42 protein-coding genes, 1 tRNA gene, 1 rRNA gene, 1 other RNA gene and 2 riboswitches are annotated in these 44,184 nt (G+C 44.2%); of the genes, 32 read left to right on the top strand and 13 right to left on the bottom strand.

The genetic code is table 11. The annotated features are described in order from the left end of the window. The 10 genes from rrf to ACFWMP_RS31170 all read left to right on the top strand — a co-directional run. Positions 1 to 87: ribosomal RNA gene (gene rrf / locus ACFWMP_RS31215) — 5S ribosomal RNA — on the top strand; the annotation flags it as partial. Between the two features lie 431 nt (positions 88 to 518). Then, positions 519 to 1,976 carry an IMP dehydrogenase gene (gene guaB, locus ACFWMP_RS31210; protein WP_379426158.1) on the top strand — a complete coding sequence of 486 codons (1,458 nt, stop codon included), beginning with the start codon at positions 519 to 521 and terminating at the stop codon, positions 1,974 to 1,976. A gap of 161 nt (positions 1,977 to 2,137) precedes the next feature. Further along, on the top strand, positions 2,138 to 3,484 hold the full coding sequence (locus ACFWMP_RS31205) for a D-alanyl-D-alanine carboxypeptidase family protein (protein ID WP_379426162.1): 1,347 nt from the start codon (positions 2,138 to 2,140) through the stop codon (positions 3,482 to 3,484). A 111-nt stretch (positions 3,485 to 3,595) separates the two neighbouring features. After that, on the top strand, positions 3,596 to 4,477 hold the full coding sequence (pdxS, locus tag ACFWMP_RS31200; protein WP_042123186.1) for a pyridoxal 5'-phosphate synthase lyase subunit PdxS: 882 nt from the start codon (positions 3,596 to 3,598) through the stop codon (positions 4,475 to 4,477). Between the two features lie 18 nt (positions 4,478 to 4,495). Beyond that, a complete protein-coding gene (gene pdxT / locus ACFWMP_RS31195) occupies positions 4,496 to 5,092 on the top strand; it encodes a pyridoxal 5'-phosphate synthase glutaminase subunit PdxT (protein WP_379426155.1) in 597 nt (198 codons plus the stop codon). Between the two features lie 73 nt (positions 5,093 to 5,165). Next, a complete protein-coding gene (gene serS / locus ACFWMP_RS31190; protein ID WP_076301054.1) occupies positions 5,166 to 6,452 on the top strand; it encodes a serine--tRNA ligase in 1,287 nt (428 codons plus the stop codon). A gap of 68 nt (positions 6,453 to 6,520) precedes the next feature. Continuing rightward, positions 6,521 to 6,609, top strand: a tRNA-Ser gene (locus ACFWMP_RS31185). 173 nt (positions 6,610 to 6,782) lie between these two features. Beyond that, a complete protein-coding gene (locus tag ACFWMP_RS31180) occupies positions 6,783 to 7,124 on the top strand; it encodes a hypothetical protein (protein WP_042183934.1) in 342 nt (113 codons plus the stop codon). 12 nt (positions 7,125 to 7,136) lie between these two features. Next, positions 7,137 to 7,289 carry a small acid-soluble spore protein P gene (locus ACFWMP_RS31175; protein ID WP_042183936.1) on the top strand — a complete coding sequence of 51 codons (153 nt, stop codon included), beginning with the start codon at positions 7,137 to 7,139 and terminating at the stop codon, positions 7,287 to 7,289. A gap of 103 nt (positions 7,290 to 7,392) precedes the next feature. Continuing rightward, positions 7,393 to 8,484, top strand: a complete 1,092-nt coding sequence (locus ACFWMP_RS31170; protein ID WP_042183938.1) for a hypothetical protein — start codon at positions 7,393 to 7,395, stop codon at positions 8,482 to 8,484. Between the two features lie 108 nt (positions 8,485 to 8,592). On the opposite strand, the gene ACFWMP_RS31165 is transcribed toward ACFWMP_RS31170, so the two are convergent. Together ACFWMP_RS31165 and tadA are read right to left on the bottom strand one after the other, a co-directional pair. Further along, complete coding sequence (locus tag ACFWMP_RS31165; RefSeq protein ID WP_042183940.1) at positions 8,593 to 9,162, bottom strand: GNAT family N-acetyltransferase; 570 nt, start codon at positions 9,160 to 9,162, stop codon at positions 8,593 to 8,595. A gap of 112 nt (positions 9,163 to 9,274) precedes the next feature. Then, positions 9,275 to 9,787: a tRNA adenosine(34) deaminase TadA gene (gene tadA / locus ACFWMP_RS31160; RefSeq protein WP_076301051.1), complete on the bottom strand. Its 513-nt coding sequence runs from the start codon at positions 9,785 to 9,787 to the stop codon at positions 9,275 to 9,277. Positions 9,788 to 10,190: 403 nt separating this feature from the next. Here tadA and ACFWMP_RS31155 point away from each other — a divergent pair, with 403 nt between their 5' ends. Then, on the top strand, positions 10,191 to 12,518 hold the full coding sequence (locus tag ACFWMP_RS31155; protein WP_042183942.1) for a sensor histidine kinase: 2,328 nt from the start codon (positions 10,191 to 10,193) through the stop codon (positions 12,516 to 12,518). Then, positions 12,508 to 13,209, top strand: coding sequence for a 23S rRNA pseudouridine(2604) synthase RluF (rluF, locus tag ACFWMP_RS31150; protein WP_042183944.1), 702 nt, complete (start codon positions 12,508 to 12,510; stop codon positions 13,207 to 13,209). The genes ACFWMP_RS31155 and rluF overlap by 11 nt, the downstream gene beginning before the upstream one ends. 99 nt (positions 13,210 to 13,308) lie before the next feature. Here rluF and motB read toward each other — a convergent pair whose 3' ends face one another. Further along, a complete protein-coding gene (gene motB, locus ACFWMP_RS31145; protein WP_042183946.1) occupies positions 13,309 to 14,127 on the bottom strand; it encodes a flagellar motor protein MotB in 819 nt (272 codons plus the stop codon). Further along, positions 14,111 to 14,914: a flagellar motor stator protein MotA gene (gene motA / locus ACFWMP_RS31140; protein WP_042183948.1), complete on the bottom strand. Its 804-nt coding sequence runs from the start codon at positions 14,912 to 14,914 to the stop codon at positions 14,111 to 14,113. Before motA ends, motB begins: the two co-directional genes overlap by 17 nt. A gap of 206 nt (positions 14,915 to 15,120) precedes the next feature. On the opposite strand from motA, the gene ACFWMP_RS31135 reads away from it, so the two are divergent. Further along, positions 15,121 to 15,414, top strand: coding sequence for a hypothetical protein (locus ACFWMP_RS31135; protein ID WP_042131745.1), 294 nt, complete (start codon positions 15,121 to 15,123; stop codon positions 15,412 to 15,414). A 228-nt stretch (positions 15,415 to 15,642) separates the two neighbouring features. Beyond that, complete coding sequence (locus ACFWMP_RS31130) at positions 15,643 to 15,930, top strand: 4a-hydroxytetrahydrobiopterin dehydratase (RefSeq protein ID WP_042123209.1); 288 nt, start codon at positions 15,643 to 15,645, stop codon at positions 15,928 to 15,930. A gap of 91 nt (positions 15,931 to 16,021) precedes the next feature. Here ACFWMP_RS31130 and ACFWMP_RS31125 read toward each other — a convergent pair whose 3' ends face one another. The 6 genes from ACFWMP_RS31125 to ACFWMP_RS31100 all read right to left on the bottom strand — a co-directional run bounded on the left by ACFWMP_RS31125 (position 16,022) and on the right by ACFWMP_RS31100 (position 21,929). Continuing rightward, positions 16,022 to 16,378: a c-type cytochrome gene (locus ACFWMP_RS31125; RefSeq protein WP_042183950.1), complete on the bottom strand. Its 357-nt coding sequence runs from the start codon at positions 16,376 to 16,378 to the stop codon at positions 16,022 to 16,024. 127 nt (positions 16,379 to 16,505) lie between these two features. Then, positions 16,506 to 16,991, bottom strand: a complete 486-nt coding sequence (locus ACFWMP_RS31120; RefSeq protein WP_379426149.1) for a GNAT family N-acetyltransferase — start codon at positions 16,989 to 16,991, stop codon at positions 16,506 to 16,508. Positions 16,992 to 17,247: 256 nt separating this feature from the next. Beyond that, positions 17,248 to 17,739: a C40 family peptidase gene (locus tag ACFWMP_RS31115; RefSeq protein WP_042183954.1), complete on the bottom strand. Its 492-nt coding sequence runs from the start codon at positions 17,737 to 17,739 to the stop codon at positions 17,248 to 17,250. 5 nt (positions 17,740 to 17,744) lie between these two features. Then, positions 17,745 to 17,886: riboswitch (cyclic di-AMP (ydaO/yuaA leader) on the bottom strand. Between the two features lie 359 nt (positions 17,887 to 18,245). Beyond that, positions 18,246 to 18,674: a C40 family peptidase gene (locus ACFWMP_RS31110; protein ID WP_042193080.1), complete on the bottom strand. Its 429-nt coding sequence runs from the start codon at positions 18,672 to 18,674 to the stop codon at positions 18,246 to 18,248. Positions 18,675 to 18,727: 53 nt separating this feature from the next. Then, positions 18,728 to 18,866, bottom strand: a riboswitch (cyclic di-AMP (ydaO/yuaA leader). Between the two features lie 214 nt (positions 18,867 to 19,080). Next, positions 19,081 to 19,911: a hypothetical protein gene (locus tag ACFWMP_RS31105; protein ID WP_042193082.1), complete on the bottom strand. Its 831-nt coding sequence runs from the start codon at positions 19,909 to 19,911 to the stop codon at positions 19,081 to 19,083. An 11-nt stretch (positions 19,912 to 19,922) separates the two neighbouring features. Beyond that, positions 19,923 to 21,929, bottom strand: coding sequence for a M1 family metallopeptidase (locus tag ACFWMP_RS31100; protein WP_379426146.1), 2,007 nt, complete (start codon positions 21,927 to 21,929; stop codon positions 19,923 to 19,925). A gap of 103 nt (positions 21,930 to 22,032) precedes the next feature. Here ACFWMP_RS31100 and ACFWMP_RS31095 point away from each other — a divergent pair, with 103 nt between their 5' ends. Then, on the top strand, positions 22,033 to 22,539 hold the full coding sequence (locus ACFWMP_RS31095) for a YwhD family protein (protein ID WP_042183958.1): 507 nt from the start codon (positions 22,033 to 22,035) through the stop codon (positions 22,537 to 22,539). Positions 22,540 to 22,640: 101 nt separating this feature from the next. Here ACFWMP_RS31095 and ACFWMP_RS31090 read toward each other — a convergent pair whose 3' ends face one another. Beyond that, complete coding sequence (locus tag ACFWMP_RS31090) at positions 22,641 to 23,114, bottom strand: AbrB/MazE/SpoVT family DNA-binding domain-containing protein (protein WP_076286897.1); 474 nt, start codon at positions 23,112 to 23,114, stop codon at positions 22,641 to 22,643. Positions 23,115 to 23,316: 202 nt separating this feature from the next. After that, positions 23,317 to 25,377, bottom strand: coding sequence for a transglycosylase domain-containing protein (locus ACFWMP_RS31085; RefSeq protein WP_339244219.1), 2,061 nt, complete (start codon positions 25,375 to 25,377; stop codon positions 23,317 to 23,319). A 224-nt stretch (positions 25,378 to 25,601) separates the two neighbouring features. On the opposite strand from ACFWMP_RS31085, the gene ACFWMP_RS31080 reads away from it, so the two are divergent. The 3 genes from ACFWMP_RS31080 (at position 25,602) to argS (ending at position 29,238) form a co-directional block, all read left to right on the top strand. Further along, positions 25,602 to 26,786, top strand: coding sequence for a beta propeller repeat protein (locus tag ACFWMP_RS31080; protein WP_379426143.1), 1,185 nt, complete (start codon positions 25,602 to 25,604; stop codon positions 26,784 to 26,786). A gap of 326 nt (positions 26,787 to 27,112) precedes the next feature. After that, entirely contained in the window at positions 27,113 to 27,556 is a 444-nt protein-coding gene (locus ACFWMP_RS31075) for a YwiB family protein (protein WP_339248356.1), read from the top strand. Beyond that, complete coding sequence (gene argS, locus ACFWMP_RS31070; protein ID WP_379426141.1) at positions 27,553 to 29,238, top strand: arginine--tRNA ligase; 1,686 nt, start codon at positions 27,553 to 27,555, stop codon at positions 29,236 to 29,238. Before ACFWMP_RS31075 ends, argS begins: the two co-directional genes overlap by 4 nt. A gap of 127 nt (positions 29,239 to 29,365) precedes the next feature. Here argS and ACFWMP_RS31065 read toward each other — a convergent pair whose 3' ends face one another. Beyond that, on the bottom strand, positions 29,366 to 30,535 hold the full coding sequence (locus ACFWMP_RS31065) for a S8 family peptidase (RefSeq protein WP_042183970.1): 1,170 nt from the start codon (positions 30,533 to 30,535) through the stop codon (positions 29,366 to 29,368). Between the two features lie 458 nt (positions 30,536 to 30,993). On the opposite strand from ACFWMP_RS31065, the gene rpoE reads away from it, so the two are divergent. The 14 genes from rpoE to ACFWMP_RS30995 all read left to right on the top strand — a co-directional run bounded on the left by rpoE (position 30,994) and on the right by ACFWMP_RS30995 (position 43,872). After that, complete coding sequence (gene rpoE, locus ACFWMP_RS31060; RefSeq protein ID WP_042183972.1) at positions 30,994 to 31,545, top strand: DNA-directed RNA polymerase subunit delta; 552 nt, start codon at positions 30,994 to 30,996, stop codon at positions 31,543 to 31,545. A gap of 326 nt (positions 31,546 to 31,871) precedes the next feature. Beyond that, positions 31,872 to 33,479: a CTP synthase gene (locus ACFWMP_RS31055; protein WP_042183974.1), complete on the top strand. Its 1,608-nt coding sequence runs from the start codon at positions 31,872 to 31,874 to the stop codon at positions 33,477 to 33,479. Between the two features lie 369 nt (positions 33,480 to 33,848). Continuing rightward, on the top strand, positions 33,849 to 34,235 hold the full coding sequence (locus ACFWMP_RS31050; RefSeq protein WP_042123230.1) for a response regulator: 387 nt from the start codon (positions 33,849 to 33,851) through the stop codon (positions 34,233 to 34,235). A 208-nt stretch (positions 34,236 to 34,443) separates the two neighbouring features. Next, complete coding sequence (gene fba, locus ACFWMP_RS31045; RefSeq protein WP_036679934.1) at positions 34,444 to 35,298, top strand: class II fructose-1,6-bisphosphate aldolase; 855 nt, start codon at positions 34,444 to 34,446, stop codon at positions 35,296 to 35,298. Between the two features lie 187 nt (positions 35,299 to 35,485). Further along, positions 35,486 to 36,739, top strand: coding sequence for a UDP-N-acetylglucosamine 1-carboxyvinyltransferase (locus tag ACFWMP_RS31040; protein ID WP_379426136.1), 1,254 nt, complete (start codon positions 35,486 to 35,488; stop codon positions 36,737 to 36,739). Between the two features lie 163 nt (positions 36,740 to 36,902). Continuing rightward, positions 36,903 to 38,255 carry a transcription termination factor Rho gene (gene rho, locus ACFWMP_RS31035; protein ID WP_042123234.1) on the top strand — a complete coding sequence of 451 codons (1,353 nt, stop codon included), beginning with the start codon at positions 36,903 to 36,905 and terminating at the stop codon, positions 38,253 to 38,255. A 25-nt stretch (positions 38,256 to 38,280) separates the two neighbouring features. Then, positions 38,281 to 39,558 carry a radical SAM family protein gene (locus ACFWMP_RS31030; RefSeq protein ID WP_042183978.1) on the top strand — a complete coding sequence of 426 codons (1,278 nt, stop codon included), beginning with the start codon at positions 38,281 to 38,283 and terminating at the stop codon, positions 39,556 to 39,558. Between the two features lie 131 nt (positions 39,559 to 39,689). Continuing rightward, positions 39,690 to 39,887, top strand: coding sequence for a 50S ribosomal protein L31 (rpmE, locus tag ACFWMP_RS31025; protein WP_042123239.1), 198 nt, complete (start codon positions 39,690 to 39,692; stop codon positions 39,885 to 39,887). A gap of 116 nt (positions 39,888 to 40,003) precedes the next feature. Continuing rightward, an RNA gene (gene ffs / locus ACFWMP_RS31020) (signal recognition particle sRNA large type) lies at positions 40,004 to 40,272 on the top strand. A gap of 137 nt (positions 40,273 to 40,409) precedes the next feature. Beyond that, positions 40,410 to 42,185, top strand: coding sequence for a DNA polymerase III subunit gamma/tau (gene dnaX, locus ACFWMP_RS31015; protein WP_379426133.1), 1,776 nt, complete (start codon positions 40,410 to 40,412; stop codon positions 42,183 to 42,185). Positions 42,186 to 42,232: 47 nt separating this feature from the next. Further along, positions 42,233 to 42,544: a YbaB/EbfC family nucleoid-associated protein gene (locus tag ACFWMP_RS31010; RefSeq protein WP_042183982.1), complete on the top strand. Its 312-nt coding sequence runs from the start codon at positions 42,233 to 42,235 to the stop codon at positions 42,542 to 42,544. 39 nt (positions 42,545 to 42,583) lie between these two features. Continuing rightward, complete coding sequence (gene recR / locus ACFWMP_RS31005; protein ID WP_042123249.1) at positions 42,584 to 43,183, top strand: recombination mediator RecR; 600 nt, start codon at positions 42,584 to 42,586, stop codon at positions 43,181 to 43,183. Positions 43,184 to 43,319: 136 nt separating this feature from the next. After that, entirely contained in the window at positions 43,320 to 43,571 is a 252-nt protein-coding gene (locus ACFWMP_RS31000; protein ID WP_052404100.1) for a DUF2508 family protein, read from the top strand. Between the two features lie 43 nt (positions 43,572 to 43,614). Then, complete coding sequence (locus ACFWMP_RS30995) at positions 43,615 to 43,872, top strand: pro-sigmaK processing inhibitor BofA family protein (RefSeq protein ID WP_371915754.1); 258 nt, start codon at positions 43,615 to 43,617, stop codon at positions 43,870 to 43,872. Positions 43,873 to 44,184: the final 312 nt, after the last annotated feature.

The following is a 44,184-nucleotide window of genomic DNA, read 5'->3' as shown; positions in this document are numbered from 1 at the left end:
GTACCCATCCCGAACACGACCGTTAAGCCCTCCAGCGCCGATGGTACTTGGACCGAAGGGTCCTGGGAGAGTAGGACGTTGCCAAGCACGCAAGATCACTGTTGAGTAATCGACAGTGGTCTTTTTGTTATATTATTGAAGAATTCATTAGGGTTTATTTTGAGATACTACATTAGAGATAGGTGTAAGCATTGGTGATGGGTATGGTGGATTGTATAATTTCACCACTAAATGTCCACTCTGTGCGGACAATAGTCCAATAATTCGCTTACGCGGGAGTCGTTTTTTGAATACCTACTCTGATGATGTAATGTTCTTGACAGTCCAAATGCCCTTTGCTAAGATGGCAATAATATATTTTTGGATAAGCATCTCAAACCTAAATTGAAGATATGAACTTGTTCAACTTCCAGATGTACAGAGTTGTCTGTCGTGAATGGACTTAAAGTCGAAGGTTCTTCTTTTATAAAGTTTGTAGGCGGGTATAATTTAAAAACAACCGAGGAGGAATGACCCAGGTGTGGAAAGATAAGTTTGGTAAAGAAGGTCTGACTTTTGATGATGTGCTGCTGGTTCCGCGTAAATCTGAGGTACTGCCGAAGGAAGTAGATTTGACTACAGTTCTAAGTAAGAATGTGAAGTTGAACATCCCGCTTATGAGTGCAGGTATGGACACAGTCACAGAAGCGGCTATGGCCATTGCTATTGCTCGTGAGGGTGGTATCGGGATTATTCACAAGAATATGCCTGTAGAGCAGCAAGCGGAAGAAGTGGATCGTGTAAAGCGTTCCGAGAGCGGAGTTATTACTAACCCATTCTCTCTTTCAGCAGAACATCTGGTATCCGATGCTGAACTGCTGATGGGTAAATATCGTATTTCCGGAGTACCGATTGTAGACAATGACAACAAACTGGTCGGTATTCTGACTAATAGAGATTTACGTTTTATTCATGACTTTAATATTCCAATCAAAGAAGTTATGACACATGAGAATCTCGTGACTGCTGCTGTAGGCACGACACTTCAAGAAGCAGAAGGCATCTTACAACGTCATAAAATTGAGAAATTGCCGCTGGTGGACGAGAATAACGTTCTTAAGGGCCTAATCACAATTAAAGATATCGAGAAGGCGATTCAGTTCCCTAACGGAGCGAAAGATGCACAGGGTCGCTTACTGGTTGGAGCAGCTGTTGGTATCTCTAAAGATACATTTGAGCGTACTGCAGCGTTAGTGAATTCAGGTGTGGATTTGATCGTCGTCGATTCTGCACATGGTCACCACATTAATATTATTGAAGCGGTTCGCCAAATTCGTGAGTTATATCCTGATCTTACAATTGTTGCTGGTAACGTGGCTACAGGTGAAGCAACCCGTGAACTTATTGAAGCTGGAGCTTCTGTAGTTAAAGTAGGTATTGGACCTGGATCTATCTGTACAACACGAGTTATCGCTGGTATCGGTGTTCCGCAGGTTACAGCCATTTATGATTGTGCAACGGTTGCTCGTGAGTACGGAGTTCCTATCATCGCTGACGGTGGAATCAAGTACTCCGGTGAAATCACGAAGGCTATTGCCGCTGGTGCTCATGCAGTAATGATGGGAAGTATGTTTGCGGGTACAGAAGAAAGCCCAGGAGAATCGGAGCTTTATCAAGGCCGTAAATTTAAAGTATATCGTGGTATGGGCAGTATGAGTGCCATGAAACAAGGTAGTAAGGATCGTTATTTCCAGGATGACGATAAGAAGCTTGTTCCTGAAGGAATTGAGGGTCGTATCGCTTTTAAAGGGCCTCTTTCGGATACCGTTCATCAATTGATTGGCGGACTGCGTTCGGGTATGGGCTACTGTGGGACCAAGTCACTCGAAGAACTTCGGAATGACACTTCTTTCATTCGCATCACAAGTGCCGGACTTCGCGAAAGCCATCCACATGATGTGCAAATTACGAAAGAAGCGCCAAACTATTCCGTGTAATGGACTAGAAAGACTATTTTTTGGACAGACAGGACTATTTCGTCCTGTCTGTCTTTTTTTGCGTGTACCCCTGTGTTAGAATAGAACAAGCTATTGATATGAGGTTTAAAGGAGAGTAGTAATCATTGAAGCACAAACAGAAATTTAACGGTAAGCAATTTATGATTAAGACAGTCACAGTAGGTCTACTTTTAAATATGTTAGTTTCCACTCCGCTTCCGGCATTCGCTGAGGAAGGTACGACTACGACAATACAGGCTGGTACTGCAACTAAGACAACTCAGAAAGCAGTAAAGATCCCTTCTGTGGAATCACTGGGTCTAAATTTGAAATCAGCGGTTCTAATAGAACCAACAACAGGTGAAATTCTTCTATCTATGAATGCAGATGAGGCTTTGCCTCCAGCTAGTATGACTAAGATGATGACAGAGTATCTTGTAGCAGAAGCGGTGAAGACTGGACAGCTTTCATGGGATCAAAAAGTCATAGTAGGGGAAAATGCGTCTAAACAGGTTGGATCACGTATTTTTCTAGCGGAAAATGACGAGCATACGGTTGAAGAGCTGTACATAGCAATGGCTGTCGGATCTGCAAATGATGCTACAGTAGCTTTGGCAGAACTAGTTTCCGGATCAGAATTGGAATTCGTAGAGCTAATGAATCAGACTGCCCAGAAGATGGGGATGAAAACTGCCTATTTTGTTAATTCTACTGGATTAGACAAAGCTGACATGCCTAAGAAGTACCGCTCAACTGATAAAAAAGAAAATGTAATGTCAGCGATGGATGCTGCTATTCTTGCCAAATATATCGTTACTGATCATCCTGATTTTAATAGATTTACAACGGTTCAGTCGTATAAGTTCCGTGAACGTGATACCGCACCAATGATTAACTTTAACTGGATGTTGGAAGCTAACAAGAGTATCCAGAATTTTAAGGCTTATGCTTATGAGGGATTGGATGGTTTGAAAACAGGCCATACCGCTAGAGCAAAATATTGTTTTGCAGGTACAGCTGTACGTGATGGCATGCGTCTGATAAGTGTAGTAATGGGGGCTAATACAGAGCCACACCGTTTTACAGAGACGAAGAAAGTACTTGATTTCGGATTTAATAATTTTGAAATCAAACAGGTCGTGGCCCCTAAAGCAGTGATAGCCGGCAACGAAACCGTGCCTGTTCTTAAAGGGAAAAATAAAAAGGTGTCTGTAGTTACGGATGAAGCTGTTTCGTTTATCGTCCCTAAGGGAACAACCTCCCCTCAAATTAAAACAACTGTTGAAATAAATGATCCAGCAACCTTAGTTGCTCCTATAGAACAATCTGCTAAAGTGGGTAAGGTTACTTATTCCTACCAAGTTGAAGGCATGTCTGATGTTCAGCAGAAGACAGTTAATCTGATTACTGCTGAAGAAGCGGAGAAAGCCGGTTGGTTCAGTTTATTCCTTAGAGCCATTGGAGATTTCTTCGGCGATTTATTTACAGGGATCAAGAACTTGTTCTAATGAATTTAGCATTGAAAATTGCGTTAAATCCGAGTAAGTGGATTGTATATTTCCCTTCATTGGGGTAAAATTACAAGTTAGATTAAGATAGATCATTCGGGGGGCTAGGACATGGAAACTGGAACATCGCGAGTTAAAAGAGGCATGGCAGAAATGCAAAAAGGCGGCGTCATTATGGACGTCATGAATGCAGAACAAGCAAAAATTGCTGAGGCTGCGGGTGCAGTAGCTGTTATGGCATTGGAACGCGTGCCTTCTGATATTCGCGCAGCTGGCGGTGTAGCACGGATGGCCGATCCTACAATTGTAGAAGAAGTTATCAAAGTGGTAAGTATCCCTGTTATGGCTAAGGCTCGTATTGGCCATTACGTAGAAGCAAAGGTTCTGGAATCCTTGGGTGTCGACTATTTGGATGAGAGTGAAGTTCTTACTCCTGCTGATGAAGTCTTCCATATTAATAAACGTGAGTTCACTGTTCCGTTCGTATGTGGAGCTAAAGACTTGGGTGAAGCCTTGAGACGTATTAACGAAGGTGCATCCATGATCCGTACGAAAGGTGAACCAGGAACAGGAAATATTGTTGAAGCAGTGCGTCATATGCGCTTTATCAATAGTCAAATCCGCAAAGTAACTAATTTGTCCAAGGATGAGCTATATAATGAAGCTAAGAACCTGGGAGTTCCTTACGAGCTACTGCTTGAAGTGCATGAGCTTGGTAAGCTGCCGGTTGTTAACTTTGCTGCTGGCGGTGTAGCAACTCCTGCCGATGCTGCCCTGATGATGCATCTAGGTGCGGATGGTGTGTTTGTAGGCTCAGGTATTTTTAAATCGGACAACCCTGAGAAATTTGCCCGTGCGATCGTTGAAGCCACTACACACTATACTGATTACAAACTGATTGCAGAAGTATCTAAGAACCTTGGCGCACCAATGAAGGGGATTGATATTGCAACTCTAACCCCGGCTGAACGTATGTCGGAGCGTGGCCGTTAATAGAGAGAAGGTTGCCGGATGAAAATAGGAGTGCTGGCGCTTCAAGGCGCAGTTACGGAGCATATTGTTAGTATAGAGAAGACCGGAGCAGTGGGCGTACCTATCAAGCGAGTAGAGCAGCTTGAGGAGGTTGATGGCCTAATTATTCCTGGTGGTGAGAGTACAACGATCGGTAAACTGATGCGAAAATATGGCTTCATCGAAGCCATACGTAATTTCTCCCATCAGGGCAAGCCGATTTTTGGAACATGCGCGGGTATGATTGTTCTGGCCAAACAAATTGCCGGCGGCGAACCAGGGCATTTGGAGCTAATGGATATTACGGTGGCTCGGAATGCATTCGGTCGTCAACGGGAAAGCTTTGAATGTGATCTGGAGGTTAAAGGAATTGATGAGCCGGTTCGTGCTGTTTTTATACGTGCACCGCTTATCAACGAGGTAGGCCCAGATGTAGATGTGCTTACAGTCTATAATGATGAGATTGTAACTGCACGGGAGGGTAACCTGCTGGTGTCTTCTTTTCATCCAGAATTGACCGATGATTTCAGACTGCATCAATATTTTGCTGATATGGTAGAGGCTACTAGGCAAGTGCAACAACAGAATCGCATATAAGAACATTCTGACTCTTTCAAAGCTGTAAGCAGCAATTTGAAAGAGTTTAGGCTGTTTTCAGGAGGGAAACTTTGTGTTAGACGTAAAAGTATTACGCAGTGATTACGCTCGAGTTGAACAAGCCTTAGAGAAACGGGGTAAATCACTGGATTTAATTGCTGATTTTCCACAACTTGATCTACGCAGACGTGAATTACTGCAAGAAACAGAAGGTCTTAAGAACCGTCGTAATACGGTATCTGGTGAAGTAGCGAAGAAGAAAAAGAATGGTGAGCCAGCAGATGACCTAATTGCAGAAATGCGTACGGTATCTGACCGAATTAAAGAGCTTGATGACGAAGTGCGTGAATTGGAAGTTCAGATTGCTGAACTTACTATGAGTATTCCGAATATTCCTCATGATTCAGTTCCAGTTGGTAAATCTGAGGATGATAACGTAGAATTGCGTCGCTGGTCGGAGCCAAAGGAATTCGGATTTACTCCGAAATCACATTGGGAGCTTGCGCAGCAGCTCGATATTATTGATTTTGAAGCTGCAGCGAAGGTTACGGGATCTCGGTTTGTTTTTTATAAAGGACTGGGAGCACGTTTAGAGCGGGCGCTTATTAACTTTATGATGGATCTGCACAGTGGTGAGCATAACTATGAAGAAATGCTGCCGCCATACATTGTGAATAAAGACAGCTTGTACGGAACGGGGCAACTTCCTAAGTTTGAGGAAGATCTGTTTAAGTTACGTGATACTGAATACTATTTGATTCCTACAGCGGAAGTACCTGTAACCAACTACTATCGCGAAGAGATTTTGACAGCAGCAGATCTACCTAAGTATCATGTAGCTTACAGCTCTTGTTTCCGTTCTGAGGCGGGTTCAGCTGGCCGTGATACTCGCGGTCTGATCCGTCAGCATCAATTCAACAAGGTAGAGCTGGTGAAGCTTACTACTCCCGAATCCTCTTATGAGGAGTTAGAAAAAATGACAGCAGATGCTGAGCGTGTGCTGCAGCTTCTTGGATTGCCTTATCGCGTACTTGGGCTATGTACAGCTGATATGGGCTTTACATCGGCTAAGACGTACGATTTGGAAGTATGGCTGCCTGAGAGTGGAATGTACCGTGAGATCTCTTCTTGCTCGAATACGGAGGACTTCCAAGCGCGTCGGGCAAATATTCGTTTCCGTAAAGATCCGAAATCCAAACCTGAATTTGTTCATACACTGAACGGATCTGCTTTGGCTGTTGGGCGTACTGTTGCAGCAATTCTTGAGAATTATCAGCAAGAGGATGGTAGTGTTCTGATTCCGGAATGTCTACAACCGTATATGCGCAATGTAAAATCGATCCAACCTAAAACTATTTAAGAAAATAGTTGCTTTTTCTTTGCACCATATGGTACAATTACTAATGCATGTGAAATTTATATGCATTTGGAGAGGTACCGAAGCGGTCATAACGGGGCGGTCTTGAAAACCGTTAGGGTGCAAGCCCACATGGGTTCGAATCCCATCCTCTCCGCCATTCCTTTATGAACTTTAAGAAATAAGCAGATAGAAACCGTCTCCTTTGGAGGCGGTTTTTTTGTTGTGCTTGAACTGGTACAGTTTTAGTTATTGTTTGATGAACCTAGTTCCATTGAGAATAAAAAGATTGATTTCTCCGCAATGTATTAGAGAAGGAGGATGATCATAATTATGGACAGACAATTGGAAGTAGATCAGCATAATCTTGTCTCGGCCTGGCAAGAACGCCTGCCTGCGTTAATGGAGGATGGGGACAGTTTCAATGTACTAGCGGATGATGGTGATCCGAATAGTCTGCTTATTCATTTTAATGCAGCGGGACGTCAAGGGTACTCACTTGATTTTCGTTGCAGGTATGTAGATAGCAGGGAGGTCGCTGTTGATCTGCTTGATGTGGAGCAGAGTGGAATTCATATTGATGAGCATAGTGATGCAGTACAGCTATTAGCACAGCAGTATTCACGACAAATTCACGAATGTGCTCAGGCTCTACAGAATATAACTAATCCTTAGGAGGAATGAACAATGTCAAAGCCAAAAAGTATTCCAGTTCCCGGGGCACAGCCCAACGATGGCCAGCGTAGAAAGGAGCATAATTCTTCTGCACCAGAACCACTTTCTGGCTCTAAAAAGGTGAAGCAGGCTAATCATGTAGACCATCATAATCCGCAAGGATAACAAATAAAAACAATAAGAATTATAAAGAAGTGTTTCTTGATTTTTACAAATAGTTTATGATAAGTGGGGGGAGATTTTTTTTACATGGGAGAGGAGAAAAATAATGAACAAAAAATGGGGTTTGTCGGCCGCGGCACTGTTGCTTACAGCAGCAGTAATTCTGCCGGGATGTGGAAGTAAACAGGAGGCACCAAAAGAGGCTTTGAAATCAGCCGCTACAAAAGCGACTACGATGTCTTCATATGAGATGAAGAGTAAATTCTCGATCAATGACCTAACCATTGAGACGGCTGATGCTGAATCTGCTGCAATGACCACACAGGTACTCAGCATGCTTAAGAACGCTGATATAACTATTGACGGTGTTTATCAGGCTGATCCAATGCAGACAGAGCTAACTATGGTTCTGAATCTCAAGGGCGATATGAGCATGAGCTTCAATGTCCCTATGGTGATGACCACTGAGAAGTTGTATGTTAAGATTCCATCGATTCCGTTCTTCCCGATTCCGGAGACAATCGTAAATAAGTTTGTAGAGGTGGATCTGAAGGCGTTGGCAGAGCAAGAGGGTGCTGAGTTTAATCCAAGTGCTCTTGATACACAGAAAATGCAAAAGTTCTCTAATGAAGTGATGGACACTGTATTAGCGGAATATGATGAAGGAAAATATTTTAATGAGCTTAGTCCAAAGGAAGCAAATTTACCGGAGGGTGTTGAAGCTAAACAGGTCGTTCAGTTCCAAGTGACGAACGATAATGTTAAAGAAGCAATCACCATCTTTGTGAATAATGCCCTGCCTAAAATCATTGATATTGTGAGCAAGGAAGAATACAAGGATATGCTGCAAATTAATGATGCTGATCTGGCTAAGGCTAAAGAAGAGATCACATCAAGTGAAACTAGAACTGAATTCGATAAGAGTTTGGCGGATCTTGATAAGTATCTTACGATTAATCAGTTCCACTACAATACAGCAATCAATAAAGATGGGTTCCCTGTGTTTCAGGATTTACTGATGGACATTAAAGTAAATGATCCTGAAGATGGCACGAACGTAGCCTTCTCTGTAAATGGAACGGGTCAATATGACAAGATTAACGAGAAGCCAGAGTTTAAGATTGGCATTCCTCAAGGTGATGATGTAATTACAATGGATCAACTAGAGGAGCAATTCGGTAGCGTGGGGACTTATTAATAAGAAGTTACGAGAGAAAGACCCGCATGTTGCGTATGATATACGCCCATGCGGGTCTTTTTTTATTAGAAGAATAAGATTTTTAATCCTGAACGAGTCAGTAGAAAGTTATTTGTGTTCATCCGGCAGCATATCTTCGGCTAATATTGCATAGGTTTGATGATCCTGCCACTGGCCGTTTATTTTGAGATACCGGCGGGCGATACCTTCAGGTTTAAATCCGCTCTTCTCCAGCACCCTCCGAGAAGCCTCGTTATGCAATAAGATGGCTGCTTGAACCCTATGAAGACCTAAGGCTCGAAAAGCGTAGCCGAGAACTAATCCGACCGCAGCGGTCATGTAACCTTTTGCCTGCATCCGATGATCCATTAAATAGCCTAAATCAGCATACTGAGCTACACCTCTTGAGACATTAGATAACGTGATTTGACCAATTAGTTGTCCATCAAGCAGATAGACACCGAACATATAGGCTTTGTCCTCCAGAGCATCCTCCAGACGCTGATTGATGATCCGTTGTTGGCTCTCCAAAGTGTAGAATTGCTCATCGCGTTTTGGTTCAAATGGTTCATGTGTTAATCGATTATTCAAACGCAGCTCCAGTAAGTTCTCTGTATCCTTTAGCTCTAGAGGAGAAATATAGATACCATGTGAGGTATGATATAAAGTAAGGGTCATTTCAGGTCTCTCCTTTTTTTAAATATAAGAAAGTATAAGTTTAGCACCTATGCTTTATGTTTTATATTTCTCGCTTAAACGCTTACCGTCCTTATAAGGACGCCGAAGGCGTTTATGCTTGTTTCGATGGTTTTTGACGTAAACGACGAAAGAATGAGGTCAGTAGGTCTGCACATTCTTCTTGTAAAATCCCCTGAATCACTTCGGTGCGATGGTTAAAACGCGGTTCTTCAAGCAAATTCATGAGGGTCCCAGCACATCCAGCCTTAGGATCAGGAGTGCCATATACAGTGAGGGGTACTCTTGATTGTACAATCGCTCCCGCACACATAGGACAAGGCTCTAAAGTAACATACAGCTGGCAATCCAGCAGTCGCCATGAGTTCATGACATTGCTGGCCTCACGAATGGCAACCATTTCTGCATGAGCTGTAGAATCCATTGTAGTTTCTCTTAAATTGTATCCACGTCCGATAATTTCACCATGCCGTACGATGACCGCCCCAATGGGAACCTCCCCTAATGCTTCAGCCTTGCGGGCTTCTGCTATCGCCTGCCTCATCCAGTGTTCATGAACCGCTCGCATATCATCTAGCGATTCACCTGCTTTAATATTCAAGATCATCTTCCCTTCCTTTATATCCATTGTACAACGAACAAATATTCGTTCTTAACAAAATGTGCATAACTCTGTGGATAACCACCTACTTATACACATTTTTGTACACATCGTTTTATAATAAAATGTTTATATGTGCATAAGCTGTGGATGGTTTCTTAAAATATAAGAAAGTATAAGTTTCAAGCTATACTTTATCCTTATATTTCGCGCTTAAACGCTTCCCGTCCGTATAAGGACGCCGAAGGCATTTATACTTGTATATTGTAGAGAAAGACCTTTTGAATTTCAATATTTCTTGAATTGGAACGCTTCATTGAAATGTCTTTTCAAATGTGAGGGCAAAAGGTATGATGTTTATTGTAGGCCCCGCAAGGATTTACCAGTGGATAAGAGGTGAACAAACAGTTTGTCCATAAAGACAAAACTATCTGCTATTATTTTTGGGGCGGTGTTGCTAATTTTAGCACTGAACCTGACATTTAACCTTTATGCCGCCCAAAATAATCTACGGAATGAAAGCATTAATAATATGCAACTAACCGCTATGCAAATGGCCGTTTCTGTAGAACAAAGTAACTATAGCTCTAACTATGTAGAATATCAAATTGCGCATAATTTAAGGATGGCGGCTATCTTTGCCTCCGAAGAGCTGGACCCCGACTATAGGAATGTGACGAATGAAGAACTTAAGGCCCTAACTTCCAAGGTGGGCGTGTCTAATATTTCAATTCTGGTAAAGACTGATAACGATATTGTAATAGCGAGGTCTTCGGTGCCTAGTGATATTGGGGTGTCCACAAAGGACTGGGGGTACTGGTATCTGGCCTTTTTGGAGTTGTTCGATAATCAGGAGGTATCCGTGGGTCAGGGGCAGGCCATGGACCATTTTTGGTCAGGCCCTTTTGATTATTCAACCTACAATCTCGATTTCATTGAAAAGTGGGGATATTACCATGATGAAGAGAGCAACTACATCATAAATCCTGTTATTCTCAATACTGCAGCCAGCGACTATGTCAAGATTACCAATCCCGATCAAATCGCAGCGCAGACTAAAGAAGCTAATCCAGGGATCTTAGAACTCACAGGATTTAACCCGGTAACATTTGGTTCAGCAAGTATGAAGGCTGACGGAACTGACACATTGAATAAGAATCTTGGTAACCGTCCCATTAAGTACGGCACCTATACTTATGGTAATGTGGAGCAGGATAGAACAGCGATGCTATTGGCTCAGGAGAAGCAGAAGCCGGTTACACTGGAGACGAAAGTGCTTGGAAAAAGAGTGCTCAAAAGCTTCATTCCTATCCAATCTCCTGGACTGAAAGCTTATGTGATTGGAGTCGTTTTGGATTACTCCGTGATTTCATCTGTGGTTCATGAACAATTAATTAATAATCTGACAACTTCACTGTTATTACTTACTTTATTCTTGTTATGTAGTTACATACTGTCTGGATTTGTTACTCGTCCTATTCAGGCGATACTTGCCAAAGTCAACGATGTAGCCAAAGGGAAATTCGAGCCTCCACTTAAGGTAACTAGCCGGGATGAGTTAGGGCAACTGGCACTACGAATCAACGCTATGACGGCTCATCTCATGCAGCGCACTAATCGACTCAAACAGACACTGGAAGAGAACCGAGCAGTTAAGGAGCATTTGGAATCGGTTATTAATGGAACCTCTGATGCGATACATACGATCGATATGGACGGCCGAATTACTAGTACGAACAGAGCCTTCGAAGAGCTGTATGGATGGAGTGCCAAAGAGGTGCTAGGGAATAAGCCTTACCTTGTGCCTGCGACAGCGCTTAAGCAGGAGGAAGAGCGGCTTGATGCGTTAAAGAGTGGTGCGGTTCTACCACCAATTGAAACCGTAAGACTTAAACGTGATGGAACAATTGTTGAAGTGAGTGTTAGTACCTCAGTGATTCGTGATGAAGACGGGTATCCGCATTCCTTTATTCACGTCTCACGTGATATGACGGAACGTAACCGAATGGAGGAACTGCTTAGACGCTCTGAGAAGCTGACTACAGTTGGCCAATTAGCCGCGGGAGTAGCTCATGAGATTCGTAATCCTCTTACGACGCTAAAAGGATTTCTGCAGCTTCAACAAGAAAAGCAGATTTTGGTTCCCCTCCATATTGAACTGATGTTGTCCGAGCTCGAGCGGATTAATCTGATCGTAAGTGAATTTTTGATTTTGGCTAAGCCTCAAGCTGTTCATTTCCAGGAAAAAGATGTGCGGGATATCCTTGGTGATGTGGTTTCTCTATTAGACAGTCAAGCTCATTTGTTTGGGATTCAGTTTAGTGCGACATTCTCTGAATATCCATCCACCGTACATTGTGAAGTGAACCAGCTAAAGCAGGTGTTTATTAACATCGTCAAAAATGCTATTGAAGCTATGCCTGATGGTGGTGTAATTTCAATGGAGTTAAGAAATACCTTGGATTCTGTCTTCATTCTTATTTCAGATCAAGGCGAAGGAATTCCTAAGGATATGCTGCCTAAGCTGGGTGAGCCCTTCTTCACCAATAAGGAGTCGGGAACAGGCTTAGGGCTAATGATTAGCCAACGTATTATTCAGGCTCATAAGGGTCATTTGGAAATACAAAGTGAAGTGGGTCAAGGGACAACTGTTATGATCAAGCTGCCTGCAGCTGGTACGGATAGCCCTTGGCTTAATATTAAGGATGAACGGAGTGAAGGACAACGTGAGAATTAATAAATTCATCAGTGAGACAGGGTACTGTTCACGCCGTGAAGCAGATAAGCTGGTGGAAGGTGGTAGAGTTACGATCAACGGACAACCTGCTGTGCTTGGCAGTCAGGCCGTTCCAGGCGATGATGTGAGAATAGATGGTGTTGCGCTTGAATCATCAAGCCAGACGGTTTACATTGCGTTAAACAAGCCAGTGGGTATCACTTCAACTACAGAGCAGCATATTAAGGGGAATATTGTTGATTTTGTAGGTCATCATGAGCGAATCTTCCCGATTGGGCGACTCGATAAGGATTCAGAAGGATTGATTCTGCTTACCAACGATGGGGACATCGTTAACAAGATTTTACGGTCCGAAGGTCGGCATGAAAAAGAGTATGTTGTTACTGTAGACAGACCGATTACGCCATCATTTATTACCGGCATGTCCAGCGGCGTAAAGATATTAGGTGAGAAGACGCTACCTTGTGAGGTCACTCGTATTACAGAGCGTGTATTCCGTATTATTTTGACGGAGGGTAAGAATCGTCAGATCCGCCGTATGTGCAGCGCTTTTGGCTACGAGGTTAGAAAGCTTCAACGCATTCGGATTATGAATATTCGTCTAGGGGCATTACAAACAGGAGAATGGCGTGAGCTGTCTGCTGAAGAGAAGCAAGAACTTGGAGCTACACTGAACTACGAACTTCTATAACCTAGAAGAGTTTTTATTTGAATACAATGTATCAAAAAAGAGCTGTTCCATCGGTCTAAGACCTTGGGACAGCTCTTTATGCTTGTAATAGGATAACCATTATTCATCGGAAGGAGCAATACCTGAGAACTCTTTGGTTTCTTGATATTTACGAATAATGGATACTTCAACCCGGCGGTTCTTACTTCGTCCAACAGCTGTAGTATTTTCAGAAATGGGGTGGTATTCTCCGTATCCAATCGCACTAAATTTCCGTGGATTCAGGTTCGTATTTGTTAGCAAAATCTTCATGAACTGAAGGGCGCGATCGGCGCTCAGGTCCCAGTTGGAAGAATAGTCGCTATTAGAGATAGGGATGTTATCGGTATGTCCTTGCACGACTACATCATAATCCGGGAATTGCTGCAGCATAGTTGAGATGGACTTTGCTAATTGCCGAGAATCATCTTTAACTACTGCCTGTCCGGATGCGAACAACGCGTTATCACTTATCGTAATCATAAGTTGGGATTGATTGAGCTTAGTACTGAGTAGATCGGTAAGGCCGTTCTTACTGATATATTGATCAAACTGCTTCTTAAGCTTCTCTAAATCCTCTTGCTCCTTTTGCCGCAGCTTAGCCATTTCTGTTTGTTCATTTTTCTTGGTTACTGATTTATCCATTTGATCATTTTTTCCTAAATCCTCTTGACTCTTAGATGGCATTGCCGCCCGTTCTTCAAGAACACCTGTACCGCCATTAAGAGCGGAACTGAAGGCTTGACTCATCTCTTCGAATTTTTTGGCATCCGTTGCACTCATAGAATACATTACGATGAACAAGGCTACCAGAAGGGTCATAAGATCAGAATAAGGCAGTAGCCACGATTCATCGGCGTGTTCTTCATGCTCTTCGTGTCGTCTAGTCTTTTTGCTCACCCGATCCACTCTCCTTCTCATCATTTAACTTAGCTCGTTCCGAAGGTGTCAGGAAGACAGCAAGCTTCTGATTGATGGCAATAGTGGATACACCGGATTGTATGGACAAAAGACCTTCGACCATCATCATTCGAACTTCAATTTCACGTTTGGAAAGTCGTTTCAGCTTATTGGCAATAGGATGCCATAATACGTAACCTGTAAAGATACCGAGTAGTGTTGCGATGAAGGCAGCCCCGATTGCTGCAGCCAATTTGTTCATATCACTCATATCAGCCAGAGCGGCGATAAGTCCGATAACGGCCCCGAGTACGCCAAGTGTAGGAGCATACATACCTGCTTGTGAGAAAATGAGTGCACCTGCTTTATGTCTATCCTCTGTGGCGTGGATGTCCTCCATGAGAACATCGCGGACAAAATCCTGATCATTTCCATCAATAATCATCCGCATGCCATTTCTGAGGAAGTTATCTTCTATTTCATCGACTTTCGACTCAAGAGCCAGCAGACCTTCACGCCGTGTAATAGAAGCCCACTCCATGAACATAGTAATTAATTCGGGTTTACTGATTAATTTCTTTTTGACAAAAATCATTTTAAACAGACTTGGAATCTTCTTGACCTCCGAGAACGGAAAGGCCATAAAGATGGAAGCTGCCGTACCCACTAAGATAATAACGTAAGCAGCAGGTGTGGCTAAAGCGTGAAGAGGAGCGTGCTTGAGGATCATACCCCAAATAACTGCAACTAGACCAAAAATTAAACCAAGTATTGTTGAAATTTCCATTATGCACCTCGTCCATGAGATTATAAGATGTGTTCCGACAAAGCCGCGTATATCATCCTTGAAACAGCGGCAAGGCACTCTGTTCGAAACCGAATAACGTATATTCTTATTTATCGACATCATTCCGTTTTTTGTGAAGTCATTTTTTCGGCTATAATGGATAAGGTAAGTAATTATTCATCTGTGGAGAAAACGGAGTGATACATGTGGGTGTAAAGCATGGTAGAGATTACGGTGAAATCCTAACGGATTTGACTGAGGCTGTCGGAAGAATTTCCGATGGGTACTTATTTTTTGAAATGGATCCAGAAGAGTGGCAAGAATTGCCGCAGGAATCCAAGATGGAGGTATGGGAGGCACTGGCTGAGGATCTTTTCTTCGCGCTGGGTAATGAACCTATGATTGAGGTGGGGAGCGGCGTTATCATCTACGATAAGGACACGCACCGCATTAATATTTTAGTCGGAGAAGAGGATTTAGCCTCTGTTGTTTTGATTTAAGAAGAGGGGGCGGTGGGGCGTAATTTGCCCGTAGTTAGTAGCCCGTGTTAAAATTGGTGTAGCCGAGTTATAATCGCTGGGATTCTTGAATACATTTAATCGAAAATATTGCCTTTATCCTGGCACATCCCTTGGACCTCAGAAGCTAAGGGATGTTTTGTTTAACGAATATGACGAGTAAAGGGACCTGCGGATTTTACTGCAATTTTTAGTAAGGGAGGAAACGAATTGTTATTTACGGAAGAAGAACTGCGTGAGCAGATCAGCAAGCTGGAAGGTTGGAAGCTGGAAGAGAATACCATGGTGCGAAAATATATGTTCAGCCAATATATGAAGGGTATTGCTTTCGTTGATGAAGTAGCCACCATTTCAGAAGCCTTTGATCACCATCCACATATTACGATTGATTATAAGACAGTGACTTTACGACTGAAATCAAATGAGGAAGACGGTATTACAGCTCTAGATATTCGAGAGGCACATGAATTTAATGAAGCCTTTGAGAAAAATCGTTAGTGTCACCCAAACTCATAAATAAACGCCCGTGCGCAGATAGTGAACTATCTTCTGGCACGGGCGTTTTTAGTTGCTTAGGTAGTAGTTACTGTTACTTTTTCTCTGAGAGCCAGAGGGCGACGTTTGCAATCTCCTCAGGGGCTAGCTTTTCTTTAAAGGAAGGCATTTGACCGCGTCCTTTAGTGACGATACTGTAGATTTCTTCAGCATCATGCTGACCGCCTTCATTTTGAAGACTGGGTCCAACTCCACCTTGAAGCTGATCGCCGTGACAGGTGATACAGCTGGCTTTCACGGTTGCTTCGGCCTTTGCCGCATCCAATTGGACTTCCGGCATCGTCGGCTTATTCTGTTCAGCTACCTCTTCTTTACCTGGAAGTGTAAACATAAGTACTACCGCAAAGGCACAGGCGGCAAAAAACAAACCGCTCATGATCCATTTCTGCATCCCAGTTCGTCCCTTCTATGTAAGCTGCTCCCTACATTATAGCTCAAGGTGAAGCGTTATCATAGGGTTTGTGACAAAAAAATGAACGATAATGCCATCAAATCATTGAAAAATATGGAATTTAATATTATTTATCATAGACCATGCAATAAAAAGGTTTGTTTCCTGTGGGGGTTAGGCGTTCATACGTATCGGTAATCGTAAATCCACACTTTTGGTAAGTTCGGATCGCCCGCTGGTTCCAGGTCAATACCTCTAGATCAATCTCACGCTCAGGATAACGAAACAAGGCTGCTTGCACAATTGCATCCATGAATATTTTTCCTAGACCTTTACCGCATAGATCAGGGCGCATACCAATCCCCAAGCGAACAACACCTTCCATTGGAAACAACTGCGCGAATCCACACAAAATCCCTTGCCCATTTAGTATGGAGACATATTGCTCATTCCGTAGCTGAGGGTCACCGAACTCGATTCCAAGAGCCTGCATTTGCTCCCACGGCATCCAGCCGTAAATATTATAAGGGGCAGTGTAATCCCAGTTGCAAATCTCTTCCGCGTGACTGGTCTCCATAGGCGCTACATGAAAAGTAACAGAGGGATTTATCATAAGGTCAAAGGACCTCCTTTCACGGGCGAACTTTAAATGTCTTATATTTCTAGCTTAAAATACTTATGGTCCTTATAAGGACATCGAAGGCGTTTATGCTTGTAACTAATTATATACAAAAAAAGGCATGGTCGACTCAGAAATTTATGAGGATTATTGTTTTACAAATTCTGAGAGGGGTAAATACTAAATAAGACAAAAAACAAGCTCTTCCCCAAGAATCAACATCTTGGAAAAGAGCCTATGTACGATTTACTTATTGAACATCATCATTATCTTCTGTCTCAGAAGCAACAGAATGATAAGCATCCGTGCTCATAATTCGTTTAGCACCGATGTAGCGTTTCACGTAGTAGCTATCACTCAGGGAGCTAATCGTTACACCGCGTGAGGAAGATGCGTGTGCAAACTTGCCTTCACCGACATAAATACCGACATGGGAGACACCCTTACCACTTGTATTGAAGAATACAAGATCACCAGATCTTAAATCATCTTGGGAGATAGCAGTACCCATTTGATACTGGGAACCTGATTGGTGTGGTAGGTTTATACCAATTTTATCAAATACATACATTGTAAATCCGGAGCAATCAAATCCATTTGTGGAGATGCCGCCGGATACGTACTTAGTTCCGATGGTCTTGTCGATCACTTTATCCATTTTGGAATCCGCGAAAGCGCTTCCTGCTCCGATGGTGAAAATAATGGAAAAGCTAAGTACTGCTGCTGCTAGCTTCTTCTTCAAAAGTTTATACCCCTTCCGGATGCCTACGAGGTTAGCTTAAGGGTTCGGTTGAAGGTCCCCTATGACCCCTCTAAAAATGGAGGTCAATTCACCCAAAGTTGGTTCCCCCGTTTTCCTAATAGTTAGGAAACTCGGCTGATACTGTTGATTAGGAATAGCTTGTAATCAATACATGACAAAACCTTTGTAAATAACAACTTAATGATTACAAAAATGTTACTAAAATCTTACTGCAGTTATTGTAACAAACAGAGTGCCGCTTGGCAATCGTTTTTAACATAATCATGCAGAAAAATTCGTTTTTTTAAAGACAAAATGCATATGTAAGCGATAATATTAAACTAATTTTTATATTTATTGAAATTTTTATCAAATAAAAGTGTTTAAAGTCCGTTCAAGAGGTGTAAAGAATATAATAAGGCAAAAGAAAACCTGGATTCGATTAAGTCAATAATCAAACCCAGGTCTATATAATGTAATTGTGAGATTATAGTTGTGGGGAAGTATTAATCGTAGGCTATAGCTTGATATGAGGAAGTACTCATTACTCTTTTAGCACCAACGTAGCGATTGGCCCAGTAGGATTGGCTAAGTGAAGTGATGGTCACGCCATATGAAGATGATGATTGTGCGAATTTTCCGTTTCCAACATAAATGCCGACATGGGATACGCCGTTGCCCAATGTGTTAAAGAAAACTAGGTCACCTGAACGTAATTTACTTTTGGCTACAGGAGTTCCGACATTATATTGAGCTTTTGAAGTACGGGGCAAAGAAAGACCCACCTTCTTGAATACATACGTAGTAAATCCAGAACAGTCAAACCCGGCAGTGCTAGTGCCTCCGGTTTTATAGGCAACTCCAATTGTCTTTGAAATAACACTGTCCATCTTAGAATCTGCAAAGGCACTTCCTCCACCAATAGAGAACGCCATCACAAGTCCTAGCGCCGCAGCGACGCATGCTTTTCTTAAATTCTTCAAAAAAATTGTACCCCTTCCAATGCCTGTGAGGTTAGCTTAAGGATTCGGTAGAAGGTTCCCCTATGATCACTGCAAAGCGAGATCAATTCACCCAAAATATGGTTCCCCCACTTCCCGGTGCAAGGAATTCGGCGTTTTATGCACCAGATAGTGACTTATCGACATGACTACGACAAATACATGAAGTTATGTAGAAATCGTTTCAAATGATTACAAACTTGTTACCAATGGAACAGGACTTATTGTAACAAAGTCTTTACGATTTTGCAAATCCTCATAATTTGTCTATAACGCGAAAGAGTCCCAGCTCCTGATTCAGGAACCGGGACTCTTATATTATGTTCTGTAATGCTTCAAATTATTGTGGAAATGCTTTACTGTGCCATAGATGATATTGAGCTGAAATTCCCCACATTTTGAAGAGTGTTGAGGGCAGTGATGAAAGTTGACGAATAAGAAGTGCTGGTAGGCCAGGACAGAAGATACCCGTTATTCCGCACACTAGCAAAAGGATCAGGCCTGCTGCACCAAGTATGATTGAAATTCCTATTGCCGGAATCAGCGACTTCAAGCAAATGAATAAGGAGGAGAACATCCCCGTGCCGCTGGTATACCCAAACTGCATATATAGAAGGAACAGGCGCACGATAAAGATGTATATAAGCCATGCCAATACGTATGGAACTAGATGAAGTAACAAAGAGTAGTTCAGAAAGGAGGACAAGAATAGCCCGTACATTTTTGGAGCAAGCCAGTATAACGGAAGTAGAGCCAGCGCCCATTCGATTAGACTGAAGATAAACACTGGAAATCCATAAAGCTTCATACCTGGAAAAAAGAACAGGCCACGCTCTCCTTTTCGCTCCTGATGGAGTTCATGCAGTAATCCTGCCCTTATGAAGGGGGAGAGTAGCAGTCGTAAGACAACAAGCCCTAGGAACATCCATAACCAAGTACGTATCGCAGGATCTGTGTTCAAGTTGAACTGCCCTTCGACATAATAGAGTAGTCTGCCCATTCCGCTGCCTCCAGCGTCTTTATCTGGATAACGCAGTAGAATTGGAACGATAGCAGACCGGATGAAGCCGTACATAAAGTAGCCCCAGAGCAGTCGGTAGATGAAGAGCAGAATCAGAATATAAAATTGCTCCTTCATGCTTTGCCAGCCGCGGGTTATCGATGTTCTCACAATCATTCACCTCACCAGACAAGAGTTCCGAGCACGGTTTCAACTAGTTTAGTTACACTTAATGTCCAGCGGGAGAGCGTTTTGGGCTCTATTTCCGCCAGTCTGAAGTTATTAAGATGCTTGTTTTCTAACAGAATGGTATGCTCAGGATCAACCTCAGCAGAGAGAAGAAGCTTATCGCTTAACAATTGGAAGGTAGTCTCTGCTCCTTCACCGCTCCAGACCCGCTCTGTAGCAGAGCCATCGGCGAATGTGAATTTAATGGGAACGTCAACGTAATGGCTCCCTTTGTTTGTAATCTTTACTATGGATTCATAGCTCTGAGCATCGCTGTTGCCATTCTTTTTAATCGTAATCGTATCTACTGAGAAATCAGGAGCACCACCACCATAAATATAATCTTCGAAATAAGGCTGCCATGATTTTTTGGTTACCTTCTCAACGACTTTTTGAAAATCAGACGTAGTGGGGTGCTGGAAACGGAATTTACGTGTGTAAGTGGACATGATGCTGTTCATTGCCTTAGTGCCTACTTGGCGCTCAATATCCTTAAGTACTAGCTTTCCGCGAATATACACATTCCGGCTATAGGATTCTGCCCCGGCATATTTCCATGTTTCTAAATTTAGCGGCTCTGATTTGGTCACCAAGCTGGACTGAAGAGGGAGATTCGTTTTGATGCCATATTCTTGCTCCATGAGTCTGTCTTCAGCATAAGAAGTGAAGCTTTCATCTAGCCAAGCCTCTTCGAATTCATTGCTGGCTACCATGCCGTAAAAGTATTGATGGCCAATTTCATGAACGACGGTTCTTTCAAGTGAGGTGTCAGGAGAAGAGTCTGTGGCTCCAAATGCTGTAATGAGTGTTGGATACTCCATTCCTCCAGCCCCATTCCCCTCCTTAGGCGGAACGATAATAGACAGAGTCGAGTAGGGATAAGGACCATACCATTTGCTGAAGTAGGTCAGAGCTGCCTTAGCGGCCTGAAGGTATCGTTCCTTTAAGTCTTTGTGTAATGGATCGAGATACACCTTAATCCGTACACCAGGCACTTCTGGCGTAGAGAAGGCTTCTTCGGCTACTGTAAAATCAGGGGATGCCGCCCACGCAAAGTCATGGACATCGTCAGCGTAGAACTGATATATTTTTTGATCTTGCTTTAGCTTGGCATTCTTCACAGGAAATCCGGTCGCAGCTACCGTGTAGTCGGAAGGAACCGCAATCGTTACATTAAAGATGCCAAAATCGCTGTAAAACTCAGAGGTGCCGTGATACTGATGCAAATCCCAGCCTTCCTCCTTAACCCCACGTGTGCCCATAGGCTCGTATACACTAAGTTTAGGGAACCATTGCCCAGCCATCACGAAATTGCCTGATGCGCCCATACGGGCAAATATTTTGGGGAGCTGGACCTCGTACTGGAGTTTAAGCGTGACACTTTCTCCACCATTAACCGGCTGTGGGAGATGCACCTTTAGGAGTGTCTTATCGTTGACGTTACCATCATCGGGTTGTACAAATTGCACTCTTTGCATTAGTGATGTTCCTTCTGTTGTGCGCAAATCGGTTAAAGTCATACTTCCGAAGCCGTTCTCTGGCATGGTGTCACCTCTGAGCGTTCCCCCGGACTCCTTCATAAAGGTAGTATCTGGTGAAGCAAAAGCATTTGGATACATATGAAAATATAGATCACTTACCGGTTTTACACCGGGGTGTGTCCAGGTTACCGTCTCAGAAGCGATTAAGGTTTCTGTATCAGGAACAAGCTGAACATCGATGTGATACTCGACAACTCGTTGACTTAATGCCTCTTCTGCTGGAACGGGGGCGCTTTCAGGCAGTGTCTGTTGTGGTGCAGCTGCAGGAGCTGTGCCGCTTGAGGACTTGGCCTCTTTTGAAACAAAGCTAGTAACAGAAGATGTGGAGTTATCCCCCGAATAGACCCATATGCCTCCTAATAGCACGAGGGTGGCCAGGGTCGCAAAGATGATGATGTACCTTAATGACAGTGACTTCATAGTGTGATTCCTCCCGTGACAAGCATCTACGGGATGTATATGTTTGCAATCGCCGCATTATTAGCTAAAATTAAATTATTCGTAAGAGGAAGGGTGTGCACTCGTGGACAACATACAACCGGAGGGCAAGAAACAGATTGCCTTAAATATTGTGAATGCCAAAAGTAAACATAAAGGCTTTGGAGCGGGCTCTATAGAGCTCAATAACGTATCGCCTGTCATTATTGATGGCGGTGAAGCAGTCATTGATATTGGTGCCATGCATGCCAAGAGTAAGGTTGAAAAGGGGATTAAATTCTCCATGAACCGTGAAGATGTACCTAATGGTAGACAGGTTTGGGTAGTATGGGTAGCAGTGGACCGTACACAGGATAGTCAATTCTATGGTGGAATAACGGCCTGCGAAATGTGGATCGATACGGAAGCACGTCGCGGTTGGAAAATTCTCGCCGAGCATGTCAATAAGTTGGATGCTGCTCTAAAACGTAAAATCGATGTGGGAGGGCTTGGCGCAGTTGAAAAAGCTGCCCTCAAATCCCTCTTGATCTCTCATAATGAGGCATGGTGGACTGCGTCCTCCGATGAGCTTAAGGCTGCACTGACCGAGTAGGAACGAATTACCCGGTCAAGGTTACCTGATACAGAAAAAAGGCTTCGACATCCTGAAATAGGAGAGTCGAAGCCTTTTTGAATTGAACACAATGAATTAGTTTACGATTTGCCTGCCGTACTAAGTTTGCGTTTGAGTTGACTTACTCTGGCTTGACTGATCCCAAGAATTTCAGCAAGCTCTTTCTGATTGGCATATGGATGTTCTTCTATGGCCCGCTCCAGGCGTTGGCACATATCCTCTGTCTTCGTCTTCCGGATCGTGCTGCTGTGTTCTGACACTTCGCCTGCAAAATCTTGGCGCGCCTCAGGCACTTGAGACATGCGTTCAGGGTCGGCAATTTCTTTTAGACAGCTACTGCAAATAAATTGCTCTTTATAGTAGGTGACATGGTCGTGGCTTCTGCAAAACGTACATTCTGTCGAGGTGTACTTCCTGAGTATGATGGTGTTATCGTTTAATATAAAAAATTCGATAGGATCACCAATGTCGATATTACGAGTCATACGGATTTCTGCGGGAACCACAATTCTCCCAAGACTGTCTAAACTCCGGATCATGCCTGTATCCTTCATCCCATGTCCCTCATTTACATCTTTATATTTTGGTTGCTACTAACTATTATAGCAGTAATTGTGAGTTAAGAGAATGGGGTGAATATAATTAATGAAGCGGTTACATCCTTTGTGGGAGAAGTGAAAATCGAGTTTGGCCATCCTATGGATTCTACAATAAATAAGTAATAAAAAAGAAAAACCTCTTCAATTAATGAAGAGGTTAATTCAACCACCAGCGTTTAATATTGTTCCACAGGGAACGACTTTCTTCAGCAGGATCTACTTTGCTTTGTACATCATCGACAGCGGGAGCTTTGCCATGTTGATCACAGTATTCGGTGGGCTCAGTTCCACTAATGAAAGTCTCCAGTTCTTTTTCGGGACAGGCTGCTGTAGCTAGCTTACCGGATTGCGGATTGATGTATACACTGACTACGCCATCTGGAATGGGAAAAATCTTAGGCGGGATATTTTCCAACGCTTTTTCAGTAAACTCCGCGAAAATTGGAGCTGCCCGTCGGCCATCGGTAGTTGTGATGTCGCGCCCCTTGTCATATCCAACCCAAACTGCAGTGGACAGCTCGGGGGTGAAGCCTACCATCCAGCCGTCTGTATCCGTAGTTCCAGTCTTGCCGGCTACCGGACGTTTGATTATAGAAGCTACACGGTTTCCTGTCCCCCCAGTCTCAAATACTCCCTCCATTAAACGGGTCAACACATAGGCGGCAGAAGGCTCTACAATGGCTTCACCCTTTGGCTGTGGTGCTTCATACAGCACCATACCATTGGAATCCGTTATTTTTAGAATGGCTGTGGTTGGCATTTTCTGACCACTGTTTCCAATAACAGCGAATGCCGCAGCCATTTCTAGCGGACTGATCGGTGAGGTACCGAGTGCCAGTGACGGCACGCTTTGAAGCGGACTATCAATGCCCATCTTGCCTGCCATCTCGCTCACCTTATCTGCGCCGATCTTCATGATCGTATTCACAGCATAGATATTGTCGGATGCTGCAATGGCTTGTCGCATATTGATTTCGCCCAGATACTTATCCCCGAAGTTCCGAGGCTGGTAGGTTTTGCGATTGTTATCATAATGGAACATCGTTGGCTGGCTTTTGAAAACGGAAAGACTAGTCATCTCTTTAGAAGAGAGTGCTGCTAAATACATGATCGGCTTAAAGGACGAGCCAGGCTGACGTGTGGTGGCTAGAGCATGATTGTATTGGTTGGTACGATAATTTTTTCCGCCGACCATAGCTTTAATGTAGCCAGTGCGAGGATCGATGGAAACAAGGGCGGTCTCCAGATCACTCTTTTGATCCATCTCTTTGTCGACTGCTTGTTCTGCGGCATGCTGCATGTCAGGGTCCAGGGTGGTGTAAACATTTAGTCCCCCTTGTTCCAACTCATCACTGCTGATGTTAAGAGATTCTGTGGCCAGATTGCGAATATAATCTCTGAAATAGGGTGCAACCACAGTGGTATCCTTCTGGCCTTGTGGTTTTAAGTTCAAGTCCTCCTGAACAGCTTGTCCCGCTTCTTCTTGTGTGATTTCTCCTAAATTAGCCATGACAGTCAAAATGATTTTTTGTCGTTTTTTAGCGTTGTCTAAATGATTGTACGGCGAATAATAGGTTGGTCCTTTTGGAATCCCAGCTAGCATGGTACTCTCTGCCAAGTCTAAGTCTGCTGCAGATTTACCAAAATACATTTGAGAGGCTGCTTCGATGCCATAGGCACCATGGCCATAGTAAATGTTATTTAAATACATGTTCAAGATTTCATCTTTGCTGTATTTCATCTCGAGCTGCATCGTATACAAGGCTTCTTTAGCTTTACGCGTCCACGTCTTCTCGTGGGATAGATAAAGATTTCTCGCGAGCTGCTGAGTTAGCGTGCTAGCCCCCTGCGTTCGGTTTCCCTCTTCCAGATTGACGAGCACTGCCCGAGCCATCCCCTTCATGTCAAATCCGGAATGCTCGTAAAACTTACGGTCCTCGACGGCTAGTGTGGCTTCAATGAGCAGGGGAGAAATTTGACTTAATTTGACCGGTTCACGGCTACGCCCGTCTGAGGTAAAGGTGGCAAGAATATTGCCCCTGGAGTCGAGTAGCTTGGAGCGCACATCGTCGCCAATGGGAGGGAGATCTTTTTGGTATAGGTAACCGAGCAGAGCTCCCGTGGTCAGTAGAAACAATATAATCATGGCTACCAGCAGCCGGAATAAACGGCGGAAGCGGCTTTTTCGTTTGGGTGGACTCGTTGATTCACGTGACATGACACCAGACTCCCTTCTCCTTGTATTATGGGAAAGGAACTGGAAGGATATTCATTGTATAACTAGGTGATCTGTTAAAGGGACTATCACCGGAGGAGATTTAAATAGGAGATGACAAACTGTTTCCATTTTGTGACTATTCAATGGTGGATCATGCGTGCTTCAGGAGGTATAAAAGAGTAGAGATTGAAAGCGAGGGTATATATACAATAGGAGGTGTCATTATGAACTGGACGAAAAAGATTCACAGATCGACAATAACCGCCCTTTCGGCGACGCTAATAATGGTTTCAGGCTGGGGTGCATCAGCTTCTTCTGTACATGCTGCGGCATCGGCTACACCAGCGGCGTGCGGCACTGGAGATCATGGGCTACTACAGTCTCTGCAAAACAAGCATTCAGGAGACGTATCCACACCGCTTACCTTTTCTGATGTTCAGTTTCTGAATGGAAATATCGGACGGGCAGCAGGCAATGGATTTATGATTGGCACTTCTGATGGAGGCTGCAATTTTCAAGAAATTTATGAAGGCCAATGGAGCTTTAAACAGATTGATTTTCCCGATAACGTGCATGGTTTTGCCCTTGCTTCTGTAGAAGACAGTCAAGCTCGATATTTAATCAGTACCTCTAATGGCGGCTCAGAATGGAAAAGACTTTCGAATAAAGCTGTTAGCTTTGAAAGAATCGATTTTTTCGACAGTAAGATTGGTTTCGGGTATAACAGGGCATCAACGTATTACACCAAGGACGGGGGACTTAGCTGGAGTAAGATTTCAACCCCATCCAATACACGTGGTGCTTATTTCAGTGATCGTAATACCGGCTGGGCTGTTGTAACTGTGCCTGGAACCGGCTACCGAATAATGAAGACTACAGATGGTGGGAAAACTTGGAGTTTATCGTTGAAGGCAGCCTTTTCTGATCCTGAGTATGGCCAAATCACCGCGAAGGGAGATCAAGTTGATGTGGTTCTCTTTGGCGGCTCAGGGATGAGTCAAACCTCATACTCCCTATATACAAGTACGAATAAGGGGAAAAGCTGGAATAGAGTGATCGCCCAGGAAACTGCTGGGGGTGGACCTTCCCCGGGTAGTGGAAAAGCTGTAGTAAATAAAGGGCCTGCGTCTGGCAGACCGGGAAATTTGGAGCTGATAGGGAACAATACGACCTTCTTGGTGGGTTATTCCGACGCAGCAGAAAAAGTAGCGGTAGGACGCACATATAACGGTGGCAAGCAGTGGACCAATCTTCCGGCGATTGCTGGGTATGAAGGAGTAATCTCGTTCACTAGTAATAAAGAAGGCTGGCTAGCCGTTCGCGAACGCGATTATTCATCGTTATATGTAACTAAAGATGGCGGCGCTTCTTGGCAACTTAGATTTTCGTTGAAAATTTTGTCCTTGTAACAGGCGGGTTAGTAAAGGTAGCGATCATAGCTTTTAGTTTTCTAAACGGTTCCTAAGGGAACCGTTTTTTTGTGATTATGAAGTTGGTTGCACTTGTGTACAGTTTTACTACATGTTCCAAGTGTGCTTTTATCCATCAATATGGTAAAATTTTATGAGCTAAGCTAGATCTAATGGATTCTGAGATTGAAATGCTTCTTTGAACTGGATATAGTGTACAATGGGAAAGCGAATAGGCCTTTGAATGAATATAAAAATGTTTAAGTTTTACGACAGGCGTTTTTCTTATGCAGATTGCAGAGGCTTGCAGAATGGAGGAACGTGTGATGCCCGAACTACAGTCTAACAAATATGACGTCTCTATTACGCTCGTGAGCCTTCAAGATGGTCAGCGGAATGTTATGAAAGCGAATGGAGAGGTAGTATCCAAAGGACCGCATCTATATATTCAATATGAAGAGTTAGAGCAAGGCCCTCGAGGAGAGGAAATTTCTGTTCGTACAACAATAAAGATTGCAGGCAATCAGCTAAAGCTAATCCGCCACGGTGGGATACAGTCGGAACAGAGCTTTCAATCCGGACGGCGTCTGCCGGGATTCTATCGTTCACCATATACACAGTTTAATCTTTCTACAGAAACGAACAAGCTGGACGTGGTGCGCGAAGGGCGCTCCCTAACGGTTGCATGGGAATATGATTTGTACGTATACGAGGAATTGTCAGGAAAGTTTGCTATTAGTTTGCATATACAGGAGGAACCGAAATTATGACACAGAGAAAGAATCCGTTGGAGCTAGTGAATGAACGGGTAAAAGAAGCCATTGCCGATGCAATTGTAAATGCAGGAATTGTTGCACCGGAAGAGGTTCCGGATATCGTACTGGAAGTACCAAGAGATAAGGCACACGGTGATTTGGCTACGAACGCTGCTATGCAGCTGACCAAAATCGCAAAACGTAACCCGCGCCAGATTGCTGAGGCAATTATAGAACATTTGGATACAAGCAGCGCTTCTATTGAAAAAGCTGAGATTGCCGGACCAGGCTTTATTAACTTTACGTTGTCCAAGAATTATTTGTACCCAATTATCAGCCTTGTTGCTGAGCAGGGTGATGATTATGGCCGTATTAACATCGGTCAAGGTCAGAAGGTTGAAATGGAGTTCGTCAGTGCTAATCCAACGGGTAGCCTTCATTTAGGACATGCTCGTGGTGCTGCTGTCGGCGATGCGCTTTGCAACGTACTCGATTATGCAGGCTATCAGGTGACACGGGAATATTATATTAATGATGCCGGTAACCAGGTGGTCAACCTGTGCAAATCCATTGAAACTCGTTACCTGCAGGAGCTGGGCCAAGAAGCAGAAATGCCTGAAGACGGTTACCATGGCGAGGATATTAAGGGATTTGCTAAAGAGCTTGTGGCTGAAAAGGGTGATACACTACTCGAAATGAGCCCGAGTGACCGCGCAGCTTTTTTCCGGACTTATGGACTTAATAAAGAGCTCGATAAAATCAAACGTGATCTGGGACTATTCCGCGTAAACTTCGATATCTGGTTCAGTGAGACTTCCCTGTACGAGAACGGAGAAGTGTTACGCTCGCTAGACGAGCTTCGTGATCGTGGAGAAGTTTATGAGCAGGATGGGGCAACCTGGCTGCAAACGACTAAGTATGGCGATGATAAAGACCGCGTTCTGATTAAGAACGATGGCACATACACCTACCTTACACCGGACATTGCTTATCACAGCGATAAGTATGGCCGTGGTTACGATAAAATGATTAACATTTGGGGTGCGGATCATCATGGCTATATTCCGCGGATGAAAGCGGCGATGTCAGCACTTGGCAATGATCCTGAGAAGTTAGTGGTTCTGATTGCTCAGATGGTCAGCCTGTTCCAGAATGGTGAAAAGGTTAAAATGTCGAAACGTACCGGCAAAGCGGTTACGATGGAAGATTTGATGGAAGAAGTAGGAATCGATGCGATTCGTTATTTCTTCACCATGCGTAGCATGGATTCCCATCTCGATTTCGATATGGACTTGGCGATCTCTACTTCTAATGAGAACCCTGTATTCTACGTTCAATATGCGCATGCGCGTATCTGCAGCATCTTCCGTCAGGCAGAGGAGCAAGGGATCTCCATTCCTGATTACGCTGAGATTGACTTCTCGAAGCTGACAGCAGTGCATGAATATGACCTGCTGCGCAAAATTGGTGAGCTCCCAGCAGAAATTGCTGTTGCGGCTGAAGGTTATGCTCCACATCGCCTCATCCGTTATGTATATGAGCTTGCTGCGATGTTCCACAGTTATTACAAAGCTGAACGTGTAATCACTGAGGATGCCGCTCAAACCGTGGCACGACTTGCACTGCTTGGTGCTGCGCGTACCACCATTGATAATGTCCTGCGTCTTGTTGGTGTTTCCGCACCGGATCGCATGTAATTCAACATCAAACGACAAAAAATCCGCCTTCCGGTTCCCTGGGAGGCGGATTTTATTTTGTGCCGTTCTTCGCACCGGCACAAGCTGCGCTCACGTCAGAGTGACCCACCCGGTGCCCGGGCAGGGTCTATACGTTCGCGGATACCGCCCGCTTGGCCCTCACTCCTGCTTTCAGCAGGCGTAGGGCATCGGCAGCGCCGCCGCCAAGGGATGCGCGTCGCTGCCCCTTGCGCAGCCGCACCGGGGACGCGGTGCGGCGCAAGAGCAGCTTCAGCTCCCTTGGCGAGAGCCCCGGTCGCACCGAGAGCAGCAGTGCAGCGGCTCCCGTGACATGAGAGGTCGCCATGGAGGTGCCGCTCATCTCTTTGTAGCCCTCCTTCAGCCAACAGGAGGTCACGCCTTCGCCGGGACCATAGACATCGATATAAGAACCGCGGTTGCTGAAGCCGGCAACACGATGTCTTTTATCGATGGCGCCCACGGCAATCGTCTCAGGATAACGTGCGGGATAGTCCCCGCCACGTTTGCCGTCATTGCCGGAGGAGGCGATGATAGCGATTCCGGCTCGGTACGCTTTAATAACCACATTGTGAAGCGCTTTGCTTCTAGTTTTCATTCCGAAGCTCATATTGATGATATCTATTCTGTTCTGCACGCACCAATCAATACCCAGCACAATATCAGACACATAGGCTGATCCACTATGATCAAAAGCCTTGACTGGATATAGTAGTGCCCGTGGTGCTACACCCATCATCCCACGATTTCCCCCTGCTGCCGCTAAGGTCCCGGCGATATGAGTTCCGTGACCGTTATCATCCAGCGGCAACATTCCGCGGTGTAGTAGGTTGACCCCTGAGGCTAATGAATGCTTCAGATCGGGATGGCGGTAATCAGCTCCTGTATCGATTACGCCGATTTTGACGTGAACTCCAGTTGATTTGGACCATGCCTGAGGAGCATGAATGGCTTTTACTCCCCAAGGGAGTGTAGCGGTTCCGCTTTTTTCGTTAGCTATAGAATGGATTTGTATTTGTAGATCCTCTTCGACATTTAGGAGATCTGCAAATCGGTTCATTAGTTTTCCAGCTCCGGCAGCAGGCACAAAAAAGGCCCGAATCAGCGGAGATACCTGCACTTGCCGCAGCTCAGGCTGCTTCGCTTTCAGCGCCTTCCATTGTGTAAAAGCTCCGGCATACTGGCGGGGATCATTGAAGGTAAGAATACGCCGCTCACCATTGTTGGGGGCAACCGATATTTCTTCAAGAAGCATGTGCCAAAATTTGTAATAGTCCATAGGTTTCGCTGTCCCCTCCTCGGTGCCCTGCTGCCATATTGTATGAGTGGAAGAGGGGGTCCGAATGGGAACTTGCCCTTTTTTAACGAAATGGGCTGCCCATCGTGTCAAAAGACGGCGCTTTACATAAAATAGACAGAAGAGATTAACACTCTCTTTGTAACATCACGTAAGGAGCCGATCCTTGGCGTGGATACAGTCATGCGCGGAGGGTTTCCTCCGCCTTTTTTTATTTAAAAGGAATTATAAGTTTCACACGGGTACATATGTTATGGGCTTATCCTTCTTCAAGATGGAGACAGGTTTCTGCTATGGATAACAGCCTGAAGGCTCTTTCTGTCAGCTGTTACCGCTTTTGACTTGCAATTTGTTGTCAAATAGGTTTTACTTAGTTTTGTTAATGGATATTATTGAAATAAACCGTAATGTGAACAATGCGTGAGAGGAAGTGTCCTTTAGTGAGTACGCCACTCAATTTAAAGCTAGACCCTGAGAAAGTTAAAGAAATGCCGATGGTGGATTTGGCCTTTCTAGTGCTTAAGGCAGCCAATACACCGTATTATTACCGTGATCTGATGGTCGAGGTAGCCAAGTTGCGCGGCATGACCGATCAACAAAGCCAAGATACTATTGCCCAGTTATATACCGAGATTAACATTGATGGGCGTTTTGCCTGTGTCGGAACCAACCTTTGGGGATTGAAACGCTGGTATCCTCTAGAGCGCTCTGATGATCCGGTTGGTAACACCAAACGCGTGCGTATCATCAACGATGAAGACGATGATTTGGAAGATGACGACTTTGCTGAAGAAGAAGAAAACTACGCTGCTGAAGAAGAGGATTTCGACGCTATCGACGAAGATCGCGACGACCTCTATTCCGACGACGACAGCGAAGAAGAAGTTGACGAAGATGTCGTGATCGATGAAGATGACATAGACGAAGATGACTCAGATGAAGACGATGCAGAAGATGACTCAGATGAAGACGATGCAGAAGCTGACAAGTAAGATAAATAATTTCAAAGAGTCTTGCTGATGGTATAATTCCTCCCTTGACAGTGGGGGAACGTCAGAGTAAACTATTGCATGGGCTTATCATGTAAGTTAATAAACGCGTTTCTTAAAATAAAAAGTGCCCCGGTTCTACGGGTGTCACTTTTTTGTTTTTTTAGATGCAAAGTAGCTGTAGTTTTATGTGATTTGCGGGACAACGTTTTATGTTTTCCCCGGTGAATCAAACTTTTGATTTCCCCTGTTTTGATGATAGTAAAACGGGTTACGATAAACACCATGCGCCGCTTTTATGTCTGGACTTTATTTAGGAGGGTTTTACAGTGACAAAGTATATTTTTGTAACGGGTGGCGTTGTGTCTTCCCTGGGCAAGGGCATTACCGCCGCTTCGCTGGGCAGGCTGCTCAAAAACAGAGGTCTAAAGGTAACGATTCAGAAATTTGATCCGTATCTTAACGTAGACCCTGGAACGATGAGTCCTTATCAGCACGGTGAAGTATTCGTAACCGATGACGGTGCGGAGACTGACCTTGACCTTGGACACTATGAACGGTTTATTGATATTAATCTGTCAAAGAACAACAATGTGACGACAGGTAAGATCTATTCATCTGTAATCAGCAAGGAACGTCGTGGAGAGTATTTGGGCGGAACTGTACAAGTTATCCCACACATTACGAATGAGATCAAAGAACGCGTGTTCCGTGCAGGCCGCGAGACCAACTCTGATGTTGTAATAACAGAGATTGGTGGAACCGTAGGTGATATTGAAAGTCTTCCGTTCCTGGAAGCCATTCGTCAGATCAAGAGTGATATCGGACGGGAAAATGTGATGTATATCCACGTAACCTTGATTCCTTATATCAAGGCTGCTGGAGAAGTGAAGACAAAGCCGACACAACACAGTGTTAAAGAGCTGCGCAGTATCGGTATTCAACCGAATGTCATCGTGTGCCGTACGGAATATGAGCTTTCCGCAGATATGAAAGCGAAGATCGCACTCTTTTGCGATATTGATGCTAATGCTGTTGTGGAATGCCGCGATGCTTCAACGTTGTATGAAGTTCCATTGAATCTTCGTGATGAAGGATTGGACGAGATTGTTGTTAATCATTTGAAGCTTACAACACCTGCACCAGATATGCGTGAATGGGAAAGTATGCTTGAACGGATTCAGAAGCTTGAAAAAACAGTGGAAATTGCGATTGTTGGCAAGTACGTAGCCCTGCATGACGCTTATTTGAGCGTTGTTGAATCACTTTCACACGCAGGCTTTGCTGCTAATGCAGAGGTTAAGATTCGCTGGGTGAATGCAGAGGAAATTACGGATGAGAACGTGGACGAAATGCTGCGTGGTATTGGTGGTATTCTTGTTCCTGGTGGTTTCGGTGATCGGGGAATTGAAGGTAAAATCTCCGCGATTCGTTATGCCCGTGAGAAATTGATACCTTTCTTCGGAATTTGCTTAGGTATGCAAGTTTCCGTAATCGAATATGGCCGTTCTGTTCTAGGTCTACAAGGTGCGAATAGCTCCGAAATCGATCCGAACACACCATATCCACTGATCGATCTGCTTCCTGAGCAGAAGGATATTGAAGATATGGGCGGTACTATGCGTCTTGGCTTGTATCCTTGTAAGATTGCTGAGGGTTCCCTGGCAATGTCTTGCTACGATGATGAACTGGTTTATGAGCGTCACCGTCACCGGTATGAGTTCAACAATACGTACCGTGATGAGATTGAAAAAGCAGGTCTGGTTATTTCCGGAACCTCTCCAGATGGCCGTTTAGTTGAGATCGTAGAGCTTCCGGGACATCCTTGGTTCTTGTCGGTTCAATTCCATCCGGAATTCACTTCACGTCCGAACCGTCCACAACCGTTGTTCCGTGATTTCGTCAAAGCTTCTTTGACTCATTCCGAACAGCAGTAATTTTGTAAATATAATCGGAACCTGCGGGTTCTGTATCAAACCTGAAGAGCCTCCCATAGGAGGCTCTTTTTTTTAACTATTCGAAAGTATAAGTTGTTCATCTATTCTTTATGTCTAATATTTTTCGCTTAAACGCTTACCGTCCTTATAGGGACGCCGAAGGTGTTTATGCCTGTTTGTCCATTTTGAAGAGCTCCGTAAATGACATCACTGTAATTCAGACTCTTTATTTACCCATTTTATCCAATTAGCAGGATTTGAGCAGTGAAGCACGAATAATAGGTTTCGTATGGGTTAGTTTCTGAAGGGGCCGTTAGCTGTGGAGAGCGCGGTATAGTCAATCTGGCTTAATCTCTGGGAGGGTATTATATGGAAAAAAAGAAAGTGTTAATTGTCGATGATCAGAATGGGATTCGGATTCTTCTTATGGAAGTGTTCAATAGCGAAGGATATACGACATTTCAAGCAGCTAACGGAAAATTGGCCTTAGACATTGTTCGCAGTGAGTCTCCTGACTTGGTTTTGCTCGATATGAAAATACCGGGAATGGATGGACTCGAGATTCTGAAGCATCTGAAGGAACTAAATCCATCCATTAAGGTCATAATGATGACCGCTTATGGGGAGCTGGATATGATTAAGGAAGCAACCAAGCTAGGCGCATTGATGCATTTCACAAAGCCATTTGACATCGATGAAATGCGGGTAGCGGTCAATATGCATCTTCATAATAAGTCTGTAGATCAATGCAGTTAAAGTGATATTTTCTGTATCGATTCTATTTGGTTATGGTGATTATAAACAGTTTGAGTGCAAATGCTATACGGGCTGGATAAAAATCGTCCCACCGGGACATTTTTTTGTTTATCCTATTTAGTATTTGACTCAGGATGTGTTATAATAAGCCTGTATGTGATGTCGGTTTAAAAACATAGCCAACCAACATTCTTAGGAGGATGAAACCATGCCATTAGTATCTATGACAGACATGTTGAACAAAGCACTTGAAGGAAAATACGCAGTAGGTCAGTACAACATTAACAACTTGGAGTGGACACAAGCTATTCTTGGTGCCGCTGAACAAGAGAAATCACCAGTAATCCTTGGTGTATCCGAAGGCGCAGCACGTCACATGGGCGGCTTCACTACTGTTGTTAAAATGGTAGAAGGTCTAATTATCGATATGAATATCACAGTTCCTGTAGCGATCCACCTTGACCATGGATCTAGCTTTGATAAATGTAAAGCAGCAATTGATGCTGGATTTACATCCGTAATGATCGACGGTTCCCACCACCCAATCGATGAGAACATTGATATGACTAAAAAAGTCGTTGAATATGCTCACGCTAAAGGTGTTTCTGTAGAAGCAGAAGTAGGTACTGTTGGTGGACAAGAAGACGACGTTATCGGCGGCATCATGTATGCTAAGCTTGATGAGTGCGTACGTATTGTTAAAGAAACAGGTATCGACACTTTGGCTCCTGCACTAGGTTCCGTTCATGGACCTTACCATGGCGAGCCTAACCTCGGATTTAAAGAAATGGAAGAAATCCGCGACGCTACTAACATCCCAATGGTTCTTCATGGTGGTACAGGTATTCCTGAACATGACATCAAGAAAGCTATCTCCTTGGGTACTTCCAAAATCAACGTAAACACTGAGAACCAAATCGTGTTCGCAAAAGTTGTTCGCGAAGTTCTAGCTGCTAAACCTGATGCTTACGATCCACGTACATTCATCGCACCAGGTCGCGATGCGATCAAAGAAACCGTTATCGGAAAAATCCGCGAATTTGGATCCAACAACAAAGCCTAATCATTGTTAGCTTCCGCCACAGGTGGACAAGCAATTTGTAAAGGGCAGGGTGTAGCTCTGCCCAGTTGAATAGTTTGATGAGGAAAGCACACCGCTTAGCCGGTGTCTTTCCATTTTCATCACTAAAAGTCCACAGCACGTATTGCCCACACAGCTGCAATACACGTAGGGGGAAATTGATAAATCTATGGAAAAATTAATGATTGGCGGTGGACGTCCGCTAGAGGGCGTTGTAACCATCAGTGGAGCAAAGAATAGTGCTATTGCACTTATTCCTGCGGCGATTTTGGCCGAATCTGAAGTTGTTCTTGATAATTTACCGTCCCTTAGTGATGTAGCCGTTTACTCCGAAATCTTGCAAGAGCTTGGCGCAAGTGTATCTTGGTCAGGCAACCAGATGAAAATTGATCCTTCGCGTATTGTATCTATACCTATGCCTAATGGTCCGGTTAAGAAACTTCGAGCTTCGTATTATATGATGGGAGCTCTACTTGGAAGATTCAAAGAAGCGACAATAGGTCTTCCCGGTGGTTGTAACTTCGAACCTCGTCCAATCGATCAGCATATCAAAGGATTCGAGGCACTGGGAGCAACAGTTACCAACGAACATGGTTCTATCCACTTATATGCTAAAGAGCTACGCGGTGCGAAGATTTATCTAGACGTATCAAGCGTAGGTGCCACTATTAACATCATGCTGGCGGCTTCACGTGCCAAAGGCTCCACAATTATTGAAAATGCGGCTAAAGAGCCTGAGATTATAGATGTAGCAACCCTATTGAACTCTATGGGCGCTGTTATTAAAGGCGCTGGTACAGAAACCATCAGAATCGAAGGGGTATCGGAGATGCACGGTTGCCGTCACTCCATTATTCCCGATCGGATTCAAGCAGGAACTTATATGATTGCCGCTGCGGCTACGCGTGGTAATGTGTTGATAGATAACGTTATTCCTAAGCACTTGGAAGCTTTAACGGCCAAGCTTTTAGAGATGGGCGTTGAGATTGAAGAGCTTGACGAAAGTATTCGCGTTATAGGTAGAGCTAATTATGAGCACGCAGATGTCAAAGCGTTGACCTATCCTGGCTTTCCTACAGATTTACAATCTCCTATGACAAGTATGTTGACACAGGCGGAAGGCGTTAGTGTGCTTAGCGATTTCGTCTACAGCAACCGTTTTAAACATGTGCCAGAATTGGTACGAATGGGCGCGAAAATACGCGTTGAAGGCCGTTCTGCAATTATTGAGGGTGGTAAGCTTAACGCTGCAAAGGTGAAAGCGACCGATTTACGGGCAGGCGCTGCTCTTGTCATTGCTGGATTGACAGTAGGGGATGGGATCACCGAGGTGACCGGCGTAGAATATATTGACCGTGGTTATGATAATTTAGTGAGCAACCTTCGACAACTTGGTGCTCATGTTTGGCGTGAGAACGAATAAAATTAGGATATCCCGTTTGGAAGGAGGTTTATTTGCTTATTTACCGCATATATCCTTCCAAATTGGGTATTAATATCCTAATGGGCATTTTAATAGACTCATCATTTTGCCTAGTAGATAGACTAGGGCGAACTCATTTAAAAATTGAATAGGTGGTTATTACATGGATCTTCAAATTTCCGATTTGGAAGAAATGAAGCTGACCGAGTTGTATAAGCTGGCCAAGAAATACCAGATCCCTTATTACGGACAGCTGAAGAAACGGGAACTGATCTTTGCGATCCTTCGGGCACAGGCAGAGCAAAGCGGTCTTATGTTTATGGAAGGCGTACTGGAAATTCTACCCGAGGGCTATGGATTTCTAAGGCCGATTAACTATTTGCCTAGCGCTGAAGATATTTATATCTCAGCCTCACAAATTCGAAAGTTTGATCTCAGAAGCGGAGATCTTGTATCTGGGAAATGCCGGACGCCGAAAGAAAATGAACGATATTTTGGCCTGCTTCAAGTCAATGCCGTTAATGGCGAGAACCCTGCTAGCGCAGCGGAGCGACTACATTTTCCAGCATTAACACCACTTTATCCGCAAGACAAGCTACCGCTTGAAACATCCCCTACTCATTTGTCTACCCGAATAATGGATTTGCTCGCTCCTGTAGGTTTGGGGCAGCGGGGTTTGATTGTAGCACCTCCTAAAGCAGGAAAAACGCTCCTCTTGAAAGAAATTGCCAATAGTATTTCCACTAATAATCCTGAGATTGAACTCTTTGTATTGCTAATAGATGAGCGTCCCGAAGAAGTAACTGATATGCAGCGTTCAGTAAAAGGCGAAGTGGTTGCATCGACGTTTGATGAGCTTCCAGAGAATCATATTAAAGTGGCCGAACTTGTGTTGCAAAGAGCTCTTCGTTTAGTTGAGCACAAGAAGGATGTAGTTATTCTTTTAGATAGCATTACCCGTCTTGCACGTGCGTATAATCTTGTGGTTCCACCATCTGGGCGCACGCTTAGTGGGGGGATCGACCCAGCAGCCTTTCATCGGCCGAAACGGTTTTTTGGCTCTGCACGGAATGTAGAAGAGGGCGGTTCACTGACTATTTTAGCAACTGCTTTAATTGATACCGGATCACGTATGGATGATATTATTTATGAAGAGTTTAAGGGTACTGGTAATATGGAGCTTCATTTGGACCGCAAATTGGCGGAACGCCGTATATTCCCTGCTATTGATATTCGTCGTTCAGGTACACGTCGTGAAGAAGTGCTCTTGAGCAAAGAAGAGCTTGATACGATCTGGGCGATTCGCAAAAATATGAATGAATCCTACGATTTTGTGGAGGGATTCATCAAAAAGCTGCGTGATACAAAGACTAATGCTGAATTCTTAGCATCATTTGACGTTGCGGGAGCTAAACAATCGCCAAATGGAACTGCGAGTAGCGGAGGAACTTCCAACAGTGGTACGGCTGCTCGTCGCACAACACGGGCAAAGACTTCTTCAGTGCCTACAACTTGAGAATTGATAATAAGAGGAGACTAACATGTATTTGGTATATGCCGACGGGCAAGGAAACGTATATGATCATCCAGAACTGTACGGGTTAGCCCGTAGTGGAGATATGATCGTTGAAATGTTGGAGGAAGAGTTGATACCGCTGCCTGAAGGCGCTACTCTTGTGGGCTTGCCTAGTACGCGGGCTGTGGGTATGGATCCTGAGACAGGTGAAATGATGGCGTTGCCGGATGGCTCACAGGCTGTAGGCGCGCTGCTGCCTCAGGGCTATACTCGCTTGTGTCTTCCTGGGTATGTAAAGACAGATAAGTCTTACAAGCTTCCTCTGTTTGGGTATTCGGCTGTAGTGTGGAAGGATGGCGGGTTCTATGTTGCGGCAGATCCAACCGATAATCCGGAGAAGTGGAACCCACTGAACTGTGATAAACAGGATCTTGAGGTAAGTGTTGGCGAGTTGACTGCCAAATATCCTGATAACCGTCTCTATGAGCATCTTTCTAACTGTGCGCTTGGTTATGAATGCCTGACTTCCTCCAACACCTTCTTAGGGCGCTGGGAGGGCGGTGTGCCTGTCTCTTATTCATGTAATGCTGGATGTTTTGGCTGTATTTCTGAGCAACCTGATGATAGTGGTTTTGTGTCTCCGCAGACTCGTATGAATTTCCGACCAACGGTTAATGAAATTTCACAAGTTATGTTGGAGCACTTGAAGACGCCTGAATCGATTATCAGTTTTGGACAAGGCTGTGAAGGTGAGCCTTCTACGCAGGCAAAACTTATTATAGAAGCAATCCGTGAAGTGCGCTCGATTACTGACATGGGCTACATTAATATCAACACCAATGCTGGCTTAAGCGATCATATTCGTGGAATCGTCGATGCTGGGCTGGATTTGATGCGTGTCAGCACGATTAGTGCTCTAGATGATCATTACAATGCTTATTACAAACCACGTGGCTACACATTGGCTAATGTAGAGAAGTCTTTGAAATATGCTGCCTCGCAAGGTGTTTACACATCGATCAACTATCTGATTTTCCCTGGAGTAACTGATCGCGAAGAAGAGATTGAGGCGATGGTGGAGTTTGTAAGACGTACGGATCTGAAGCTTATTCAGATGCGTAATCTGAACATTGATCCAGAGAGTTATCTGGAGTTAATTCCTCCTGCTAAGGGTGAAATTCTCGGCATGAAGACAATGCTGGAAATTTTCCGGGACGAATTGCCGGATGTTGTTATTGGTTCTTACACACATGTACCACCAGCAAATATGGCTCGGGTAAAGCAACGGCAACTCAACATTTAATAGATTAAATGTACCAATGAATTACCAATGAAACATATTGATCAATTGAATTTTTCGTGCTAAAATACCACAGTGTAATCATATAACTCTGGGTCCGCATGAGGCTTAGGGCATGAGAGGTGAAATTCAAAATGCAAGCAGCAATTCAACCAAAGTATAACTTAACTAAGGTAACCTGCGCATGTGGCAACTCTTTCGAAGCTGGCTCTGTTAAACAAGAGCTTCGTGTTGAAATTTGCTCCAGCTGCCATCCTTTCTTCACTGGCAAGCAGAAGTTCCTGGATGCCGGCGGTCGCGTTGATAAATTCAAGAAGAAATACGGTATCTAATTGGAATAGCCGCTTAGCGGCTTAATGGTTAGATCGAGCTCCCAGCTTTCTCGCTGGGGGCTCATTTTATGTCTTGGAGTTGATTTTTGTCCGAGCGTGAGCTATACTTATCTTCGCCGTGCTAGACGGGGAGGTAGCGGTGCCCTGTAACTCGCAATCCGCTGTAGCGAGGTTGAATTCCTGTTAGAGGTGCTATCGATGTGAGGCCTTGGTTCCTACGGGCTGTGTTGACGGTTGGGTCCTCCGCAATGAGTGCTTATGAACCTGGTCAGGTCCGGAAGGAAGCAGCCATAAGTAAGTTTACTCTTGTGCCGGAGGGTGGCCTAGCCCGAGCAGTCATGTAGGGTTGCCGCTTGGATCGTAGTCATCAATAACAGGTGCACGGTTTATAATTCTGTTTATAACAGCATCTTTGCCACAAGCAAAGATGCTTTTTGTTTTTGGTCAATAGCCGATGAATATAGTATAATAAATTTGCGACAAATGCCGGGAAAGAGGCAGCCTAAGAGAGGGTAATGCATAGTGGAACATATCGCGCTGTACCGTGCTTGGCGGCCGCAGTCGTTTCAAGACATGGTTGGACAACAGCACATTATCCAAACGCTGCAGAACGCAATTCGTGAACAGCGGGTTTCGCATGCCTATCTGTTCAGTGGTCCGCGGGGAACTGGTAAGACAAGTGCTGCTAAAGTCTTAGCGAAAGCGGTCAATTGTGAACGTGGGCCAGGTCCGGAGCCTTGCAACGAGTGTCCTTCCTGCTTGCGAATCACTGCGGGTAATGTGATGGATGTGCAGGAAATAGACGCGGCATCTAACCGGGGCGTAGAAGAGATTCGCGACCTCCGGGACAAGGTGAAATATGCACCTACCGAGGTGCGCCGTAAAGTGTATATTATTGATGAAGTGCATATGCTGACAACAGAAGCATTTAATGCGCTATTAAAGACATTGGAAGAACCGCCGTCACATGCAATGTTCATCCTTGCGACTACGGAACCTCATAAATTGCCAGCGACGATCATTTCTCGTTGTCAGCGTTTTGACTTCCGCAGAGTAGCTTTGGAAGAGCAGACAGCACATCTAAGTGCTATCTGTGAGAAGGAAGGGATTACAGCTGATGTTAACGCATTGCAGTATATTGCCCGCCTTTCTGATGGAGGTATGCGCGATGCAGTGAGTTTGCTGGATCAGATTTCATCTTTTACAGATGGCAAAGTTACGTACGAACAAGTCCTGGGGATGACCGGAGGGATACCCTCTGAGCAATTTGCACGTCTTGCCACTGCCATATTGGAAGGTGATATGGGTCTTCTGCTGGAGCTTGTTGAACAGCTTATGCATGAAGGTAAGAGTGCTGATAAATGTCTAGAGAATCTTATGTATTATTTCCGTGATTTATTGATGATTAAGATGGTACCTGGGGCCGATCAACTGACGGAGCGAGTGCTTAATCCCGCCGAGTTTAAAGATATGGCCACCGCATTTTCCCGGGATCGTCTGTTTCAGATCGTAGATACACTTAATAAGTACCTGGGTGAAATGAAATATGCTACTCATCCACAGACTTTGTTTGAAGTCGCGCTGATGAAGCTTTGTAGCTTGCAGCAAGAGGAAAGTGAGACCGCATCAGCTGCTCCGTTAGGTGCATTACAGGCTGGGTCAGGGGTGAATGCTCCTGTAGTCCACTCTGGTGAACTGGATCTGCTCAAGAGACAGATTACTGCGCTGGAGAAAAAGCTGGAGCAGGCATTGCAGGCCGGTGGTATTTCCGGAGGTGGGCGAGATGGTGCCTCTTCTGCGAAATCGAATCCGACTCCAAGTTCTGCGCCTAGAATCTCTGCAACCTCCAAAATGCCTCCAAATGTTGATAAGTTTATTGCTGGTAAGGATAGTCCTGATTTTGCAGCTATCTACAAACAGTGGAGTCTTGTCTTGCAAGGGGTAAAAGAGGAGAAGGTAACGGTTCATGCGTGGTTTGTAGACGGAGAACCTGTATCTGTAATGGACGATGCTGTGCTTGTTGCGTTTAAGAACACGATTCATCGTGATACAACGGAGAAGCCAGCAAACAGACAGGTCATTGAGAATGTGTTTGCAGCGCGTCTTGGTAAACCTTATAGACTGGTAACTATAATGCAGCGCGATTGGAACGAAGCCGCTCAGAAGTCAGTGGGACAGCCTAGCAAGGAAGAGTTGCGGCTAGAGCATGAACATGATACTGCAGATGCGAAATCTGAACCTTGGATTGATGAGGCTATCCAGCTTTTTGGAGAAGACCTTGTTGTCATAAAAGAGTAATGTAAGCATACTAGCGCAAATTGCGCATTCCAAAGGAGAGATGATGTATGAATAATATGAACCAAATGATGAAGCAAGTTAAGAAAATGCAGGAGCAAATGCTTAAAGCTCAAGAAGAACTAGGTGGCAAGGTAATTGAAGGCTCATCAGGTGGCGGTGTAGTTACAGTTCAAGTTAATGGCCACAAAAAGTTGCTTTCTATCCAAATCAAGCCAGAAGCTGTTGATCCGGAAGATGTTGAAATGCTACAGGATTTGGTAATCACTGCAGTTAATGATGCTTTGACTCAAGCTGAAGACCTTGCGAACAATGATATGGGTAAATTTACTGGTGGAATGAAGATCCCAGGCTTGTTCTAATTCACTCACTCCACTTTCGTCTAAAGGAGAATTATTAATTTGTATTATCCCGAACCGCTAGCCAAGCTGATCGATGCTTTTACGCGCTTGCCCGGGATTGGGCCGAAGACAGCCGCCCGGTTAGCTTTTCATGTGCTTAACATGAAAGAGGATGACGTCATTGATTTTGCTAAAGCGCTAGTAAGTGTCAAGCGTAATCTTCATTATTGCTCCGTCTGCTGTAATATTACGGATACGGACCCGTGTAAGATATGTCAGGACAAAACTAGAGATCCTTCAGTAATCTGTGTGATCCAAGACTCCAAGGATTTGGTGGCAATAGAACGAACCAAAGAGTTTAATGGGTATTATCACGTTCTTCAGGGTGCGATTTCACCTATGGAAGGTATAGGCCCTGATGATATTCGCTTGAAGGAATTATTGACTCGTTTGAGTGATGAAAGAGTGAGTGAGCTTATCATGGCGACTAACCCCAACATTGAGGGTGAGGCAACGGCGATGTATATTTCTCGTTTAGTTCGGCCTTTTGAGATTAAAATCACCAGAATAGCCCATGGCTTGCCTGTTGGTGGCGATCTTGAATATGCCGACGAGGTTACCTTGTCCAAAGCGTTGGAAGGTCGTCGTGAGCTATTCTAGTAGCTCTAAAGTCGTGTTTTTCAAAAGGAGGCCCCCTGGGCCTCCTTTTTTTGTTCTAAGTTTGTCCCTATCCCGATATGAATGAGAATAACGAGATGTAATTTTGCATCGAAATTATTCTGAGGAGGAATGAGTAATGGGATGGTGGACCTCATTGTGGCGGGGAGCAGATGAAGAACAGGGTAGAAAAGATACGGAGGGCTGGGAAACGTTGCTGGAGGTTCGTAAGGCGCAATCTGAGTGGGAGAGAGCGTACCTAATGTTTGATGAAGCGTTGGGTCAAGATCAAATTGATTATGCTATTTATATTTTAGAGGCAGCAGAGCGCAAGTATCAGATACATCTCAAACATGCAAAGAGCATTGGATTAAATAGCAGTCAGATGTAGGCGCTAGTCAAAAGGAAATATAGGAGGGATCAACATGCTAAGAATGTTAGCTATAGGAGTACTAGTCATATCGGTTGTGTTGTTGAGTGTAATTGTATTCCGAAAAAAACTTGGCTTTGGATGGCTTAGTCTGTTCGGAGCTCATTTGGTACTGGCTGCGCTCGCGATATATGTAGTGAATTTCTCGGGTTTAATCACACAAGTTCATATTCCCTTGAATCCCGCAACCATAGGCGCAGTAACGGTTCTTGGCCTTCCAGGCGTAGTAATGTTAATAGGATTAAGAATTATTTTGTTTTAATGCTTGACGTGAGTTTGAAAAATATGATACATTAAGTCTCGCCCCTTTGGACAAGATGTTGATTAACAACTTGCTGAAACGGTAAGCGAAAAAAAGAAATTAAAAAAACGCTTGACGAAAACAAAGGTGCTGTGATATATTATAAAGGTCGCTGCTGACAAGCAACGACAACGAAAGATGAGACATTGATCTTTGAAAACTGAACAACGAGTGAGTGGGAAATCACGAAAGTGAAATCCAAAATTAGAGAATTAATTTTCTCGTCAGATGTTTCAAAATGAGCATATCGCTCTTTTCAATACTAATTGGAGA

Source organism: Paenibacillus sp. NPDC058367, from assembly GCF_042723305.1.
Classification (GTDB): domain Bacteria; phylum Bacillota; class Bacilli; order Paenibacillales; family Paenibacillaceae; genus Paenibacillus_AQ.
Note: the sequence above shows the minus strand (reverse complement) of the source record. Positions and strands in the feature narration are given on the sequence as shown.

Bases quoted from the DNA above. Each gene is read 5' to 3' on its own strand.
- ACFWMP_RS31180 (WP_042183934.1), top strand. From the start codon at position 6,783: ATGGACAGACAATTGGAAGTAGATCAGCATAATCTTGTCTCGGCCTGG.
- pdxT (WP_379426155.1), top strand. From the start codon at position 4,496: ATGAAAATAGGAGTGCTGGCGCTTCAAGGCGCAGTTACGGAGCATATT.
- ACFWMP_RS31165 (WP_042183940.1), bottom strand. From the start codon at position 9,162: ATGACCCTTACTTTATATCATACCTCACATGGTATCTATATTTCTCCT.
- fba (WP_036679934.1), top strand. From the start codon at position 34,444: ATGCCATTAGTATCTATGACAGACATGTTGAACAAAGCACTTGAAGGA.
- ACFWMP_RS31040 (WP_379426136.1), top strand. From the start codon at position 35,486: ATGGAAAAATTAATGATTGGCGGTGGACGTCCGCTAGAGGGCGTTGTA.
- ACFWMP_RS31050 (WP_042123230.1), top strand. From the start codon at position 33,849: ATGGAAAAAAAGAAAGTGTTAATTGTCGATGATCAGAATGGGATTCGG.
- ACFWMP_RS31010 (WP_042183982.1), top strand. From the start codon at position 42,233: ATGAATAATATGAACCAAATGATGAAGCAAGTTAAGAAAATGCAGGAG.
- rpmE (WP_042123239.1), top strand. From the start codon at position 39,690: ATGCAAGCAGCAATTCAACCAAAGTATAACTTAACTAAGGTAACCTGC.
- ACFWMP_RS31100 (WP_379426146.1), bottom strand. From the start codon at position 21,929: ATGAAGTCACTGTCATTAAGGTACATCATCATCTTTGCGACCCTGGCC.
- ACFWMP_RS31030 (WP_042183978.1), top strand. From the start codon at position 38,281: ATGTATTTGGTATATGCCGACGGGCAAGGAAACGTATATGATCATCCA.
- ACFWMP_RS31080 (WP_379426143.1), top strand. From the start codon at position 25,602: ATGAACTGGACGAAAAAGATTCACAGATCGACAATAACCGCCCTTTCG.
- rho (WP_042123234.1), top strand. From the start codon at position 36,903: ATGGATCTTCAAATTTCCGATTTGGAAGAAATGAAGCTGACCGAGTTG.
- ACFWMP_RS31085 (WP_339244219.1), bottom strand. From the start codon at position 25,377: ATGTCACGTGAATCAACGAGTCCACCCAAACGAAAAAGCCGCTTCCGC.
- motA (WP_042183948.1), bottom strand. From the start codon at position 14,914: ATGGAAATTTCAACAATACTTGGTTTAATTTTTGGTCTAGTTGCAGTT.
- ACFWMP_RS31170 (WP_042183938.1), top strand. From the start codon at position 7,393: ATGAACAAAAAATGGGGTTTGTCGGCCGCGGCACTGTTGCTTACAGCA.
- argS (WP_379426141.1), top strand. From the start codon at position 27,553: ATGACACAGAGAAAGAATCCGTTGGAGCTAGTGAATGAACGGGTAAAA.
- ACFWMP_RS31205 (WP_379426162.1), top strand. From the start codon at position 2,138: ATGATTAAGACAGTCACAGTAGGTCTACTTTTAAATATGTTAGTTTCC.
- ACFWMP_RS31065 (WP_042183970.1), bottom strand. From the start codon at position 30,535: ATGGACTATTACAAATTTTGGCACATGCTTCTTGAAGAAATATCGGTT.
- tadA (WP_076301051.1), bottom strand. From the start codon at position 9,787: ATGATCTTGAATATTAAAGCAGGTGAATCGCTAGATGATATGCGAGCG.
- pdxS (WP_042123186.1), top strand. From the start codon at position 3,596: ATGGAAACTGGAACATCGCGAGTTAAAAGAGGCATGGCAGAAATGCAA.
- ACFWMP_RS31175 (WP_042183936.1), top strand. From the start codon at position 7,137: ATGTCAAAGCCAAAAAGTATTCCAGTTCCCGGGGCACAGCCCAACGAT.
- ACFWMP_RS31120 (WP_379426149.1), bottom strand. From the start codon at position 16,991: ATGATAAATCCCTCTGTTACTTTTCATGTAGCGCCTATGGAGACCAGT.
- ACFWMP_RS31000 (WP_052404100.1), top strand. From the start codon at position 43,320: ATGGGATGGTGGACCTCATTGTGGCGGGGAGCAGATGAAGAACAGGGT.
- ACFWMP_RS31110 (WP_042193080.1), bottom strand. From the start codon at position 18,674: ATGGCGTTCTCTATTGGTGGAGGAAGTGCCTTTGCAGATTCTAAGATG.
- ACFWMP_RS31075 (WP_339248356.1), top strand. From the start codon at position 27,113: ATGCCCGAACTACAGTCTAACAAATATGACGTCTCTATTACGCTCGTG.
- ACFWMP_RS30995 (WP_371915754.1), top strand. From the start codon at position 43,615: ATGTTAGCTATAGGAGTACTAGTCATATCGGTTGTGTTGTTGAGTGTA.
- ACFWMP_RS31125 (WP_042183950.1), bottom strand. From the start codon at position 16,378: ATGCAGAAATGGATCATGAGCGGTTTGTTTTTTGCCGCCTGTGCCTTT.
- ACFWMP_RS31090 (WP_076286897.1), bottom strand. From the start codon at position 23,114: ATGAAGGATACAGGCATGATCCGGAGTTTAGACAGTCTTGGGAGAATT.